The sequence below is a fragment of the Pedobacter sp. UYP24 genome, from assembly GCF_054057295.1.
Genome location: NZ_JBSRZD010000001.1, coordinates 230,687 through 288,357, shown reverse-complemented (window position 1 = coordinate 288,357; position 57,671 = coordinate 230,687). Strand labels below are relative to the sequence as shown.

Below are 57,671 nucleotides of genomic sequence, written 5' to 3'. Positions count from 1 at the left end.
TTCACACTATAAACGGGAACATCTCTTCCAGTATACTGCCTGATATCATTTGCTCTCGGGCCACTAGAATAATAACGGTTGTTTCTTACATAGGTATTGTTGATAATGGTGGTGTTATTAATGATTACTAAGTTTCTGCGTGAATAATATCTTGGAAAGCTGTTGTAGTAAATATTTCGTTGTGGCACGAAAACCCACCATAGATCAGGAATGCCTATGTTTATGTTAACATTCATGCCGGGACCCATTGGCGCCCAACCATAATATCCGCCTCCGCTTCTCCAGCTTACCCATGCCGGTCCCCATTTTGTATCAGGAATCCACACCCACTGGCTGTAACGGTTGTAAACCCAACGTCCGTAATGGAAAGGTGCCCAGCCCCAGTCGTAATCAGATACCCATGTGTTGCCATACTCTGTCATTGCCCAGCGACCATTACTGTAATAAGGTCTGAAATCGCCCTGACCTACATCAGGCCGCCATACATACCCATACTGAGAATCCTGAATCCAGGTTCCATAAGGAGACAATTCATCGTAGAAGGATTGCATGGAGACATCTTCGCCTTGTGCCATAACCTTTTGCGTGATTCCGGTTAGAAGGAGCATGAGCCCCAGCACAATAGCCGGTAATTTGATCATGTGTTTCATTTTGTGTGTGTTTTAAATTTACCTAACGATCTTTATATATCAATTTGAGTTCCAAACCAACTCAAAAGTTTAATGGCTAATAAAATATTACATTATGGTTATGAAGAATAACGTAATTATATTGGTTTAAGTCTTGTTAATACGAACATATAATCTGTTCTGCTAGTAACAATTTACAAAATACTTTTTGTAAAGACGAGTGTTAAACAAAGAAGGTTGCACGGAGATTACAATAATTTAGCACCTTTGTGGCAAACGAAAGTAAATAATGCGTTTTACAATAATTCTATCACTTAAAATAATTTATGGAAAAAGGTACACTTTTTTTGATTCCTGTCCCTCTGGCGGAAAATGCTGCAAATAAATCTTTTACAGCTTATTTGGGAGATACTATCAATTTTTTGACCACCTACATTGTGGAAAATGAGAAAACGGCCCGAAAATTTTTAAAAGAGGCAGGTATAAAAACACCACAGGCAGACCTGATCATTCATGATTATGGAAAACATAAAAGAAATGATTCCATGGTTCCTTACTTTAAAGAGCTGATGACGGGCAAGGATGTCGGGTTGATGAGTGAGGCCGGATGTCCGGGTGTTGCAGATCCAGGAGCAGAGGTGGTATCTGAAGCGCATAAGAGAGGAATAAAGGTTGTTCCATTGGTTGGGCCAAGCTCCCTACTATTGGCATTAATGGCATCAGGTTTCAATGGGCAGAGTTTTACTTTTCATGGATATTTACCTATTGATAAAGTGGAGCGCGTGAAGCGGATTAAGGAATTGGAGCAACTGGCGCAACAAAATAAACAAACGCAAATGTTTATTGAAACACCCTTTAGAAACAACCACATGTTTGAAGATATTTTAAAGAACACCGCTGCGCAAACTTTATTATGTGTAGCCAGCAATATTACCGGCGAAGATGAGTACATTAAAACAATGTCTATTGGACAATGGAGACAGGAAAGAATTGACCTGCATAAAAAACCAACTATCTTCTTATTGTATCGCAGTTAGCGGTACATCCCCTTGCTATCGATAAAGTTTAGCACAGGATCAGGCACGAAATATTGCACGTTCTTTCCCTCAGCAATAGCCTTCCTTATAAAGGTTGAAGAAATATCCATTTGAGGGGTGTCTGTAATGGTCACTGCAGGGTGGTTAAGCCACTCTGCCAAATCTACATTGGGCCTCTGATAAACAAATATCTCATAGTTGGCCAATAACACCTCGTAGTTTTTCCACTTTTTAAAAGAAGAAAGATTATCAGCCCCCATTATCAAAGCAAATTTTCTGGTGGGGTATTTTTCGTTGAGATAAGTAAGTGTATCTATTGTGTAAGAGGGTTGAGGAAGACTAAACTCAATATCGCTCACCTTAATTTGCTTTGCATTTTCAGTAGCTAGTTTGGCCATTTCTAAACGGTCGTACATATTGGCCAAACCATTTTTATTCTTTAGTGGATTATGTGGAGATACAACCAACCAGACCTCATCCAGTCCGCTAAAACCAGCCATATAATTAGCAATCACCAAATGCCCAGTGTGAATGGGATTAAACGACCCGAAAAATAACCCGGTCTTCATTGAAACTATGAGTTGCCTAAAAATTTACCGATCAGTTCTTCGGCCTCTTTACATGCTGTACTTAGGTCATTGTTTTTAAGTATGACATCAAATTTGTCGGCATATTCCAATTCCTTTTCTGCTTTTACAAAGCGTTCTTGAAGCTTTTCTGGACTATCTGTGCCACGACCGCTTAAACGTTCTTTCAAAACATCTAGTGAAGGGGGCTGCACAAAAATTGCAAGCGCATCCTGTTCGTATTTACGTTTTAGACGTAGGCCTCCTTCAACATCAATATCAAATATGACCTGTTTATCGTCATTCCAAATCCTTTCAATTTCAGATCTTAGCGTGCCATAGAAAGTGCCGTTATAAACTTCCTCAAATTCTACGAATTCCTGGCGTGCAACACGGTGAAGAAAATCTTCTTTCGTAATGAAATAATAATCTTTTTCATTTTGCTCGTCGCCCCTGGACTCACGTGTTGTTGCAGAAATGGAAAAACTTAAGTTAGGGAATTTCTTAAGCAAATGCTTTACTATAGTTGTTTTGCCTGCTCCAGAAGGTGCTGAAAATATGATGAGTTTACCTTGTTTCATTTAATTTGTTTGATTCTCAAGCAATAGCTTAAAGAACGTTTAATAGTTGTTCCTTAATTTTCTCCAGCTCTTCCTTCATGCCAACAACAAGTTGTTGTATCTGAGCATCGTTTGCTTTGGCGCCCATGGTATTAATCTCTCTGCCAATTTCCTGTGAGATGAAACCAAGTTTCTTGCCATTTGCATCTTTACTTTTGAGAGTTTCAACAAAATAATCACAATGACTCTTCAATCTTATCTTTTCTTCTGTAATATCAAGTTTGTCGATGTAGTAGATCAATTCCTGCTCCAGACGGTTCTGATCTATGTTAAGCTTCCCTACATTTTCTTCCAGAAATTGATTCAGTCTGTTTTTTATAGAGGGAATGCGAAGTGGTTCAAGTACTTCAACTTCAGAGAAAAATTGAAGAATGTTTTTTATCCTTAACTCAAGATCCTTTTTTAACACCATTCCTTCTGCAGCTCTAAACTGATTAAAATTAGCTAAAGCATTGTTAAAAGTGTTATTCAGTATTTCCCAGTCGCCCTCATTAATTTCCTCTTCTGCATAGCTGATTACTTCAGGAAAATTAAGTACAGCCTGCAACAGGTTGGTTGAGTCTGCTCCAAGACTCTGATTAATTTCTTGTAGTTGTTTGTAGTATTTACTTAACAGTTTAGCATTAATGGTGGCTCCTTTTAAATTCTCTTCGCCACGGTCAACATTAATGGCTACGCTAACTTTTCCGCGTTCAATGTCTTTACTGCAAATGTTGCGCAACAGCAATTCTTTTTCTGAAAATGCTCTAGGCATTTTTAGATTGAGCTCTAAGAACTTGCTATTTAAGGACTTGATCTCTACCGAAAATTTTGCGTTTTCGTGATCAGTTAAGGCAAGGCCATACCCTGTCATTGATTTTATCATGTGCAAAGATATAATTTATTGCGTTTTCAAAACCATTTAACTTTTTTTAACTTATTCTATTGGCAAACATTGCCTAAGTTTACCTAATTATTTATAACTGATGATAATTAATCGCCTATATTTTTTATTGAGTTTCATGGCATTTTTCAATCTGGCAACACCGCTTTTCGCTCAGCAAGAATTTCAGTTAAAGGGTGCAATACTTGAGTTGGGTACGACAAATAGAGTTGTTGCGGCTCAGGTTTATAATAAACGAACTACATTTACCTCTACTACAAATCCCTTGGGTCTTTTTGAAATCAAAGCTGCAGTTGGAGATACCCTCTTTATTTATGCAAATGAGTTTTCTGACTCCAGTATTGTTGTAACATCTTCAATGAATTTGTTGATTAAGTTAAAGCGGGGCACTATGTTGAAAGAAGTTAAAATTATTGAGCAGTCTAAAAAGCAGGAGCTTACCGATATGAAGCAGGAATACCGGAATAAGGGTTCCTTCTATTCAGGAAAACCTCCATTGCTGTCCTTTTTTTTTAAGCCCCTTACAGCGCTTTATGAGACTTTTGGCCGCACACCAAAAAATGCCAGAAGGTTCGGGAAATATTACCAAACTGAAATGCAGCAAACATTAATTGATGGTTTTTTTAACGAAACAATCATTCAGGAGAATACGGACCTGAAAGGAAGTGAGCTGGAGGATTTTATGATCAATTATCGCCCTAAATTTGAGAAGGCACAATATTGGGCGAGGTATGATGCCATTAAATACATAAAGGAATCATATAAAACTTTTAAACAAAACCCAAAGAAATAAATTAGATAGATAATGCTTCGCATGCTTTTTCGGCAGCAAGCTTTTCTGCGTTCTTCTTGTTATAGTCACGACCTACACCATAACTTTCCCCCTCTACAACTGCATTAATAGTAAATAGTTTAGTGCTTTCGCCTTCTCCATTTTGAACCATATCAAAGGAAATATCCTTACCATGATGTTGGCACCATTCAATCAACTTACTCTTAAAATTAGTTTCTGTTAATTCCAATGTATGAATATCTATATAGGGTTTTACAATTCTTTTAAGCAAGAAATCTTTTGTAAAATTATACCCTTTATCCATATATATTGCTCCTATTAATGCTTCAAACGCATCACCTAGCATAGAATGGTGCTTGGTCTGTACATTTACTGTCTTTTGATCAAAAACAATAAGCTGATCAAATCCCATTTTTCTGGCAAGTTGATTTAAGTTGGCTCGGTTAACGATTTTTGAGCGCATCTCTGTTAAAAAACCTTCCTCTTTGTACGGATAGCTTTTGAAAAGCAGCTCTGCTATTACTGATCCTAAAATTGCATCACCAAGAAATTCCAATCTTTCGTTACTACTTCGGCTACCGTTTTTTAGAATTTTTGCCACAGACCGGTGTCTGAACGCCATTTTGTATAAAACGGTATTTCCCGGCACGAAGCCTAAAATATTATTCAACTTTTTTATAAATTCTTTGTCTGACGACAAATAAAGTTTATACAGGTCAAGTATTGACATTAATTGAAATAAGGACTGTTACTCTTCGTATTTTTTAAAAATCACAGAAGCATTATGGCCACCAAAGCCAAAGGTGTTGCTTAATGCAGCACGGATAGGACGTTTTTGTGACGTATTGAATGTGAAATTTAATTTTGGATCAAAATCTGGGTCGTCAGTAAAATGGTTAATTGTAGGAGGTACAATGTCATTTTTTACTGCAAGTATAGAAGCAATTGCTTCTATGGCCCCAGCAGCTCCTAATAAATGGCCCGTCATTGATTTTGTTGAACTGATGTTTAGTTTGTAGGCATCTTCGCCAAAAAGATCAACAATCGCTCTTGTTTCAGATATATCACCCAAAGGGGTAGAAGTACCATGAACATTAATGTAATCGATGTCTGCAGTAGTCAATCCAGCATCTCTAAGTGCATTGGTCATCACCATTCTAGCACCTAAACCTTGGGGATGAGGCGCCGTTATATGATTTGCATCAGCACTCATACCACCACCAACTAGTTCTGCATAAATTTTTGCTCCACGTTTTTTTGCATGTTCCAGTTCTTCAAGAATGATAGTCCCTGCACCTTCCCCTGCAACAAAACCATCGCGGTCTTTATCAAAAGGTCTGGATGCTGTTGACGCATCGTCATTTCTTGTAGAAAGCGCATGCATGGCGTTAAAACCACCTATCCCAGCTTCGTTTATTACAGCTTCAGACCCACCACTAACAATCACATCACACATATTAAGACGAATGTAATTATAAGCATCAATCATTGCGTTGGTAGAGGAAGCACAAGCAGAAACTGTGGCGAAATTGGGCCCGCGTAAACCATATTTTATAGAAATATGGCCCGGAACAATATCAATAATCACTTTAGGAATAAAGAATGGATTAATGCGTGGCGTACCGTCACCCAGAAAAAAGTTCTTCATTTCATCCTGAAAAGTTTTAAAACCGCCAATACCGGAGCCCCATATGACACCAATTCTATTGGTGTCCAATTCTGAGAAATTGAAGTTGCCGTCTTTAACAGCTTCTTCTGTTGCTACTAAGGCATATTGAACAAATGGATCTAATTTGCGGGCTTCTTTTTTATCCAAAAAGTCTTCGGGATTGAAGTTTTTAAGCTCACATGCAAATTTAGTCTTGAACTTTGAAGTGTCAAAACCAGTAATAGGACCAGCTCCGCTCACCCCATTTAACAAACTGTCCCAAAATTTTGGGACAGTATTGCCAATAGGAGTGAGCGCACCTAATCCAGTAACTACAACTCTTTTTAATTCCATTTATGCGGATTATACGGAGACCGTATTTTTACTTAACGTTTTTTTCCAGGTAAGCAATTGCTTGACCAACTGTACCAATGGTCTCAGCCTGATCATCAGGGATTGCTACATTGAATTCTTTTTCAAACTCCATAATAAGTTCTACTGTATCTAAAGAATCCGCACCCAAGTCGTTAGTGAAAGAAGCTTCCGGTGTAACTTCGCTTTCGTCCACACCTAATTTTTCAACGATAATAGCCTTAACTCTTGAAGCAATATCAGACATAATGATTATAATTTAATGGTTAAATAATTCAGTGCAAAGAAAAATAAATTCTAACACATTTCAAATGTTTTTATTTCTCAATCAATTTTAATGTTTTTATTTCGAACAATAAAGTAAAATTAGTTTTATAATTTCGTATTCCAGTAATATATTCTGAATTGAACAAAACTTATTTAAAACTATCGTTAGATCTTGATTTTACATTAATTGCCATAACTGCATCTCTTAAAGATTATGTTCTTTGTCACAAAATCAATACCTATCTAAACTTCAATTTTCAAAAAATAGAAGACCATGAGGTATATTTTAATATTGATGAAGACCCTTTATCTTTTTCTAAATACTACTTTTTTGTTGAGCAAGGTGAGATCGAATATTATCTGATAAACAACAGAAATGCAGAAGGGTTTTTAATACCAGAAATGAATAAGGTAGATTTTTTCATGGTCATACATCAATATATAGACAAGGAAGATCTAAATTATATACTTAGCGGACTTAATAAACTAGCTGATATACAGGTTGCTGCGCAGATAGATCCAAAGCGTTTAAAGTCTTGTGAAAACTTGGTAATGTAAATTTTATATTGTTGGTGTATTAAATACACTATATTTGAAGTTAGAATATCTGACAAAATTATATTAATAAACTAATGAAACCATTTCATTCAAGAACAAAAATCGTAGCCACCTTAGGTCCTGCATCAGCCAAACCTGAAGTTTTATATAGTATGTTTAACGCCGGACTTGACGTTTGTCGTTTAAATTTCTCTCACGGATCTCAAGCAGATCACCAGGCCGTGTTAGATACCATTAGGGGATTGAATGAGAAATACGGCTACAATGTTGGTATCCTTGCGGATCTTCAAGGGCCAAAAATTCGCATAGGTATGGTTCAAGATGGCGGTATAAATTTAGTGAATGGAAGCAAAACTATCATAACGACACAAAAATGTATTGGTAACGAAGAGCGTATTTACATCACCTATGATACCTTTCCACAAGACGTAAAAGCAGGTGAAATTATCCTTTTAGATGATGGTAAGCTTCAAATGCGTGTTTTGGAGACCAATTTTAAAGACGAGGTAGTTTGTGAAGTAGTTCATGGTGGTATTCTTACTTCCAGAAAAGGGGTTAATCTTCCTAATACCAAAGTATCCATTCCTTCGTTAACACCAGAGGACAGAGAAAATCTTGATTTTGTACTTGATAATGACGTAGAGTGGATTGGACTTTCATTTGTTCGTAACGCAGAAGATATTACCGAATTAAAAGACATCATTGCTGCAAGAGGTAAGACAGCAAGAGTTATTGCAAAAATTGAAAAACCTGAAGCTATTGCAAATATTGATGCAATTATTGCTGTATCGGATGGGGTAATGGTTGCACGTGGAGATCTTGGAGTAGAAATGCCAATGGAAGAAGTTCCATTGCTTCAAAAAATGATCGTTCAAAAATGCCGTGCTGCATCTAAACCTGTTATTGTGGCTACTCAAATGTTGGAGAGCATGATTACCACACCAAGACCAACACGTGCTGAAGTAAATGACGTGGCCAACTCTGTTTTGGATGGCGCTGATGCGGTGATGTTAAGTGGTGAGACCTCCGTTGGTGAGTTTCCGCTTATCGTAATTGAAACCATGCAAAAGATCATTCAAAATATAGAACACAATAATTACCCTTTTCATCCTGAAAAATTCCTTAAGCCTAAGGCTGACACATTTTTAAGTGATGCGGTTTGTGATTCTGCTTGCTTTTTATCCAAGCAAACCAATGCTGTAGGTATTGTGTCGCTAACCGTTAGTGGTTACACTGCATTCGAGATTTCGAGCCACAGACCCAAAGCGCTTACCTATATCTTTACCAGTAATAAGAGTTTGCTAAATAGCCTAAGCCTTATTTGGGGAGTACAAGGTTTTTATTATGACAAATTTGAAAGTACTGATGAAACCATTTTGGATGTTAATAATCTTCTTAAGGAATACAAATTGGTTAAAAAGGGCGATGTAATTATCAATACGGCAGCTATACCAATGGAGCAAAAAGGTAAAACGAATATGCTTAAGGTTACGGTTATCGATTAATTTAGCTACTTTTGCAATCCTTCAAAAGGAGAGTTGTCCGAGTGGTTTAAGGAGCACGCCTGGAAAGTGTGTATACCTCAAAAGGGTATCGAGAGTTCGAATCTCTCACTCTCCGCAACTATTATAGTTAAATTGCCTTCTGCATAACGTAGGAGGCTTTTTTATGTCTTATGGTTAACAGGTGGTATATTTTAGTGGTGCAATTAGTTAGCCTTCCAGTTAAGAAGTATTTTGGCACGCTAAGAGGCTGTTATTTGTATGGATGTTACCTGGCTTCGTATATTTTATATTCGTTTAAGATACATTAATGGTTGTCTCAAGGTATTTTAGATATACCAAGGATGACGAACGGATATCCAACCGATATCTAATGGATATCCGACGTACGAACCCGTGCCGAAGCCAGGTACTACCAGGCCGAAGGCAGGCCGTCTCCGAAATAAAATCTAAGTAAGAGATTTTGAGGAAATAGATTTTAATAAAGTTTCTTCTATATTGAAGAAAGTAGCCGTTAATGGGTTTTCTTAACTCTCACTCTCTGCCAAGTAAATATATAAAATAGAAGGGCTGTCTTGAATTCCAAGACAGCCCTTCTATTTTTCCTAAACAATCGTATTAATTATTTGGAGTTCTTTTTTTCTGTGATTTCTTTACGGATCTCAGTTGCTAAGTTTTTTAAATCCTGCATACCTTTACGTACGCGGGTACCTGCAGCACCATTGCCGCCAGTGTAAAATTTTTCTGCATCTTTTTGGATTGAATCCACAAGATCTTTCACTTTTTGAAAATTGTCCATACGTTTTTTCTAAGTTATGAGTTTATATTTGATTGGTTTTGCGGAGTGAATATATTAAAAATATATTTAATACCTTTTAATTCGATAATTATTTATCTCATCATCATTTAATTAACCATTTTCGTGCCTTTTAAAGGGTCAAAGTAAACGCCGATAATATAACTATGCGAAAAATATTGTATTCAATAGTAATCCCATTCCAAAATCGACTAACTATTTCCTTTTACCTTCCAGGAATTTTATGATTTTAGATTTGTCATTAACTATTATAGAATTCAATATGTATTTAATTTGATACATTTTAATTTCTACAACGCAATTTGAAATACTTTAAATGTAGCTCTAAAATAGTACCCAGGGTTATTTAAAACCCTTTTTTTGCTGTTTATTTTTTAAGGTTTAAAATTATGGCACATTTCTTTCATTGTGTAAAAAAATGAAACACATGAAAAAAATAATTATTTTAGCAATTGGTTTATTCGCGGCAACAGCTGCAAGTGCACAAGTAAGGTTAGGTGTAAAAGCAGGATTGAATCTTCCTGATATTATTAAGGGTAACGGTAAAAATAACTTTGATACCAAAATTAACCCTGGTTTTAATGCTGGTGTAACGGTAGATATCCCATTGATTAAGGGTTTGGCTTTTACACCAGAACTTTTATACGCTACTAAAGGTTACAAAGCCACAAATGCAATTGGTAAGTTTACACAGACCACCAGTTTTATTGACATTCCACTTTTGGCAAGTATTAACCTTGGTGGAAGCGGTTTAAATTTAGTGGTTGGTCCGCAAGTTTCTTTTTTAACTAAAACCAAAAACAAGTTTGAAAATGGTTTTACAGTAGCAGAGCAGACAATCATTGAGAATGACTCAGATCGTTTCAAGAAAAGTTTACTTGGGGGCTTGATCGGTTTCCGTTATGATATTAATAGCCAGTTTGATATCCATGGGCGTTATGCATTGGATTTCCAAAAAAACAATGAAGATGGTACTTCAGAAACTCCAGAATACAGGAATCAAGTATTTTCTGTTGGTGTAGGTGTTAAATTTTAATCAGATTTAAATATAATTAAAAGGCCGCAGATCAAGCGGCCTTTTTTATGAATGAACGGATTCAAATTTAACTACTAAAACAAAATGAATAGCATAGCGACAGGCCCTTCCATAAGGCGAAGGATGATAAAAAATAGCAAGGTATAACTATTTGTATGATGGAAACATCAGTTTGATGAGCCGCCTGTAGCAACAGGCGGCTTTTCTTTGGCTTGGTTTTTAGCTAACTTTGAATATATTTTAAAACTTTTTAATGACAATTAAGCACTACCTTATCTTACCATTTTTATTTGCAACCGTTTTATGTAATGGTCAGATAAAAACCACTTCCTACATAAAGGCACTTTCAGAACCAAACCAATGGGTTGATTCTGTTTTTAAAAGACTTAGCAAAAGACAAAAAATTGCGCAATTGTTCTTTGTAAGGGCACATACAAATTTAGGTCGGGCATATGAAGATTCCGTTGGAAACGTAATTAGAAAAGAGCACTTGGGTGGGGTAGTCTTTTTTCAGGGCGGGCCAGGTAGGCAGGCTATTCTGACAAATAAATACCAAGCCATTACTAAGGTGCCCCTTTTAATATCTTCAGATGGCGAATGGGGATTAGGTATGCGCTTAGACAGTGCAGTTTCCTATCCTTATCAAATGGCATTAGGTGCGGTGCAAAATAAAGAGTTGATTTATAAGATGGGATTGGAGGTAGCTAAAGATTACCATAGGGTAGGTATTCAGCTTAATTTGGCACCTGATGTGGACATAAATAATAATGCTAAAAATCCGGTGATCAATTACCGTTCTTTTGGGGAAGATAAAAATAATGTAGCCAACAAGGCTGCTGCTTATATGAAGGGCATGCAGGATGGAGGATTATTGGTGAGTCTTAAACACTTTCCTGGCCATGGTGATACGGATGTGGATTCGCATTATGATTTACCACAGTTAAAATTTAGTAAGGCCAGATTGGACAGCCTGGAGATTTATCCTTTTCGTGAACTAATCAGGGCAGATGCCGCTGGCGTTATGATCGCGCATATGAATATTCCCGCTTTAGACAATTCTCCTAATATGCCATCTACTTTATCAAAACCTATTGTTACGGGAATATTGAAGGGTGAGCTTGGATTTAAAGGGCTGATTATTTCAGATGCGATGGGTATGAAAGGTGTGGTTAAGTATTTTAAAGATGGAGAAGCAGATGTAATGGCCGTAATTGCAGGTAATGATATCCTGGAGCTTTCTGAAAACAGTGGGAGGGCCATAAAATTGGTAGCAAAGGCAATTAGACAAAAACGGCTCACCATGGCACGTATTGATGAAAGTGTGAAGAAAATCCTAACTGCAAAATATTGGGCAGGATTAGATAAACGCGATACTATAGTAACGCAAAATGTGGTACAGGATGTGACAAGGCCAGAGAGTTTAGCTTTACTTAAGCAACTTGCTGATGCTTCTATGACTGTCTTACGGGGTAAAGAGTCTATGCAAAGGCTGGTAAAAGAAAAGAGGACAGCGATTATTAGTATTGGCACATCTGGGATCACTACTTTTCAGCGTAGCTTGGGTGCTTATTACAATAGTTCTGTTTTTTATTCACTAGATAAAAATGCGACAGCTAATGATATTGCGAAGGTATTGGCTGGTATTCCAGATTTTGAGCAAGTTATTATTGGTATACATGATACACGAACCCGGCCGGGAAACGGAATGGTACTCAGTCCTGATCTAAAAATGATGATCAGAGATATGGCTAAAAAAGAGGCTTCATTTGTTCTCTTCGCCAATCCTTATAATTTGGCTTCACTGCCTGGTTTAGAAAATAGCAAAGGACTTATCGTAGCTTATCAAAAGGAAGATTTTATGCAGCAAGCTGCGGCGTCTGTATTGAAAAATCAAATCATAGCTACTGGTAAATTACCGGTTTCTGTGAATGGTTTTTTTAAATATGGTGACGGAGAGTAAGTATTTTGTAGCTTTACTGTATGCCTCAAAAGCCCCTTAAAATCTTACAAGCATCTGCAGGATCTGGCAAAACGTTCAGTTTAACCGCTCATTACCTTATTATTCTTCTTTCTGGTGAAAATAAATACAGGGAAATTCTAGCAGTAACTTTTACAAATAAGGCTACCGAGGAAATGAAGAGTAGGATTTTGGAAGTATTGGAAGGCTTAGCAAAAGGTGATGATTCAAAAAAGATAGAGGACTATAGAGTTTTAGTATTAAAAGCCCATCCATCATTGAGCGAACGAGATTTGCAATTGAAAGCTGACCGCATCTACCGTAAAATACTGCACGATTATAGCCGTTTTTCTGTTAGTACAATTGATGGGTTTGTGCAAAAGGTAATTAGGGGCTTTGCTTTTGAGCTGGGCCTTAATGCGGACTATAGTTTAGAAATGAACTATAATAAAGTAAAAGATGATCTGGTATGTAAGCTGGATGAGGCGCTTGACCATAACAAACAGCTTTTACAATGGGTAATAGATCTGGCCATTGAAAGGATTGGTGATAACAAGAGCTGGAATTACAAAATAGAGTTATACAGCCTGATTGGAGAAATATTTACAGAGCGGTTTCAGGTATTCGAATCGGCAGTAGCGCAATTAGGTGCTGAAAATATAGACGAACTTTTCAAGAACTATACTGAGGTTACCCTGGAGGAGATAAGTAATTTCGAAAATCATATTGTTACGCTTGCAACACGCATTCATCATATATTAGCTCAATATGAGGTAAAAACAGATATGCTAAAAGGAAAATCCCGTAGCGGGTTGGCCAAGGTTATCTTAATTGCAAGAGGCGACCTTTCTAAAGCAGAAGCTTTATTTAATTACATAGACGAACCGGAGGAATGGTTTCAAAAAAACAGCTATATAGATGGAGTTTATCAGGAAATAAACCCACTACTAAAGGAAATTAAGTCCCATTACCTGGCTTACCTACCTCAATATAGCTTAGCTGTTGCTTTTAATAAAAACCTATATTACCTGAGATTGATGCAGGAGATAGCCGTACTCTTAAAGCAATATAGAAGCGAGAATGAAAACTTACTGATCAGTGATGCGCAAAAGCTCATCTCTGAAATAACCAAAGACGCAGGAGATAATCCCTCTTTTATATGGGAGAAAGTTGGTAACCGCTATAGAAACTTCTTGTTCGATGAGTTTCAGGATACATCTACCAGTCAGTGGGGAAGCTTTAAGTCCCTCTTGTCTAACGCTATAGCTACACCTACTGAAAACATGACAGATCACCTAATTGTAGGTGACACGAAGCAATCTATTTACCGTTGGCGGAATGGCGATTGGAATATTTTGCATAAGCACGCTAAGGCAGATATCGGATCGGTAAACATACTGGAAGATAGCTTATCAGAAAATTATCGCAGTGCAGAGAACATCATTACCTTTAATAACTATTTGTATCATATTATTCCGCAGACCTTACAGCAAGAGTTGAATCAGAATATTTCTGGTCGAAGTGAAAGTATTTCGGCTTGGTGGAAGGAGCAAAAGTATGAGCAGATCATCACTAATATTTACGAAGGCGCCAATCAAAACTTTGCTGGTAGTACTGCGAAAGGAGGAACAGTAAAAATTAAAAAGTTTGGCAAGGAGGATGCTCCTAATGAAGCCAGATTTACTGAAACTGTTTTTAGGGATCTTGCCTTAAATGATGTTGTAGAGGAGATTTTTTACCTGAAGGAAGTGTTGCAGTACCCACTAAAAGATATAGCCATACTTGTCAGGTCTAATAGTGAGGCATTGCTTACGGTAAAGAAGTTGATGGAGCAGGATTTGCCGGTATTGTCCGGAGATGCTTTGTTAATTGCAAATAATAAGGCGGTACAGTTGATTATCAATACGCTTCGGATGCTCATCGGGCTGGAGTCGCAAATTGCTTTATATAAGGCCAATTGCATTGCACTTTATCATGGACTACATGATGATGAGGTTGACGCCAATCTTTTTTTGGGTTTAAATACTACTCCCCTTACAGATCTTGAAAAGGCATTACCAAAATCATTGTGTGATAACTGGCAAAGTTGGATACAGTTACCTCTGCCTGAACTTATTGAAATATTAATTGATTGCTATGGCTTAAAAGATCTGGTGGATCACTTGCCTTATTTAATTGCCTTTAGGGACTTATGTGCGCATGCCAATAAGCTTGGAGAGAAGGGTATAATCGCATTTTTAACCTGGTGGGAAGAAGACGGGATGTTAAAGTCGCTCCCTTCCCCAGAGGGAGCCGATGCTATACAAGTGGTTACCATACATAAATCAAAGGGGCTGGCATTTAGGGCTGTCTTTGTTCCTTTCTGCAACTGGGAGGTAAAAGGTAAAGTAAATGCCAATTTTTGGGTCTCATCTGAAGATACAGTTTACAAGGAGTTGCGTGGCATTCCGTTACGCTATAATGAGGCGCTTGCCGATTCTTCAATCGCGAAAGCATATTATGAAGAGTTGCTTTATAACAATATGGATGCCTTAAACATGTTATATGTGGCAACTACACGTTCTAAAGATTATCTCTATCTGGCAACAATGGCTAAAAAGGAAGTGAATAAGCTATCTAACATAGGTGATGTACTAAACCATTGCTTCGAAGATAAATTTGATGGTAATGTATACGAGATAGTGGAGCATGTAAGCGCGACAAGTAAAAAGGAAAACCGGAGCTTAATCTCGCTTAACAGTTACCCAACTACTACCCGATTGGCTGAGCTTTATATTCCTTCTGAAGAAAAACATCTTAAGCATGTGCTCAACATGGAGCGATCTGGTAGGAAGGGGTCCATCTTGCATGATATCCTGGCTAATGCAAGTAATGAAAAGCAGGTGAATCTGGTAATTGACAGCCTTCTTTTAGATGGAATGATCCAGGAAGATGAGCGGGAGAATCTGCGGACATCAGTTTTGAAGGTGCTCGATCATCCAGATTTGAAAAAGATTTTTAATAATGCCAAGGAAAGTATTACCGAGCAAAGTATTATTGATGTTCATGGTAAAACGCATCGGCCAGACCGCCTCTTGATTAATGGTGATGAGATACTCATATTAGATTATAAATTCACTATTGAGGAGAGCGATAAACATATTGATCAGGTTAGGAATTATAAAAATTTGCTGCTGGCAATGGGGCACGTCCACGTAAAGACCTATCTGTTTTATGCCGTTAGTGGAAAGCTAAAGCTAGTATCATGATGAAACCATTTTTACAAGAAGTTGCAGAAGATTTGGTAGAAAGGTTTGGCGATAAGTTACAACATTGTGCCATCGTGTTTAATAATAAAAGGCCGGTTTCTTATATACAGAAGTATTTAGCTAATTGTATTAAAAAGCCTTTTTTTAGCCCCTCTTTTTACACCATCCAAGAGTTTTTTACGGAATCAGCCAACTACAAATTATCGGACTTTTATTTACAGTTCTTTACACTGCATAAGATTTATAATGATTTGCTTAAAGAAGAGCACCTGGATCCAATAAGCAGTTATAAGTTCTTTCCATTGGCGAAGATCATGCTGAGCGACTTCAATCAGATTGATATCGATCTTGTTGATGCTGGCAAATTATACCAGGATCTCGAAGATATTTCTATTATTAATCAGGATTTCGATTACCTCAGTCCGGAGCAGTATCAGTTCTTATCTCAATTCTGGACTTCTTATTCTGAAGGAAAGCATAAAAAGCAACAGGAGCTGTTTATTAAGATGTGGCGGCGAATGCCGAAGCTTTATCATAAGTTTCATGAAGTACTGAAAGAACAGCAATTCATTACCAATGGATCTGTGTATCGGCTTCTGGCAGAATCTAATGTCAATCAGCAGGAATTTATAAAAACATTTGATAAAGGGAAGATTGTTTTTGTAGGTTTTAATGCATTAAGTAATTCTGAAGCAAAAATATTTGCAAGCTTGCAGGAAGCAGGAAAGGCTTTGTTTTACTTTGATGCAGACCCATACTACCTGGAAGATCCATTGCAGGAATCTGGACTCTTTTTAAGAAAGAACATTTACCAGCTCGGTTTGGTGAATGAGTTTGCTGGCCGCCCTGGTTTTATGAAGTCTGTGGACCATCAGGTAGATGTTTTTAAAGTGCAGGGTCAATCGTCACAGGCTAAGATTCTGAATAACATATTAGAACCAGATTACCTGGAGGATAAAGAAATTGGAACAACAGTAGTTGTCCTGGCCGATGAAAGTTTACTGATTCCTACTTTACAGACCATCCCGCAGGAATACCATGGTAAAGAGGTGGCATTGAACGTTACCATGGGATTTGCATTATCTACCTCAAGCATTTTTGGGTTAACCGATCTTTGGCTAAACAGTCAGCTAGAAATATTAAAAAGCAAAAAGGTCTCTTATCAAAATGTTGAAGCATTTTTAACACACCCGCTAACTGGCCTCAGTCAACGAATGCGAGATAAGATTCAAACCGCATTGCTTGTTGAAAATCAGGTTGAAATATCACATGATAGGTTGCTTCGCCAAGGTGGGCTGTTTGAAGTTTTTTATCGTGCTGTTGATGGTCCACAACATGTAGTTTTTAGCTTGCTAAGCGTGCTGGACTTTGTGCTTAACAGGCTTTCCAACGCAAAAACATTAAAAAGAATAGATGCTGAACTGTTTGTAAAAACCATACAAGAGTTAAATAGACTACATGATACTTTTGGGAAACATGTCGATTCAGAAGATATCACTTTTGTGGTTTACCTGGTACAAAAAGCACTCAAGGCTATTGCAGTTCCACTTTCGGGCGATCCGCTGAATGGCATACAAGTGATGGGTTTGCTGGAAACCAGGAATCTAAACTTTGATAAAGTGGTGATACTTGGTTTTAATGAAGGGATCATTCCGAAATCTTCCATTGGAAATAGCTTTATACCAGATAGTATCCGGCGGGTTTACGGGTTGCCAGTTTTGGAGAATTTGGATGCGATTTCTTCCTATATGGTTTACCGGCTGATCCAGCGGGCAAAAAGTATTAATTTAGTGTACAATAGCTTGACAGATGAATCTACATCAGGTGAAGCCAGCCGGATTTTAAAGCAACTCGCCTATGAAAGCGGTTTTAACTTTAATTATCATGAGCTTAGCCTTAACGTAAAAGCTACGCCAGTTAAAGAAGTAAGGATCGAAAAGCAAAGCAACAAGTTTATTAGTGAAACTTTGCAGCTTTACCTGGACAAAAAGAAGCTATTTTCACCTTCGGCATTAACGCAATATATTTCTAATCCGATAGATTTCTTCTTTAACTACATTGCCGGAATAAAAGAACCAAAAGAAGTAAGGGCGGTAGTGGAAGCCAATGAAATTGGCTCAATACTTCATAAAGTGATGGAGTACTTTTATCAAGAGCTAAAAAGTGAAACGATAACTGAAGCGATCATTAAAGCGAGAAGGAAAAAGATTCCAGGCTTAATTGAGCAAGCATTTGCTGCAATCATGTTTAAAAATCCTCAATTCGCTGTTGAGTATAAAGGTATGCAAAAGGTTGTTTTAGCAATAGTAGATGCTTATGTGAATATCATATTAAATCAAGACGAGGTGCAAGCACCATTTAATATCATCAGTCTGGAACAGAAGGTTGAAGCTGAACTTTTCTTTCCATTGAATGGGAAAGAAGTAAGCGTAAAATTATTTGGCTATATAGATCGTGTGGATTTAAAGGATGGGATTACCAGGATCATTGATTATAAGACAGGAAGTGATAAATTGGCATTTAAAGATATTGCAGAGTTGTTTAATTCGGATGGAAAGCACATTAATAAGGCTCTGGTTCAAACTTTGATGTACACCTATGCTTACGAGCAGTTCGCTGGAAAAACCTGTGTAGAGCCTAACGTTTATATCGTGAAAACGATGAGTCAGGATGGAGTATGGTTTAAAACAGGTAAACAAAACCTTAGTGGCGATTTTCTGGAAGAGCTAAAACCACAATTTCTGCAGGAGTTGCGTAAAAAGCTTACTGAGCTTTTTGAAGCACAATACTTTAAACCCAGTATTGTGGAAGACAATTACAAATACTCTATTTATAAGACCTTATTTGGAAAATAAGTTTTAAATGGGATAGATTGATAAAATTGCATATAAAGACAATTTTATCTAAATTTGCTTCAATTAATATTTTCATATATAATGAGAGAGATTCAATTTAGAGAAGCTTTACGTGAAGCCTTAAGCGAAGAAATGCGTAAGAACGAGAACATTTTTTTGATGGGCGAAGAGGTAGCGCAATACAATGGTGCCTATAAAGTTAGCCAGGGTATGCTGGATGAGTTTGGAGATAAACGTATTATTGATACGCCTATCGCTGAGTTGGGTTTTACCGGAATCGGAATTGGAGCTGCAATGAACGGTTTGATCCCTATTATTGAGTTTATGACGTTCAATTTCTCCTTGGTTGCAATAGATCAAATTATTAACGGAGCGGCTAAAATATTATCGATGAGTGGTGGACAGTTTTCTGTTCCTATTGTATTTAGAGGTCCAACAGGTAATGCAGGCCAACTTGGCGCACAACACTCTCAGAATTTTGAGAATTGGTTTGCTAACTGTCCGGGATTAAAGGTAGTTGTTCCTTCTACTCCTTATGAAGCGAAAGGTTTATTAAAGCAATCGATAATAGATCCAGATCCAGTAATTTTTATGGAGTCTGAAGTAATGTATGGTGATAAGGGTGAAGTTCCAGAAGAGGAATATTACTTGCCAATAGGTAAAGCAAATATTGTTAAAGAAGGAAGTGATGTAACGATTGTCACTTTTGGTAAAATGTTAACGCGGGTAGTTAATCCTGCAGTTGAAGAATTAACCAAAGAAGGTATTAACGTAGAAGTAATCGACTTGCGTACAGTGCGTCCTATTGATTATGATACTATCTTAGCATCTGTTAAGAAAACGAATCGCTTGGTCATTGTGGAAGAGGCATGGCCTTTGGCTTCCATCTCATCAGAAATAGCGTTCAATGTTCAAAAGAATGGTTTTGATTACCTGGATGCACCTGTACTTAGGATAACTTGTGCAGACGTACCTTTACCATATGCGCCAACACTTATTGCAGCTAGTTTGCCAAATGCAGAGCGAGTTGTTAAAGCAGTAAAAGAAGTATTATACGTAACAAAGTAAGTATTTACTGAGTATTCGGTAACAAAAATATGATCCCGCTGGTAAAGGCCTGCGGGATTTTTTATTTACTTTTGGCGCCGTTGCGCTTTAAAATCAAATAAGAGATTAAAATGAGTAATTACTCGAGAATTATTGCTGCCGAATTGGGCATAACTGAAAAGCAAGTGGCTGCAACTGTTTTGCTATTGGACGATGGTGCTACGGTTCCGTTTATTTCACGCTACCGTAAAGAAATGACAGGTACGCTTGATGAGGTGCAGGTGGCTGCAGTTCGGGATCGTACGCAACAGCTGCGTGAACTAGATAAGCGGCGCGAAGCGATATTAAAAGCATTGTCCGCGCTTGATAAGCTGACTCCTGAATTGGAGTCGAAGATCAATGCGGCCATCAACATTGCCACAATAGAAGACATTTATCTTCCTTATAAGCCCAAAAGAAAAACTAGAGCATCCGAAGCTAGAAAGAAAGGACTGGAACCATTAGCACTGAAACTTTTAAATCAAGACAATGCTAATCCAGTCGAATTTGCTAAAGATTATATAAATGCAGAGCTGGAGGTCACCTCCGTTGAAAACGCATTGCTTGGTGCAAGAGACATTATCGCAGAGATGATTAATGAGCATGTTGATGCACGGACATCAATGAGAAAATACTTTCAGCAACAAGCCATACTTAAATCTACGCTGATTAAGGGTAAGGATGAAGCAGGAGTCAAGTATAAAGATTATTTCAATTGGGAAGAACCGTTAAAGTCAGTACCTTCTCATCGGTTGTTGGCTATTCGGAGAGCCGAGAATGAGAATGTGCTTAAGGTTGATACCATGCCTGCTGAAGAAGGAGCGATAACTTTGCTTGAAAAGCAATTCATAAAAAATAACAGTGAGAGTTCTAAACAAATAAAACTCGCCATACAGGATAGCTATAAGCGTTTGCTGGGGCCGGCAATGGAAACAGAGATCCGCGGACTTTCAAAAGAAAAGGCAGATGAAGAGGCGATTCGTGTATTTGCTGAAAATGCACGACAACTCCTCTTAGCTGCGCCAATGGGGGAGAAGAATGTGATGGGAATTGATCCTGGTTTCCGTACTGGATGCAAGGTTGTTTGTCTGGATGCTCAAGGTAAATTGCTGGAAAATACAACTGTTTATCCACATAGTGGCAATAGGGCAGCAAAAGATTCAGGAACAATTATTAATAATTTAATTGCCGAATATAAAATTGAAGCAGTCGCTATCGGTAATGGTACAGCAGGAAGAGAGACAGAAGCGTTTTTAAGAGGCCTAGCCATACCTGATGTGCTTATTGTGATGGTGAATGAAAACGGGGCATCTGTCTACTCTGCTTCAGATGTAGCACGTGAAGAATTTCCGAAGCATGACATTACCGTTCGTGGTGCTGTATCTATTGGTAGGAGATTAATGGACCCACTGGCAGAGCTGGTTAAGATTGATCCTAAATCTATTGGTGTTGGACAATACCAGCATGATGTGGATCAAGGTAAGCTGCAAGCTTCTCTTGATGATACGGTAATGAGCTGTGTAAATGCTGTAGGTGTGGAGCTTAATACGGCGTCGAAACAAATATTAGCTTATGTGTCTGGATTAGGTCCGCAGTTGGCACAGAATATTATTAATTACCGCAATGAGCATGGCGCGTTTAAAACGCGCGATAGTTTAAGAAAAGTTCCCAGGCTTGGAGATAAAGCCTTTGAACAAGCTGCAGGATTTTTAAGGATTAGAAATGCAGAGCATGCCCTGGATACTAGTGCCGTACATCCTGAAAGGTATCAATTGGTAAATAAAATGGCCAGGGATTTGAATTGCAGTGTTTCCCAGCTAATGAGGGATGCAGATTTGCGTAAACAAATCAAACTGCAACAATATGTAAATGAAGAGATAGGATTGCCAACTTTGAACGACATACTGGAGGAATTGGCGAAGCCGGGTAGAGACCCGAGGGAACAGTTTGAAGCTTTTAGTTTTACGGAAGGTGTAAATGCAATTTCAGATTTAAAAGTTGGCATGAAGCTTCCTGGAATGGTGACCAACATTACCAATTTTGGTGCTTTTGTTGATATTGGTGTTCACCAGGATGGCCTTGTTCATACCAGTCACCTGTCTAATAAATTCGTTTCCAATGCGGCTGATGTAGTTAAGGTTCATCAGAAAGTTGATGTTACCGTTGTTGAAGTAGATTTAGCACGAAAAAGGATTTCCTTATCTATGAAAACTGAAGTAGCGGCACCAAAACAAAAGCAGGAACAAAAGAAACCTAACGGAGTACCAAAAAATATAAGTAGGGAACCGCGGCCGCAGCAGCATAGGCAGGCTTCAAAGCAGCAAAATCCGAAAGCTCCTCATAAAGAAAAAAAGAATGCAGATGGAGATCTGCAATTGAAGCTGGAGGCATTAAAAAATATGTTTAAATAAAGAATGGGAGGCAATTGACTCCCATTCTTTTATAATTCAATCTGTCTCTTGATGCTTTCTTCTAAGGAGATCAGTGTTTCAGTTCTCTGTATACCTGGAACAGCCTGAATTTCTTCATTTAAAACATGCCTTAGGTGGCTGGTATCCCGACAAATAATTTTGGCAAACATACTGTAAGACCCTGTTGTATAGTGAAGTTCTACTACTTCTTTTATTTTACTCAATTGAGCAACGGCATCTTTATACTGAATCCCTTTTTCAAGGTATATACCTAAAAATGCGCAAATATCGTAACCTGCTTTTTGCGGATCAATGATGAGATGTGAACCTTTTATAATGCCCATTTCATGAAGCTTTTTCATTCTTACGTGAATTGTTCCTCCTGAAACGATTAAATCTTTAGCGATTTCTGTATAAGGTTTTGTAGCATCTAGCATCAATTGTTTCAGGATGTCGATATCCAGGTTATCAATTTCTAAATTTTGGTTTTCTTTTTTAAGCATCATTTTAATATTTGATAACTAATGCCAAATTTAATTATAAATATGATAATAATAAAATAAAATGTTTATAATATTTGCAACATAACGCGGTTGTTGTTACATTTGTATCAAGCAAGTAATAAAAAATAGTTCTTTAACACATGCTTATACTCTGTAGGGTGGTGAAATTGGCAGACGCACCTCCTTGTCTCGGTGGTGGAGAATTGGGAAACCCGTAAGGGCTAACTACTCCTTGAAGGTTCGACTCCTTCCCCTACAGCAAATGAATAGCAGGTTGCTATTTATAATTATTGTTCTTTATATAATGTTGGGTGGTGAAATTGGCAGACACGCCTCCTTGTCTCGGTGGTGGGGACCAATGGATAAACGCAGTTTATGGGTTGACCACAAATTAATTTTTGAACTGTAGCTAACTACCCCTTGAAGGTTCGACTCCTTCCCCAACAGCCAGTTTTTTTATGAATAATAAGTTAGTTAAAATCGAGTGGCCCCGGATAGGGCCACTCTTTTTTTGTGTGTCTTATTTTTTATCAGCATTATATTTATCGCTAAACTTTTTGTCCAGTTGCTTATGCAAGTTATCCAAGTTGATGTCGCGTCCCTGAATAAAAGCTTTCTCTACTTTATTAGTTTTCATATCCAATGCATCACCGGCAGAGATAAAAAATGTAGCGTCCTTTCCAATTTCTAAACTTCCTGTTGTTTTGTCTATACCCAATACTTTAGCGGTATTAAGTGTTATTGTTTGCAAGGCTTTCTCCTTATCCAAACCCCATGCTGCTACAGTTCCTGCCATAAATGGAAGGTTTCTTTGCTGCCAATAGCCATCTATACTTACAACAACTTCAATGCCTGCATTGGCTAAAATACCAGCATTTTTATAAGGCATGTTTACATCATCATCGTTGTTATTTGGCAAAGCATGTGGTTGTTTAACTACAACCGCTATTCCATTTTCTTTTAAGAAAGGAATGATTAGGTAGGCCTCATCACCCCCAACAATAACAGGAGTGATACCATATTTTTTAGCAAACTTAACTGCTGCCATCATGTCTTTTTGAGCATCTGCAGTTATAAAAAGCTTTTCTTTCCCATCAAACAGATGCCGCATAGCCGCAAGTCTAGCATTGGTAACAGCCGGCTTGTCAGTCTCCGAGTAGGCTTTTGCTTCAGCAAATAGCTGATCTAATTCGTTAATAAGGGCTTGTGTGCGCTCTTTAAGTTCATCTTGATTCGTGCCTCCTGCTCTTCCGAAACCTCTAAATACGGGAGTAACCGGCCAGCTCATGTGTTGTGCATCGTCTTTTCTAATGGCGGCATCTTCCCAATTCCAGGCATCTAGCTGCACCACAGATGAGCTTCCTGATATGGTTCCACCTTGAGGGGTAATCTGCGCCATTAAAATTCCGTTGCTTCTTAGTGTAGCTGGAACTTTTGAATCCGTATTATAAGCAACAAGTGAACGAATATGCGGATTAAAGGTGCCAATCTCCTCAAAATCAAGCGTAGCCTTTACTGCCTCAAACTCTGTTAAACCTAAATTTGTAATGGGCGCAATAAATCCAGGGTATACGTGTTTACCATTAGAGGTAATCACATTCACGCCTGTTAGGTCAAATTTTGCAACGGTGGCATCGCCAACCGCAGTTATCTTTCCTTTATCAAACATCAGGTACCCATTTTCGATTACCTGACCGTTACCCAAGTGCAGCTTTGCACCCATTATCGCTATTTTTTTGTCCTGAGCTTTGGCAGGATAGATATTTGCTTGTGCAAAGGCACCGCACCCTAAACCCACTAGTAGCAGTGTATAAATATATTTATTCATGAGCATTTTTCCTTTCTAATTCATTTAATCCTGCAGAATAATCTTCAAGTGTTTCACAGTTATATAAACGCGGCGCTTCTCCAGATGGTCGTTGTGTTTTAACACCACTTTTCTTGCTGTCTAGCATTTTCTGAATCAAGCGGCTGCGTTCCGCTTTTTGATCTTTTCTAACCTGTGCATCTCGGTCTATATCCCAATAGGCAATGCCATCAACAAATGTCTTTTCAGCCCTTGCATAAATTGATAAGGGATTGTCAGACCAAACTACGATGTCTGCATCCTTACCGGCTTTTAAACTACCTACTTTGTTGTCAATATGAAGCATTTTTGCTGGATTAAGCGTTACAAACTTAAAGGCATCCTCTTCAGGCACATCGCCATATAAAACAGCTTTCCCGGCTTCCTGATTTAATCTCCTCGCCATTTCAGCGTCATCAGAGTTAAAAGCAGTAGTAATACCTACGTTATGCATAATCTTGCCATTATAAGGGATGGCTTCTGCGACTTCAATTTTGTAAGCCCACCAATCAGAAAAAGTAGATGCCGCTATACCGTGGGCTTTCATTTTATCAGCAACCTTATAACCCTCCAAAATGTGAGTAAATGTGTTGATCTTAAAGCCAAGGCTATCTGCAACATTCATGAGCATGGCGATCTCCGATTGTACATAAGAGTGGCAGGTGATAAAGCGTTTATTGTCCAGAATTTCAACAATAGCATCCAGCTCTAAGTCCTTGCGTATAGTATTCCCTTTAACAGCCAGCGCAGCTTTGTATTCCTTTGCCCGGGTAAACTCATCTACAAAAGATTGTTCCACACCCATTCTGGTTACCGGGAAGCGCGCACCTGTTCCAAAATTACTTTGCTTAACATTTTCTCCCAATGCAAACTTGATGAAACCATCGGCTCCTGCAAATTTTAATTCCTCAGGTAGTTTACCCCAACGTAATTTGATCAGTTGCGATTGTCCGCCAACGGGGTTTGCTGATCCATGTAGAATGTGAGAAGTAGTTACCCCTCCAGCCAGTTGGCGATAGATATTCACATCCTCAGAATTGATTACATCTGCTATTCTCACCTCGGCGGAAGAAGATTGTGCACCTTCATTAATGCCGCCCGCACCTGCTATGTGTGAGTGCTCATCAATTATTCCTGGCGTAATGTGTTTGCCGGTTGCATCAATAACTTTTGCATTTCCGGCGGACAGGTTTTTACCAACTGCTTTAATCTTACCGTTTTCTATTAATACGTCTGCATTTTGTAAAATGCCGTCTTTCTCATTAGTCCATACGGTTGCATTCTTTAACAGTACAGTTTCCTGGGCTGGTAATTTAGCAGCCCCAAACACAGAAAACGGATAAATCAACTGCCCCATACCAACAGACTTCTTCGTCTCCGGCTTTTTTGCCGATAGCTTATTCAAGCTGTCTTTAACCGTGATTGGGTTATCCGTTCCATCTTTTTTAACCAACATAAAACGTTTGCCTTGTATCCAGTTTTCTTCTATAACAGTAGTCTTTTTAAATAAGCTATCAGATGTAATAATGAAGTTGGCCAGTTTACCTTTTTCGAGCGTTCCTACTTTATCTGAAATCCCGATCATTCCTGCCGGAATTTCCGTAATTGATAACAAGGCTTGTTTTTCTGTTAAACCATTTTCTATCGCTGTGCGGATGTTGGTCCAAAAATCTTTTACATTTTCTAATCCAAAGGCGGTCAAAGCAAACCTGATACCGGTTTTTTCTAAAACCGCAGGATTGGTAGGTGCAAGCTCCCAACCTTTCATTTGTGCAAGCGTAATATTCCTTACTTCAATAGAATCTTCTACATCATAAGCCTTAACAAAATTGATGGGTACAATTAGGCTGGCACCAGTAGCTTTCACGGCATCAATGCGCTGATATTCATCGCCACCAGATTTGATAATGTATTGCTTGCCAAACTCTTTTCCTATTTTATCTGCCCGAAGAACATTTTGCCATCCATCAGCTTCAAATATTTGCGGCATATTTTGCTGATTGTTAAATTCAGCCAAGGAGATGTTGTATTCTTCTTTCTGTTTACCATACCATTGTGCGTCGTAGTAAGTTTGACGTAAAAGGGCGATGGCGCCCATCAAAGAAGTAGGGTAATCATTTTGAGAGCTACCTTTGTTAAATGAATAGTTGGCAGCTGCTTTGGCATTTAGCAATGTGCCATTTTCTTTTTCGTCGCTAAGGGTAACTGCTGCGGATGTACCTCTTGCAATTCCATCTCTGTTAATTGCGTTAACACTTCCAAAACCTGCTTTACGTAGTTCCTCGGCTTTTTTGTTATCAGCTGCAAATACAGTGCTTACTTGAGTCTCTGGTCTGATGGCTTCATTCCAGCCATAAGCACCTTTCTTAGTGGAGGTAAAAATAGATTGACGGCCACCTCCAAAACCGCGACCAGCTGCGGTCGCATTTTCTGGTAGTCCGTAAGAGGTAAAGGCATCAACAAGTGAAGGGTAAACAAATTTCCCTTTAAGATCAATGACTACATATCCTTTTGGTATGGCTGTAGCGGTACCAATGGATTGAATGGTTTGGCCTTTTACTAATAAAGTGCCATTTTTAATGGTTTGATTAACGCTAACTACAATGGTTGCATTTGTAAAGGCAAATAACCCCTGTCTTATATCATAAGAACCATTAACAGGATAAGTTTGCTGAGCAAAAAGTAGTGTAGCAGAAAATACCAAAGCCAGGCCGAGTAGAATTTTCTTCATAAAATTAAGTTAAGTGTCTAAATCTATCATAAAAACATAGTACAATCACTTTTATAACAGGTATTTTACGCGGTTTAGCACAGTAAAGATGATTACTTAAGTAGGAAATTTAAGCCTTTAGCCATGTAATCTTAATTGTTAGCTTTTCAACTAATAAAATATAGGCTTGGCTTATATTTTGAGACTGAAAATTGCTATTTTAGGTGAAAAATTATTGCATGAGAAAACATATATGGTTATTGCCCTTAGCCGCACTGCTTGCATTCAGCGCTTCTGCTCAGGATAAGAAAAAAGCATTGGAAAAGACAGTCGATTCCGTTAAAAAAGTTATTGCGCCACCCGCTAAGGCAAGTATAACGGAGAAGATTAAGTCCAGCAAAAAAATTGATGGCCTTTTTACCCTTTATAAGGATACCGTTACGGGCAGTTTGCAGCTGTATGTAAAGAAAGAGCAGTTAGGTAAAGATTTCATTTACCAAAGCTTTTCCATGGGCGGACCAACTACTTTGTTCTTAAATCAGAATATGATTAGAAGTACGCTCTTATTTCATATCAGCAAAGCAGATGATAAGATCGAATTCCTTCAGGAGAATACCAATTTCTATTATGATAAAGCTAATCCGGTAAGCAAAGCGGCAAATGTTGACGTCTCTGATGCCGTATTTTATTCGGATAAATATAGTGCGAGTGATGAAGGTGGTTACCTTGTATCAGTTGACGGGCTTTTTATAAGCGACAAGTTAGATCCGGTGAAGCCGATAACACCTCCAGGAATGCCTCCCGGTGCTATGTTTAATCTTGGAAACCTGAATACTTCTAAGTCTAAGTACACAACTGTAAAATCTTTTCCTGGTAATACAGATGTGGTGGTAGATCTAGCCTATGATAATCCGATGCCCTTTAACGGAGGAGGTAAAGACATCACCGACGCCCGGTACGTAAGGGTTAAAATGCAGCATTCATTTCTTGAGGTTCCTAAAAACGACTTTCGTGCCCGCAGAGATGATCCCAGAGTAGGTTATTTTGGAGCAGAAGTAGATAATCTTACTTCACTCTCTCCAACACCATACAAAGATTTCATTAGCCGTTGGAACTTAAAGAAAAAAGACCCATCTGCTAAATTAAGTGAGCCAGTAGAGCCTATTGTTTTCTGGATTGAAAACACTACACCCTTAGAATACCGCCCAATTATTAAAGAAGCCGGAGAGAAATGGAACGAAGCATTTGAGAAAACAGGGTTTAAAAACGCTGTTGTTATGAAACAAATGCCAGATCATGTAGCCTGGGATCCTTCAGATATTGCTTACAACGTGATTCGCTGGGTTTCTTCAGCTTATCCGTCATACGGCGCAATTGGCCCAAGCTTTTATAATCCTTTAACCGGACAGATTCTTGGTGCCGATATTACTGTTGAATGGCGTTCTGGTGCTGGTGTAGCGGTAACCGACGAGCTTTATAACGGAGGCAATGCTGCCGCGATGTCCTTGCCATGGGAAAAACCAGCCGAAGCCTTAGCCGAAACTCAGCAAGGTATGCGTTACAACAAAAACCACATGGCTACCTGTGCCCTTGCTCAGGAATTGAGTATGCAATATCAAACTGGTTTATCGGCCATTGAGGTTTTGGATGCAGATATGCCAGAAGCAAAAAGAGCTGAGACCATAAAGGAAATGCACAAGGAATTTCTTTATTATCTGATTATGCACGAAATGGGCCATACCTTAGGATTAAACCACAACATGAAGGCCAGCCAAATGCTTAGTCCGGCACAAATGAACGATGTTAAACTAACCCGTAAAATAGGCTTGCAAGGATCTGTAATGGATTATCCTGCAATCAATGTGAGTTCTGATCGTAGTAAACAAGGCGATTATTATACTACAAAGGCCGGTCCCTACGATCTTTGGGCTATTGAATATGGCTATACGCCCTTTACAGCGGCTGAAGAAGAAGCCGGGTTAAATAAGATCCTGAGCAGGAGCACTGATCCCCAACTTGCCTTCGGTAATGATGCAGATGATATGCGTAGTCCGGGTGGTGGTATAGATCCAAGGGTAAACGTTAACGACCAGACCAACGATATGGTTACTTATGGTGAAGACAGGTTAAAGCTGCTCAATTCCATGATCCCGAAGTTGAAATCCAGGTTCAGTAAACCAGACCAAAGCTACCAGGAACTTCGCAGCCGTTACTTGCAACTTAACGGACAACGGTTAAGTATGGCCACCGCATTAAGCCGTTTTATTGGTGGGGTATATGTCGACAGGAGCTTTGTGGGTCAGAAAACTTCAACAGCACCTTTTACACCTGTTCCTGAAGACTACCAGAAAAAGTCGTTGGCATTATTGAGTAAATATGTTTTTGCTCCAGATGCTTTTGATGCAGATAAAGCACTATTCCCATACCTGCAAATACAAAGAAGGGGCTTTGGTTTCTCTGGAAATAATGAAGACATCAAACCTCAAAACACCTTTCTATCACTACAAATGAATACGCTTGCGCAGTTGCTACATCCATCAACTTTGAGCAGAATCAACAACAGTGGTTTGTATGGCAATACCTATTCGGTTGCCAGTGTTTTGAATGATCTTTCTGACGATATCTTTGCTGCGGATTTAAAAAGCAACGTTAACCTTTTCCGTCAAAATCTTCAAACAGAATATGTAAAAGCACTTACAGCTATCGTTGCATCGCAGGGAGGTTATGATAATGCCAGCAAGGCAGCAGCCTTGTCTACGCTAATAAAAGTTAAAGATCAATTGAGCGCAGCAGCGAGTACTGATGAGCAAACTAAAGCGCATAGAACGGCACTTAACTTTACAATTGATAAAGCGTTATCAGTAAATAGATAGTAAACCGAAATAGAAATTGGTAAATCTAATTTCAAAAAGAAAAGTCCGGTTGATCTGAATTCATTTCAGGCAACCGGACTTTTTAGTTTTAAATGGATTAACCCAGTCGGCTTTTTAAAGATTCCTTAATCCGATCAAACCATTCCGGTCTTAGTATACTCAGTATTATAGAGTCTCGTCTGTTTCCATCAGGCAGTTTTAGACTTTGCCTCAATATTCCTTCTGGTGTGCAGCCAATGCTTTTCATGGCAGCTATACTAAGCTCGTTCTTTAAATCCGCCCTAAACTCTACCCGCTCCATGTCTAGTGTTTCAAAAGCAAATTTTAACAGCAGGTATTTGCAACGTTTGTTAATGCCCGTTCCGCGACTTTTACTCGCATACCAGGTATAGCCCAGTTGTGTAGTTTGATGAAACGGCTGCATGTCATAAAATCTGGTGCAACCTATGTATTGCTGTTCCAGCTTGTCAAATACAATAAATGGATAGCTTGTTTTAGCGTTGCGCTGCTTTAAGGCCTCTTCAATATAATCCCGCATTCCTTGTTCTCCAACCAGACTTACGGCCGAGTATTTCCAGGTGTCAGGCTCAGTTGATGCATAAGATACAAGGTTTATATAATCGCTTGCTTCAAGCGGCCTGAGTAAAACACGATCATCTTCCAGGGTGTAATTTTTAGAGAAGTCCATTCCTCAATATAGCAAAATACCGGTTAAGTTTCCCACATATCCGGCCTTTGTCCTACATTTCTCCCACAGAAGCGCCACTTAGGGTGCTTTTTGTGGGAGAAGTATGGGAGAAATATAAGAGAATTGTAGAAGAAGTATACAACGAGCTTCCTGCTTTGGATTACATGAACAAATGGTCAGTAAATTTTACCCGACAATTTATACTAAGCCGAATTAAAGACTATTGGAGAAATGCCTGATGTGTATTATCTTTATCAGATTATGAAACCTAACAGAAGAAAATTTTTAGGAACTGCTGCGGCACTTGCTGCAGGTACAGTTGCCGCCAAAGCAATGCCTTTTACAAGTATGGAAAATAAATATCCCGTTGTTCACCATGTGTTCTTCTGGTTGAAGAACCCGGATTCTAAAGAAGACAAAGACAAGCTGATTGCCGGCTTACATAAATTGAAAAAGATTGAAACAGTTAAAGAGTTGCATGTAGGTATTGTAGCTTCCACTGAAAAGAGAGATGTTGTAGATGTTAGCTGGAGTGTGTCAGAACTTATGCTATTTAGTGATTTGAAAGGCCAGGAAGTTTATCAAACACATCCATTACACCTGGAGTTTATCAAGAATTGCAGTCCGCTTTGGGAAAAGGTTGTTGTTTATGATGCAATTGAAGCATAAAGAGAAACATATTCTTTAAGTTTGAAAAAAATTAAATTATGTATAACATATTAAAGAGCGCCCACTCCGGATGGCGTTACATTGTTTTAACGTTATTGATTCTAGCATTTGTACAAGCACTTGCAGGATGGATGGGTAAAAAGCCATATACCGAAACCAACAGGAAGTTTAATGTATTTACACTAATTTCAGCACATATACAGTTGTTGATTGGCCTAGTCCTTTATTTTATGAATGACTGGTACAAAGTTGATAGCAGTGTAGCGATAGGCCGTTATTGGAAAATGGAACACATTGGTATGATGGTGCTTGCTATTGTTTTAATTACCTATGGTAATGCAAGATCTAAGAAAACAGCAGATGCCGGACCAGTTAGGCACCGTAATATTGCCCTTTACTTTGGTTTAGCACTGGTTCTTATTGTGGCGGCTATCATTGCTATGGTAAAAGCAGATCCAACACGCTCATTGTTTGGTATTTCATAAAATTGACAATTTAATTTTGCTTTGTAACTTTTATTTATATTTTTGTTGAACATGATTAACATTATACATACTTGGCAATGGCGTAGTAATTCTGAAAAGAGTTTCGTCCCATCCTTGTGTACCTTATAGTTTATCAACCTAAACCGACCACATTGAAACCCGACGTAGAACATACGCCGGGTTTTATTTTTTTACAACTAATTTAAAATGAGATCCTGATACAAATTCAGGATAATGAGTATGAGTAATTATAAAATCAGTACGGCCTATAAAAAGCGACTCGCAGATACAACAACCCCTGTAAGTATTTACCTGAGGCTGAGGGATGTTTTTCCGAACACCATACTATTGGAGAGTTCAGATTACCACAGTCGCGAAAACTCAGTTAGTTATGTTTGTGCTGAGCCAGTATCTGGTATAGTGCTAGAGAAAGGCATGCTTAAAACCTATTTTCCAGATGGCAGAAAGGAAGAGAAAGATAGTTTCGTGCTAACAGAAGAGCTGGAGCGCTTTAAAAATGAATTTATACCAGATGTATTGGAAGACAAGCGCTACATATCTAGTGGCCTTTTTGGTTATTTTACCTGGAATGCAGTTCAGCATTTTGAGGATATCGTATTCACTGCCCAATCGCCTAAGCAAGATGAAATACCATTAATGCAGTATCATATTTATAGGTATATTATTGCAATTGATCATTTTAGAAACGAGATTACTATTTTTAAAAATACTTTCAACGACGATGAGACTGATGATTTAGAGAAGATTGAGTACATTATTAAAAACAAAAATTTTCCTGAATACAGTTTTAAGACTAATGGCGAGGAGACCTCTAACCTAAAGGATCAGGATTTTAAGGAGATTGTTGAAAAGATGAAAAAGCACATTTTGCGGGGTGATGTGTTTCAGATCGTTCCTTCAAGAGCATACAAGCAGGCTTTTTTGGGAGATGAATTTAATGTATACCGCTGTTTAAGATCTATTAATCCTTCTCCATATCTCTTTTACTTTGATTATGGCAACTTTAAGCTATTTGGTTCATCACCAGAAGCACAGATTACGATAAAGAACAATGTGGCAAATATCTTCCCAATAGCGGGAACATTTAAGCGGACAGGTAATGATGAAGAAGATGCTGAACAAGCCAGAAAACTGGAAAATGATCCTAAAGAAAGTGCAGAGCATGTCATGTTAGTGGATTTGGCAAGAAATGACCTGAGCAGGCACTGTACTGGAGTAGAGGTTAAGTCGTTCAAACAAGTGCAATACTACTCTCATTTGATCCACCTGGTATCAAAAGTATCTGGAAATTTGCAGGCCAATGTACCTGTTTTCAAAATAGTGGCTGATACTTATCCAGCTGGTACGCTGAGCGGGGCACCAAAATACAGGGCTATGCAGTTGATTGATGAATACGAGGGATTAGATAGGAATTTCTATGCAGGTGCCTTAGGTTATCTGGGTTTTAACGATGAGTTTAATCACTGCATTATGATCAGGACCTTTATGAGCAAAAACAATGAGTTGCATTACAGGGCAGGGGCCGGGATAGTTGCAGATTCTATTGCAGAAAATGAATTGAACGAAGTAAATAATAAAATTGCTGCATTGAGAAAAGCAGTTCAAATGGCAGCTGATATTTAATATAGAAATGATAGACAAGGAAAATAAACCTAATAAGGTTTTGGTTATAGATAATTATGATTCTTTTACCTACAATCTGGTGCATTTGGTAAATGAATTGGGTAGAGATGTTGAGGTTTGGAGGAATGATAAATTTGAGCTGGGCGATGCAGATCAATTTGATAAAATCTTGCTATCTCCCGGCCCCGGAATCCCAGTAGAAGCCGGGTTGTTGCTTGACGTGATTAGAACCTATGCGCCTACCAAAAGTATATTTGGCGTATGCCTGGGTCAGCAAGCCATTGCAGAAGCATTTGGAGGAAGCCTTTTGAACCTTGGCAGACCAATGCATGGAATTGCAACACCTATAACTGTAATTGATAGGGAAGAGTTATTGTTTAAAGACTGTCCGGATGTAATTAATGTTGGCAGGTATCATTCTTGGGTTGTTAGTAATGATGGCTTGCCAGATTGCCTTACGGTGACTGCTACAGATGATGCAAATGAGATCATGGCATTGAGACATAAGGAACTGGATGTTCGTGGTGTTCAGTTTCATCCGGAGAGTGTGCTTACGGAATATGGGAAACAGATGATGAAAAATTGGTTAGAAAGCTAATATGAATATTTTAGATCAAATTGTATTAAGGAAACGCGTTGAAGTTGCAGAAGCAAAGCAATTGGTTTCTGTTGAGCAGCTCAAACAGGAGCCTTATTTTAAAAGGGATACCTATTCTTTTAAAGACTTTCTTTTGGCGCAAGACCGTACAGGTATTATTGCAGAATTTAAACGGAGGTCTCCCAGTAAAGGGGTAATTAATGGTCTTGCTGATGTAAGCGAGGTTACCAGAGGCTATGCTGCAGCGGGAGCATCAGCACTGTCTGTATTAACTGATATTGATTTTTTTGGCGGTAAGCCGGCCGACCTGCTAGAAGCGCGGGCTGCCAACGATATTCCTATATTAAGGAAGGATTTTATGATTGATGAATATCAGTTGCTGGAGGCGAAGGCCTGGGGGGCAGACATCATTCTGTTAATAGCAGCCATATTAACACCGGCAGAAGTTAGATTCCTTTCAGGCTTTGCAAAGGACCTCGGACTTAATGTATTGCTGGAAGTTCATAACCAGGAAGAGTTGGAGCGAAGCATTTGTAATGATCTGGACGCCATTGGGGTGAACAACAGAAACCTGGCTGATTTTACGGTGAACATTCAGACTTCTTTTGATCTGGTTAAACAAATACCAGATCAGTTTATGAAGATTTCTGAAAGTGCGATTAGCAATACAGATACGATTAAGGATTTGAAAGGCGCAGGATTTAACGGATTTCTTATTGGGGAAAATTTTATGAAGACGGCTAACCCTGCATTGGCTATGCAAAGCTTTGTAACTGAATTGATCTCGGTATAACTTTTGTATCTTTGTACTTTACAATGGGAAAACAGAAAACTTACGATACAGCACTTAAACAGGAGCGCGCGGTACTTGTTGGGGTAATCAGACCTGGTGAAAAGGCTGAAGAGACTAGAGAGTATCTTGATGAGTTGGCTTTTTTGGTGGATACAGCTGGTGGTGTGGTAGACCATGAGTTTACTCAGAAGATGCTAAAGCCAGACCGTGCTACCTTTGTAGGTACAGGAAAATTAGAAGAGATACAGGCTTATGTAAAGTCTGAGGAAATAGATATGGTAGTGTTTGATGACGAGCTATCGCCATCTCAATTAAAGAATATTGAACGCGAGCTACAGGTTAAAGTACTTGATCGCAGTAACCTGATATTGGATATTTTTGCCGGACGTGCGCAAACGGCGCAGGCGAAAACTCAAGTCGAACTGGCACAGCTTCAATATCTTTTACCAAGGCTTACCAGACTTTGGACCCACTTGGAGCGACAAAAAGGGGGTATTGGTATGAGAGGTCCGGGTGAAACTCAGATTGAGAGTGACAGACGGATGATCCTGGAAAAGATATCTTTATTAAAGGGCAGGTTAAAGTTAATAGACAAGCAAAATGAAACCCAACGGAAGAATCGTGTTCAGCTAATTAGGATTGCGCTGGTTGGTTATACCAATGTTGGCAAGTCTACCATTATGAACATGCTTTCAAAATCAGATGTTTTTGCAGAGAATAAGCTGTTTGCTACATTAGATACGACTGTTAGAAAGGTAGTAATAGAAAATGTTCCTTTCCTTTTGTCTGATACAGTTGGATTTATCAGGAAATTGCCGCATCACCTTGTGGAGTGCTTTAAATCTACACTGGATGAGGTGCGAGAGGCAGATATATTGATTCATGTTGTTGACGTATCGCATACCCACTTTGAAGATCAGATCAATGTGGTAAACGAAACATTAAAAGATCTTGGTGCAAGAGATAAGCCGACCATTATGGTATTTAATAAAATTGATGCCTATATGAATCCTGAGCTACAGGATGAAGAAGGGGAAGCTGTGACATTGACACTGGAGGACTTTAAAAAGAGCTGGATGGGTACAAATAATGCTCCTGCACTTTTTATATCTGCATTACACAAAGAAAATTTAGAAGAATTTAAGCAATTATTATACGATAAAGTTTTAGCCCTTCATACAGAACGCTATCCATATGATAAGCTGCTATACTAGTTGAAAGTTGTTTTAAAATAAAGAAATTATGGAAAGTAAACGTCAACAGAAATTTGCCGGAGTGCTACAAGAAGAATTGGCCGCGATTTTTCAGCGAGAAGGAGCAGCATATTTACCAAATACGCTGGTTACCATTACAAAAGTAAGGGTATCACCAGATCTTGCCGTGGCTAAAGTTTATTTAAGCTTTCTAAATACCAATAATACTACACTTACTGTTGCAGAAGTAAATTCTCATGCGGGAGAAATCCGTTATAAGTTAGGCTCTAGAATTCGCCACCAGGCAAGGGTAGTTCCTACATTAACTTTCTTTCTTGATGATACCAATGAATACGTAGAACATATGGATAAGATCTTTGATAAGATTTCCAAAGAACGTAAAGAAGACGAGGATCAGGCAGATTAGTAGACATGAAAAGTTGTCTACTTGTTTTATTAATTTTTTTAGGGATAGACCTTTGCGCCCAACCCTCATTAAAAGGAGGATTGGATGCATTTGTTCAAAATAATAAGATTTACCCAAAGTATTCACTAGCCAATTGCATTAGCGGGACTGTTACTATTGCATTTAAGCTCGACAAAAATGGTAAAGTATATTATTCTGAGGTGAGAAATGGTATAGGTACCGATCTGGATAATGAAGCGCTGCGATTAATTAGAATGAGCAGCGGTAAGTGGATTGTTCCAGTCGATCATGATACAACAGTGGCTATTCTTGTCCCGATATCATTTAAGCTAACGGATTGTAATGGGCGCACAGCGCAGGATATTAATCTGGCCATATCGGCTTACAAAGCAAATACTGATTTGACGAATACCATCCTGAATTATTACCGGGATAAAGAGGTAGGTAAAAAGCCTGGTATAGGGGAAAGTAAAGTAGCGGAACTGAAAGCCGCTTTGGGTTATGATGATAATTATGTGTCTCAGCGTTTGCAGGATGGGAAGAAAAAATTAAAGCAGGGCGATTTGCAAGGTGCATGTGAAGAGTTTAATTTTATTAAATACATAGGCTCTGATATCTCTAAAGATCTGCTTGCTAAGTATTGCAAGTAAAGTTATACGATAACACTAATTGCATTAATGATAATAGTGGCATCCACTTTATTTACCTTGCCTATATATTCCCCATCTACCTGAAAATGTACTTTGCGTTTGGTTCTAATGTTAAGGTCTGTAATTTGGAATACCTCTATGTTTTTTGGGTTTAACTTCATGTCTGTAAACTTCAATTTTAAAATCTCCATTACAGAATATTTTTTAACAAGTACCACTTCAAATACCCGATCGTCAAGCTTTCCTTCAGGATTTATTTTTACACCTGTACCATATCTGGTTGCATTGGCAATGACCACCATTGCGGCTTCTGAGCGGATCATTTTGTTTTTAATTTTAAAGGTCACGTCCAACTTATGATGGCTCCATAATGCCTGCCATGCTGCTTTAGTGTAGCCCCACATGCCTCTGTGCTTAAGGCTGTTAAATTTCTTAACCAGGTAGGCATTAAAACCAATATCTGCGAGGTGAATACACAACTCACCATTGACTGTTATTGCATGGATTTTTTTTGGTTTTCCGTGAAGACAAAGTTCCAGCGCTGGAATAGGCTCTGTTGGAATCCCTAATTCTTTAGCCATTCCGTTTGCTGATCCGGCAGGTATAATACCGATGGGTATATTTTTACCTAAAAGACACGCTGCAACTAGTTTTACGGTTCCATCGCCGCCCACTGCAATTATCTTATCTGCAGCAACTTCTGATATTTTGTCTTTTAGCTCTTGAATGGAAAAGTTTTTTGATAGCGTATAAATTTCGAACAGATGATCTGATTTTGCGAGGTACTTTTCAATAATTTCTTTAAGATCTTTCTCACCACTACCTGACCCTGGGTTTAATATTAAGAGTAATTTTTGCTTTTCAACTGTGTTGGACATTGGGTATTATTTAATTACACAAACAAGTTTGGGGGTACACTGTTTTAATTAGTGATGAAAAAATCTATTAGTGTTAAAGTCTACCATGGATATGGCCATACGAATAATTTGGTGGTGTATGGTCATGTTTTTAGATTTAGGGCTAAAACAACCCAGAAGTTTAGCAATCGGCTTTCTGTAAATATCATCCACTTATTTAAGCTATTTATTCTAAAGCCATATCCTTTTGTTAAAGTGAGGCTACTATTTAATGGTCAGGTAGTTAGCAATACTACAGAATACGACGGTTTTTTTAAGTTTGAATGGAAAGCCAACACTGAAGTTAAGGCAGGCTGGCACAGCGTACAAGTAGAAGCAGTGGGGAACGATGGCTTAGTGCTGGCAAGTGGTGAGGGAAAGATTTTTGTGCCGCATATTACTCAATATGCTTTCATTTCTGATATAGACGATACCATTATGGTTTCGCATTCTGCAAAAATCACCAGGAGGTTGCGAGAGTTGCTCATTAAAAATCCACGGACAAGGAAGACCTTCAAGGACGCCTACAGACATTACAGTTTGCTGGCTATTGCGCATACTGATGTTGCTCAACCCAATCCTTTTTTTTATGTTTCCAGTAGTGAGTGGAATCTATACGATTATCTGGTTGAAACGTTTAGGTTTAACAAATTACCTGAAGGCGCTTTCCTGCTAAATCAGATAAAGCGTTGGAAAGACTTAATAAAAACCGGAAAAACAGGGCATGATGGAAAGCTGATCCGTGTGATGAGAATCCTGGATGCATTCCCTAATCAGAAATTTGTCTTCTTTGGGGATAATTCTCAGCGAGATCCTTTAATTTATACGGCTATAGCAGAAAAATACCCTAAAAATATTGCAGCAGTATATATTAGAAATGTGAGGAAGGGAAAAGAATTAGAAACCATTGATTTGTTAAAAAGAATCAGCAATCAGCACATCAGTACCTGCTTATTCAACACAAGTGAAGAAGCGATACAACATTCTAAAAGCATTGGGCTCATCACAGATTAGTGTTATCATTGTAAATGGTTTTTAGATTGCCCGATGAGGAGGTTGTTTTTCCAGATCCAAAACTGGCTGATCCGGATGGGTTACTTGCCGTAGGTGGCGACTTAAGTGTTGAGCGCTTACTTTTGGCTTATCAGAATGGTATATTTCCGTGGTTCAGCGAAGATGACCCCATTTGCTGGTACTCCCCGCACGAACGCTGTGTGATTTATCCGAAGGCTATTAAAGTGAGTAAAAGCATGAATAAACTGATTAAATCAGGGAAATTTAACGTGACTTACAATATAGCTTTTGAAGATGTGATTTTGAATTGCGCTGAAATTGGGAGGAAAGACCAGCCTGGAACCTGGATAACCGAAGAGATGCAAGCGGCTTATATTAGTTTATTTAAACAGGGATATGCAAGTAGTGTTGAAGTTTGGATAGGAGATGATCTTGTTGGTGGTTTATACGGTGTGATGTTAGGAAGAGTTTTTTGTGGAGAAAGCATGTTTAGTTTGGTTAGTAATGCATCTAAAGTAGCGCTCATAAATTTATGCCGTTCAGATAAATATGGTCTTATCGATTGCCAGCTTCCCAATGATCATCTGCTGAGCTTAGGTGCAGTAATGATAGAAAGATCTAAGTATATGGAATGGCTTTAAGCCTAACTTAAAATCTCTTGAATATCTTCTTTACTTAGAGACTTGATAAAGCTTTCTTCTGTTGTGATTAATGAATTTGCCAGTCTTTTTTTTCTGTTTTGTAATGACAGTATTTTTTCTTCTACCGTATCTTTAGAAATGAATTTGTAAATAAAGACTTTCTTTTCTTGCCCGATACGATGGGTTCTGTCTATTGCCTGCTGCTCTACAGCCGGATTCCACCATGGATCTAAGATGAAAACATAGTCGGCCTGGGTTAGATTCAAACCCACACCCCCTGCTTTTATAGAGATTAGAAAGACTTTTAAGTCGGTGTTTTTTTGGAAATCCGCTACAATCTCGCCCCGGTTTTTTGTTGAACCGTCAAGGTAGGAAAATGGAATTTGCTCTCTTTCAAAGTATTTTCTGAAAATGCTTAAATGCTTAACGAACTGTGAAAAAATAAGCACTTTATGACCGCCTTTTAGTACGTTATCCAATGTATGAATTACATTCTCAAACTTTCCTGAATCTGATTCATATTGATCATCAATCATTACCGGGTGGTTTGCCAGCTGGCGTAGTGCAGTTAAACCTTGAAGTAATTGAACTTGTTTTTTCTTGAAAGATACATCGTCCATGCTGCTTAGCAAATCGTTACGATAGGCAGATTTTGTTTTCTCATAACATGCCGCTTGATCTTCACTCATGTTACAGTAAAATATTTGCTCTGTTTTTGAGGGAAGCTCTGCAGCTACCTGTTCCTTGGTTCTGCGTAAGACAAATGGTTTGATGATGGCCTGGAGCTTTTTTGCCTTCTCTTCATCTTTGCGTTTTTCTATGGCCTGCACATACTCTTCATTAAAAAAGGATTGCGTGCCTAAAAGACCAGGATTTAAGAAGGAAAGTTGTGTCCACAAATCGCTTACAGAATTTTCCACTGGTGTACCACTTAGAATTAGTTTGTTTTTAGATTTAAGTGCTTTTACAGCCTTAAATGATTTAGATGATGGATTTTTTATGTTTTGACTTTCATCTAGAATGATGTAGTTGAAATAAAATTCTTTTAAAATGTCTATATCAACTCTGGTTATGCCGTAAGTAGTTATAATGATGTCATACTTTGCAAATTTACTTACCTCCTTATTCCTGGATGTACCTGTATGCGCATGGATTTTTAGCTTGGGCGTAAATTTTTTTGCCTCATTTAACCAGTTGTAAATTAGTGATGTGGGCATTACTATTAAAGAGGTGCTACATTTTAAATTTTCCTCATCCTCTTCTTTGAGTTTTTGAAGCATAGCCAATGTCTGAATCGTTTTTCCTAATCCCATATCATCTGCCAGGCAACCACCAAAATTATATTCCCTTAAAAAGCTAAACCAGTTATAACCTGCTTTTTGATAACTTCTCAGATCGCCCTTAAAATTTATTGGCATTTGTACATCAGCAATATTTTCAAAGTCGTTTAACTTTTCTAGTTTTCTGCTGAGGGTAACACTGGCTATCCCATCTTCTGCCAATTCATTAATTAAACCGATATGGTATTTTTTTAGGCGCAGGTTTTTTGAACCATCCGAGAGACTGAACAGGCTGCCATATTGGGTAAACCACTTTTCTGGAATGATAGCAATTGACCCGTCAGGTAAGGTAAACTCTCTCTTTTTATTTAAAATATGCTGTTTTAAAGAGATGAAGGGAATAGGATGGTTGCCGAAATAAACAATAGCATTGATGTCAAACCAATCGTTATCCTCCTTAACTTCAAAATCTATCTTGTTTGTTGCAAAAAGAAATCTCTTATGTCCGGTTTGCGGTTCAATTTCAAATCCCTTCTCTGTAAGTTCAATGATATGTTCGTTTACCCAATTGATAATTGCATAAGAATTTTCCTCTTCCTGATGAAGGTTCAATACTTCTAGATTGTAAAACAGGGCGCTTACTTTTTTTAAGCCCATGCTTAAAAGCAGGTCGAAGTTTAGCTTTTCAAAACCTGTGTCTCGCTTAATTCTGGTAAACGTATAGTTTTCACCCTCTTTTAATAGTCGCACAGTAACCTTTTTCTCACTGCCCATTGTAAATGCATATTCACCATATTTGAAATACAGCTGAAGTTGAGAAATGCCGTTTTCAACATAAATTACTTTGATGGTAGGTGTTGGATTAAATTTGGCAGTTTTAATTTCGAAACCTTCAGCATAGACATGATATTTTTCTATCAAAGGCCCCACAAACTTCTCAAAGTAGGTTTCTTCTGTAGCTTTTGGAATGGTGATAAAACGCTTATTTAAGAATGGCAGGAGTTTTTTTCCTTCAATATCCTGCTCAAAGAAATAGATCATGTCATTAAGCAATAACCATGCAGGCTGGTTGCTGATGATCTGAGCATCTTTAAACATAAAATCGATGCGATGGTCCTCATATTTTATAGTTGGGAAATACCTGGTTTCCTCCTCATTTCTCCTGAAATGGAAAAGAACAGTTGAGGGAGATGTTGCGATATCGATCCTTCTTTCGGCAGGCCATCCATCGCTATCTGTTAAATATAATGACGATTTGCTTTTAAGTATTTCCAGGACTTCTGATAATCTTTTTTCTATTCTTGGACGTACATTATCATAAAATTTATCATTAAAAAACTTGCTGAAAAATTCTACTGGTCTGACTGCCTTTTTATGGTATTTCTTAATGATAAAGTCCTGTTCAGTTTCATCGAGGATCTTGATTAATTTAAAATCCTGCTCAGTTAGTTGGGATGCAAATTCTTTAGCAGTATGAGAGAAGAGCCTCTGATAGGTTAAGGAAAAATCACCCTGTGGATTCAGTTGAACAATATGAGGTTCAATGAGATACCCCAAATACGTATGCTTACATAATGAATATACAATTTTGCAAGGTTTGGTACTATCTACACGTAACATTGATCAAAGATTAAAACAAAAGCATCAGATGAAATTAAAATCTTTAAACATACATCAAATTAGTACGCTTTCAAATAAACTAGGATATTATTCCTTCATTTTTATAGGTTTTGATTAAAGATCAAACTTTATACATTGTGCCAGCGGTAAAATATTCGCATATTTTAGGATGGATTTTGAAGGGATTACCTATGTTTTTCATGACCTTTAGATTACCCGTGTTTAGTTAATGTTACGTTATTTTGTAAAACATTTTCCTCCGCAATCCCGATAGTATTTATTATCAGTTAATTATAAAAATGGGTGTTTGTATGTGGAAAATTATTTGTCGAGTTATACAAATATTATTGTAAACTTATAACAGATATTCAATAGGGATTTGTTCTTAATCGTTCGATGTTATGGAAGAGGAATTTTATTTTGAGTTTAATGACGATGCCCAACGTTCTGTAGAGCGTTATGAAGAAATGATACGCAATCAGGATCAGTATTTTTTTGATGCGCAGGCTTTTGAAAATATCATAGATTATTATATTGAAAAAAACGACCCTGTAAAGGCACTTCAGGTTATTGAATATGCTGTAAACCAACACCCCTATGCTGCAGTGTTCCTGGTTAAACAGGCGCAATTGTTTTTTGCGACAGATCAGTTAGATCGGTCTTTTCTAGCTTTACAGAAAGCAGAGATGCTGGAGGCATCGGACTCTGAAATTTATTTGTTAAGAGGAAATATTTATAATAGTTTGGAGCGTTATGCTGAGGCATTGGATAATTTTCAGACTGCATTAAAATTTGCGGAAACAACCGATGAGATTTTGCTCCATATCGCATATGTTTATCAAAATATGCTGGATTATGAAAATGCGATTATTTATATTAAACAAAGTCTTGAGCTCAATATGGAGAACAAGGATAGTTTGTATGAACTTGCTTTCTGCTATGACATTTTGGATAAACAAGAGGAAAGCATACAGTTTTATGAAGAGTACATAGACAAGGATCCATACTCCTATGCGGCTTGGTATAATTTGGCAAATTCTTATCATAAACTTGACCTTTTTGAGAAAGCTATAGATGCGTATGATTACGCCATATTGATAAAGGACAATTTTGCTTCTGCATATTATAATAAGGGTAATGCATTGGTACAATTGGATCGTTATGCAGAGGCAATAGAGGTTTATAAACAGACCTTTGAATATGAAAAGCCAAATGCAGATACCTATTGTGCAATTGGTGAATGTTATGAGAAGCTGGAAAAAATGGATGAGGCGCGATCGTACTATAAGAAATCGGTAAAAATGGACCCTAAAATGGCTGATGCCTGGTTTGGTATCGGTGTTACCTTAAATTTTGAGGAACGGTTTTTTGAATCTTTGCATTTTTACAGAAAAGCAATAGGGTTGGATGATGAAAACCCAGATTTTTGGTTCGCAATGGCAGACGCCTATTATAAACTTGGTCAGATAAATGAATCTGTGGATGCTTATCATAAAGTTTTGGAGTATAATCCGCTGGATGTGGAGGCATGGCTGGATTTTTCAACTGTGTTATATGAACAAGGTAAATTGCTGGAAGCATCTGAAACAATTGCAGACGCTATCAAGAACAATCCTGACGCAGCTGAGCTTTATTATCGCATGGTGGCTTACCTGTTTGCACTTGGACAAAAGAACGACGCACTTATATATCTGGAAACAGCATTGGCTATAGATCCTGAAAAGCACTACATACTTTTCGAGTACTTGCCTCAATTACAGGAAAATGGCTCTATTTTAGAGGTAATAAGTCGGTTCATAAAATAATACCCAATTGTTTATTAAATATTACTTGTAAAAACTGTCTGATTTTTTTCACCTTTGTGGTCAATATGAATTATTCATTAAATAATATACCAGAGCGCCCTGATAAACCCCGTAATAAAGGGATCACCATGGTAATGGATAAAGGACTAAGTTTAAGACAAACTGAAGATTTTATAGATGTTGCTGGTGTTCATACAGATATTGTGAAATTAGGGTGGGCTACTTCTTTTGTAACACCAAAACTGAAAGAAAAGCTTGCAATTTACCGGTCAGCCGGACTGCCTACCTATTTTGGAGGCACACTGTTTGAAGCCTTTATTATCCGGAATCAGTTTGACGACTATTGCCGTGTGCTGGAGCAGTTTGGAATGGAATATGTAGAAGTTTCTGATGGATCGATTACTATTGAGCACGACTTAAAGTGTGAGTACATTCAAAAGCTATCCAAGCATGTTACTGTTATATCAGAGGTTGGATCAAAAGATGCAGCAAAAATATTTGCCCCTTATAAATGGATTAAATTGATGCAGGCTGAGTTGGATGCAGGTTCATGGAAAGTTATTGCTGAGGCTAGAGAGGGAGGTAATGTTGGTATATACCGTGGTTCTGGAGAGGTAAGAGAAGGATTAGTTGATGAAATATTAACTCAAATACCTGAAGAGACAATCATCTGGGAAGCCCCGCAAAAGGAGCAACAGGTTTGGTTTATTAAATTGCTTGGTACGAATGTTAACCTTGGTAATATTGCTCCTGCAGAGGTTATCCCATTGGAAACTATTAGATTAGGTTTGAGGGGAGATACTTTCGATTATTTTTTGGACCTTAACAATTTATAATTCTAATGAGAAAATTTGGACTTATAGGTTTTCCTTTATCTCATTCTTTTTCTAAAAAATTCTTTACTGCAAAGTTCGAAAATGAAGCCATAGCTGATTGCCAGTATGAATTATATCCATTAGCGAATATTGGAATGCTTGCTGGGTTGATCAATGGCGACACAGAACTAGAAGGGTTAAACGTAACAATTCCTTATAAGCTGGAAGTATTGGCAATTATAGACGAAATTGATGAAGCTGCTAGAGCAGTGGGAGCAGTTAATTGCATTAAAATAGATCGGGCAGGAGGTGTAATTTCACTTAAGGGATTTAATACAGATACCTATGGGTTCGAAGAATCTTTAAAACCACTACTGGAGCCTCAGCATAAAAAGGCGCTTATTTTAGGTGATGGGGGTGCTGCTAAAGCAGTTAAATATGTTTTAAGTAAATTGAACATACCCTTTATTTTAGTGACAAGGAGGCAATCAGACTCTTCAATACTTTACACAGATATTACTCCAGAGTTGATGGGAGAACATACCATCATTATCAATACCACGCCTCTTGGAATGTCTCCAGATGTAATATCTTGTCCTGAAATTCCATATCATGAATTGAATTCTTCTCATTTGGTTTATGACCTGGTTTACAATCCGGAAGAAACTACATTTCTGAACAAGGCAAGGATTAACGGATCGAAGGTAAAAAATGGACTAGAGATGTTATACCTTCAAGCAGAAAGATCATGGTATCTTTGGAATAAATGAAGAAACTCACAGCAGTTTTTTGTTCTTTTTTATTTGCATTGCTTTCTTGCAGTGGCGATAGTTATGCGCCAAAACCTCGTGGCTATTTTAAAATAGATTTCCCAAAGAAGTCTTATCGGAAATTTGATAGCAGTTGTGCTTATTCTTTTAACTATCCTGTATATGCGGATATGATACCTGAAACATCTGGAAAAGGGCAAGCGTGCTGGTACAATTTGGATTTCAAGCAATTTAACGGAAGGTTACATCTTACCTATTATGATGTACTTAATAAAACGGAGTACGAAGGTTTGGTGGAGGACGCCAGAACATTTGCTTTTAAACATACCGTAAAGGCTGATGCAATTGACCAAAAACTAATTAATTACCCAAACAGGAAGGTTTACGGCATATATTATGCTATAGAAGGTAATACAGCTTCATCTGTACAGTTTTTTTTAACTGATAGCATTAAGCATTATTTTAGGGGAGCGTTGTATTTTAACGAACGGCCACAATATGACTCCATTCAACCAGTGATAACGTTTATAAAAAAAGATATCGACAAAATGATTGAGACCTTTAAATGGAATAATTAGCCAGTATACGATGATTAAAATTAAGCAGTTTACATTCAACCCAGTAGGTGAAAATACCTATGTATTATACGACGAGACTAAGCAATGTGTGATCATCGATCCTGGGATGTATGATGGTGAAGAGCAAAACGAGTTGGCTAGCTTTATAAAGCTTGAGAAATTAAATCCTGTTCTTTTACTCAATACGCATTGCCACTATGATCATGTTTTCGGTAATAAATTTGTGTTTGATATTTGGGGGTTAAAACCGCAATTTCATAGAGGTGAATTGGTCGTTCTTCAGGCGATTTCAAGTTATCTGCCAGCAATGGGCTTAAAGTACGATTTGTCGCCCGAACCCGATGTTTTTCTTCCTGAAACGGGAGAGATCTCTTTTGGAGATAGTATTTTAGAGCTAATTTATGCTCCTGGACATTCTCCTGCACATTTGTGCTTTTATTCCAGGATTGATAATTTTTTAATTGGTGGAGATGTATTATTCTATAACAGTATTGGACGTACTGACCTTCCCGGTGGAAATCATGCCCAATTATTAAACAGTATAAAGAACAACTTGTTTAAACTGCCCAATGACTGTAAGGTTTACCCTGGTCATGGTTCGACAACAACTATTGGGTTTGAAAAATTAAATAATTCTTTCTTAAAATAAGACTAAGATTTTGAATACCCCATTTTATATCGCCAGAAGGTATCTCTTTGCAAAAAAGTCTACCAATGCTATTAATATTATATCAACGATATCAGTTGTTGGGGTATTTGTAGGAAGTGCTGCCTTGATCATCATTCTATCTGTATTTAATGGATTTGGTGAGGTTGTGTTGAAGATGTTTAACACCATTACACCAGAAATTGTGATATCACCAAAAGCAGGGAAGACTTTTGATCCTAATTCTGCTTATTTTACAAGTCTAAAAAAAGATCCATCTATATATTCTTATTCAGAAGTCTTATCAGAAAATGCACTGTTAAGGTATAACGATAAGCAATCTGTTGGCCTAATAAAGGGTGTAAGTGAACAATACCTAAGAAACAATAGTCTAGATAGTATTACTGTTGAGGGTAAGTTTTTATTGAACAACAGTTCTGGATCATATGCTGTTTTAGGATCTGCCCTCCAAACATATTTGATGGTTAATGTCACTGACCCTTTTAATCAACTCCAGATCTTTTCACCGAAGAAGGGTAAAGCTTTGAATTCGATTAATCCTGCAGATGATTTTACCGTATTGTCTATCCCTGTATCAGGTATATTTGAGGTACAACAAGATTTTGATAATATGGCGGTTGTTCAGCTGAAATTTGCGAGAGAACTTTTGGGTGAGCCAGTGAAAATTTCTTCTATTGAAATCAACCTTAAGCCAGGTGTCAATGCAGATGAATTTAAAGGACTTATAGAAGAAAAGATAGGTAAAAAATTTGAAGTTAAAGATAGGATTCAACAAAATAAGGTACTTTACAATATTTTGGGAACTGAGAAATGGGCTGTTTATGTAATTTTAACTTTTATCTTAATAATAGCTATATTTAACATCATTGGCTCCCTAACTATGCTTGTGATAGACAAATTAAAAGACATCGCCATACTCAGTAGTTTGGGCGCTGGAAAATCATTAATAAAAAGGATTTTTCTATTTGAGGGGATGATGATTACAATGACTGGCTGTATATTTGGACTAGTAATGGGATTTGTTTTTTGTCTTCTACAGCAAAAATATGGTATGGTAAAGATGTCTCAGGAAAACTTGATGATATCTAATTCTTATCCTGTTGCATTGAAATGGATGGATTTTTTGCTGGTGTTTCTAACAGTTAGTCTATTTTCTTTTGTGGCATCAGCTTTATCAGCTAATTTAAGCGTTAAAAAAATTGATTATTTGAATCAACAATTATAAACTATGAACTTTCTCACCAGATATATAATCCTTGCCATATCATTTATTACCATGCTTGCAGCTTGCAAAAGGAAGGCTGCAAATGAGGAGAAACATGCGCCAAAGGTTTTTAAGGGCCTATATAGCTTTGGTCCTGAAATTAAGTCTTTTACTGATTGTGAAGAAGGAAAGGAATATTGGGTTGCGGACAGTGCAAAAACGTTGGAGCTAGCTTATAGCAATTTTAACTTTGAAAAGCCTTACGAACCTGTATATATTGAAGTAGTATGTCACCTGATAAAATCTGACAGTTCAATTGTATCATCTGATTTTGATTCCACAATGGTGGTAACGAAAGTACTTAAGATTACAAAAGAAATTCCAGATGGGCCTTGTAACTAGTGTTTTAACTGGTTAAGAATAAATTATGCTGTAGGGGGTTTATTATTCCTCTTTCTGTGGCAATTTTAAAAAGAACCTCAATTGCGTTTCTTCCTTCAACTCCCAGATTCATTGAAAATTCATTTACATATAGATCTATATGTTTATACATTACTTCTTCACTCATCTCTTGCGCATGATACTTAATAAAATCGAGTCCCGATTTTGGGTTCGCAAAAGCATACGCTACAGATTTTTTTATCAATCGGTTTACCTTTTTCTGAACATCTATATCTAAAGACCTGTTTACTACAATTCCACCCAGTGGAATAGCACAGCCAGTTAAACTTTCCCAATAACTACCTAAATCAATAATTTTGTGAAGACCCTTTTCAGCATAGGTAAATCTATTTTCATGAATAATAACACCCAAATCAATGTTGTTTTTTAACAACGCAGCCTCAATCTCCGAAAAAGCCATGATATTTTTATTAGTTAGGTGTGGGTAGGCTATTCCAAGTAAAAAATTGGCTGTGGTGTATTTACCTGGTATTCCAACTCGCAATTCATTATCAAGATTAGCCGAAGCAAGTAGCTTTTTGTCTTTACATATCAGCAAAGGGCCAACACCAAATCCAAGCGCGCTACCCGCATCAAGTATTACGTATTGTTGGTTAACATACGCATAAGCATGAAAACTCAGTTTACTAATGTCTAGCTGTGCATTTAAAGCTTTTTGGTTAAGTGTCTCTACATCGTCAAATGAAACTTCAAATTCTAACCCTTCCGTATCAATCTTTTGATGTATCAAGGCATCGAAGATAAAAGTATCATTTGGGCATGGGGAAAATCCTAGACTAAGTTTCATGGTATAAATGTAAACACAATATGAAAGTTGCCGGTTAAGTATTTGTCAAAAAGTCAATAGCCCAGTCATTCAAATTTTTAATTGCTAATCCAATTTCCCAACTCTCTCTGTTTCGTCTTTCAACATAATTAGATATAGACCTAATTTGAAGACAGGGAAGTGCTACTTTTTCGCAGCAATAGAGCACTGCAGCACCTTCCATGCTTTCTGTTATGGGGCTTCTGCTCGAAATGACTTGTTCAATTGTGAGCTCATTTCCATGTACCCTGTTTACTGTAATTCCGCTGCATTTCTGTAAGTCATTTATTACTGGGAGGGTAGAATTAAAATTTGACTTATAAATACTTCTACCCAAACCAAGTTGGTCGATTGAAATAAAATCTGCACCATCTTCTGCGCCGAGTTCTGAAAAAACATCACTAACCACGTTTACAACACTACCCAAAGGTATGCTTTTATCAAAACTACCGGCTATTCCCAAGTTTAGTACAAGATCGTATTTAGAATTTAAATATCGCCCAAGGCTAAATGCAGTAGCGGTCATTCCAACACCAGTGATTAAGACATCAAATCCATCTGATTGTAGAAACGCTCCCTTAGGCAAATTGAAATGGTCTGCTAATGGTGATAATTCGGGCATTGTTGCAGCAACTAAGAGGATTTTCATTGAGGGGTTACCTTTAGGGAATGAATTTAGCAAACTTTTATCTAAGTTTGCCAATATTATAACCTGCAATGATATATATAACTAGAAAGGCATCATTTAACGCTGCACACAAATTATCAAGACCAGACTGGACGGAAGAAGAAAATACGGCGGTATATGGTAAATGTGCAAACCCCAACTGGCATGGGCACAATTATCAACTCTATGTAACGGTAAAAGGTGAAGTAAATCCTGAAACTGGCTTCCTGGTTGATTTAAAGTGGTTAAAGGACATTACCAATACTTACGTTGTAGATAAGATTGACCATAGAAATTTAAATCTTGATGTAGATTTTATGCAAGGTAAACTGGCGTCAACAGAGAACCTCGCTATCGCCATATGGGAGCAGCTTTACACCTTAATTGGCGAATCAGGTGCTCAGTTACATTGTATTAAAATATACGAGACGGAAAACAATTTTGTTGAATATTTCGGCTAATCTTTATACATATGGACCATACAGAAAATTTTGATGACGAAGAGAACGGTTACCTCAAGATAGAACGCTACAATGAGGTTAAAGTTGAAGCTGTAGCCGATCATTATAAAGATATATTAGTACAATTGGGCGAAAACCCTGAACGGGAAGGATTGCTAAAAACACCAGAACGGGTTGCAAAGGCACTCCAATACTTAACACACGGTTACGATCTCAATCCTGCTGAAATTCTCAGGAGCGCAATGTTTAAAGAGGATTACAGCCAAATGGTTGTGGTAAAGGATATTGAGGTTTTTTCTATGTGTGAGCATCACATGTTGCCTTTTTTTGGTAAAGCGCACATTGCTTATATTCCAAATGGACATATCGTAGGTTTGAGCAAGATACCACGTATTGTAGATGCTTTCTCTCGTCGTTTGCAAGTACAAGAGCGGTTAACTAATGAAATTAGAGACTGTATACAGGATACATTGCAGCCTTCAGGTGTGGCTGTTGTAATAGAATGTAAGCATTTGTGCATGGCGATGCGGGGTATACAGAAGCAAAACTCTGTAACAACAACTTCTGCTTTTACAGGAGAATTTGCTAAAGACAGAACAAGAGCAGAATTTTTAAGGTTAATCACAGCAAACCTCCATTAGTAATCAACATTTATTAATAGCGCTGTACAATACAATTATCATTTAAGTAAAATAGCGAGAAACGAATGAAAGCATATATTTTTCCCGGACAAGGGGCTCAATTTTCTGGTATGGGAAAAGACCTATACGAGAATCCGATAGCAAAAGACCTTTTTGAAATAGCGAATGAAATTATAGGCTTCCGCATAAGTGATATTATGTTTGGCGGAAGCGAAGAGGAACTTAAACAAACAAAGGTTACCCAGCCTGCTATATTTCTTCATTCTGTTATTTTAGCTAAAACGCTTGGCGATGATTTTATGCCAGATATGGTTGCTGGTCATTCTCTTGGTGAATTTTCTGCACTGGTAGCTGCCTCGGCCTTATCTTTTGAGGATGGCTTACGTCTGGTAATTACCCGGGCAAATGCAATGCAAAAGGCTTGTGAGCTTCAGCCCTCCACAATGGCAGCCATTCTTGGCCTGGCAGATGAAGTTGTTGAAGATGTTTGTAGTCAGATCGAAGATGTGGTTGTTGCAGCAAACTACAATTGCCCTGGTCAGGTCGTGATTTCTGGAAGCATCTCGGGAATAGATCTTGCATGCGAACAATTAATTGCAGCAGGGGCAAAGCGCGCACTAAAATTAAATGTTGGCGGCGCATTCCACTCGCCTCTTATGGAACCTGCCAGATTGGAGTTAAATGAAGCTATTGATAAGGTAACGGTACTGTCTCCCATTTGCCCAATATATCAAAATGTATTTCCTCAATCCAATACAGATCCTGAAAAGATTAAGGAGAACTTGATAAAGCAACTTACAGGCGCTGTACGCTGGACGCAAGATGTTGAGCAAATGATTGCTGATGGAGCTACAGAATTTGTTGAAGTAGGCCCAGGTAATGTGCTTCAAGGATTAGTTAAAAAGGTCAACAGAACACTAACAACATCTTCAGCAACAATAGCATAATGCACTAGTATCTTAAATTATTGATGTGAGTATAGGAGGTAAAATAAGATTTCTGTTGTTGATATTAGGTGCCTGCTGTATCATCACAGCTATATCTTTAAGACATTCTATAACAAAAAAGGAACTCCTTTATCACGAAGGTGCTCAACTGCAGCAAAGTTTAATTAAAAAGGAGCTGATCGTCAATGGGTTCTTATCTGATAAAAATGAATTGGCAAAAATCAAACGTTTTTATAAGGATGATGAACTCGGAAGGAGTTTCATTTCAATATATAGGGATCAAGACATAAATCTGCTTACCTATGATGGAGATGAGCTGAAATTCTGGAGCTCTATTAAAGCAATTCCATCCAATCCTGAATTAATAAGAGAAGGCTCTTCTTTTCTGCAATTTACCAACGGGTGGTATGAAGTGGTTAAGAAATCTCTCGATGAGGTAACGGTAATCTTTCTTATACAGGTAGAAAGTCAATATAGCATACAGAATAAGTATCTCGAAAACGAGATTTCAAGCAATCTTTCTGATAAGAATTCACTTGCCCGTGCCTCTTTTTCAGATTACGATGTATATCCAATCTCAAATTTTAATGGGAAACTATTATTCGAAGTAAAGCTGAAACAGGGTTACTCAAAAAGTATCTATGCAAGTATAGAAATCTGGCTTTGGACCATTGGCCTTTTTAGCTTTTGTCTTTTTTTTAATTCATTCTGTTCATGGCTAGCTAAGCGGGGAAATCTTATTTCAGGAACAATACTAATTGCACTATTCTTTTTGACTGTACGAATAACGGATCTGGAATATGGATGGTTTAACAGACAGTTTGAACTTTCAATTTTTAACCCAAGTATATATGCCGAAAGCTTCTTTTTGCCATCCCTCGGCGACTTCCTGCTCAATGTAATTGCGCTTTCATGGGTAGTTCTTTTTATTTACACATACAGCGATAAGTATAAAATACCGACCTGGCTTTCAAGAAGTAAAATAAGTGGCCTTGCGTTTCAGTTTTTTCTATTAATCTTGTTCGGTATTCTTGCATTTTTATTTAATAAGGTTTTTCTGGGTTTAATAGAAAATTCTAAAATAGATTTCGACATTACAAATATTATTAACCTTGGTTGGATCAGCTGGATCAGTATTATTATTCTTTGTCTGGTTTGGTTTAATATTTATATCATTGCAAGCGTATTTATGCAGGTAACATTGCAGTTGAATGTTACCAACAGGGAACGGTTCTTGCTTTTCTTCGCAGCTTTTTTCGCTTATTTCTTATTCAGCCTTCAGGCAGGATTAAGCTTGTTCTTTGTCCTTTATGCCCTTTTTATTTTCATTATCGGGTGGAATTTTTACGTAAGAGGGAATGGGTTTTCTGTCAGCGTATTTGCTGCACTGTTTTTTTGTTTGGCATCTATATCTTCACTTAAGTACCAGGAATTTATAGACGATAAGGAAAAGGATAACAGAATCGCTCTTGCACAAAAATTAGTTGCGCCTGATGATATTGCAGTGGTTAGCACAATTGAAAATCTGGAAAAGGGGATCTTATCTAATAACTTTGTTCTTAATTATTTTAGGCAGCCGGGATTAAATAGTATTATGGAACTAAGAAAGAATATTGCCAAGCAATATCTTGACGATTACCTTCCTCGTTTTGAATATAATTTTTTTGTTTACAATAGTTTAGACGCTACTATAGCTGTACAGGAAACACTTCCATTTAGTTATTTCAAGGGCTTAGTACAGTCAGGGTCTATAAAACTATCTGAATCCAATTTCTTTTACCGGGTAAATGACACATTTGGGTATCAAAATTATTTCGGTATTATTCCTATTTATAAAAACAATAGGTTATTAGGTACGCTGGTGATTGAACTAAAGTCGCAACCTTACAACTACTTAGGACAGCTGCCAGAAATCTTGGTAGACAAACTGATCAAGAATGATAAAGATTATAATAACTATTCTATAGCCTTTTATAAAGATGATAAACTAGAAAACCAGTCGGGTAAATTTACATATAAGGTGTCAGGAACAGAGTTTACAAAAAGACCCTTAAAAATTTATTTTTCTAATGATACCTCTAACTATTCTCATCTGGTTTACTCGCCTGTGAGGTCAAAAGTTGTGGTAATTAGCAAGGAAAGGGTAAGTAGTATTATGTTACTGGCTACACTTTCATTCTTCTTTCTGGTATTCATCATATTTTCCGCAGTGCTTTATGTGCTAATCTGGCTGTTGAAGAACATAGATGAGAGTTGGGGCGGTTGGTTTAACATTAATCGGTCGTTAATGATTAATGCAAATAAGATCTTGTATAAAACCAGGATTCAGTTTTCGATTATCTTGTCTGTTGTGGCTACTTTGTTAATCGTAGGATGGGCCACTTACTTCTACATTAGTAAGGAGTACCGGGTTCAGCAGGCTGATTTTATAAAGGATAAGGTGCGAAAAGTTCAACAATCCTACGAAAAGCAAGTTGCGGTTAATGGTATTCCAACTGTAACTGACAAGTCGATAAATGATTTTAACCAATTTGCAGACATTAATGCTGCGTATTTAAATTTATTTGATATTAGAGGGGCATTAGTTTATACCTCTATTCCGAAGATATTTGATTTAGGTATCATCAACAGGAGGATGGGGGCAGTGGCATTTATTAATTTGAGCAAGCTACAAAAATCAGACTATATCAATTCTATGGAGCGCATCGGTACTTTTACTTATTCCGCAGCATATGCACCCATACGCAATGCTCAAAATCAGACTATCGCTTATATCAGTGTACCTTACTATGCTAACGAAGCAGATTACAGAACTAAGATTGGTATTTTTATCAATACACTGATTAATATCTATGCCCTTGTATTTGTTGGCATTGGCATATTGGCTGTATTTCTTGCAAATCAAATTACCAGTCCACTTACATTCATTCAGGAGAGTATTAAGAAAACCAAGCTTGGACAGAAGAATCAGCCGATTCTCTGGGCTCGTCACGATGAGATTGGCTCATTAATACGGGAGTATAACAAAATTATAGCTGCCCTGGAAGAAAGCGCTATACGGCTGGCAAAATCTGAGCGAGAGAGCGCATGGCGTGAGATGGCTAAACAGGTGGCTCACGAAATCAAGAACCCGTTAACCCCACTTAAATTGGGGGTTCAGCTTCTTGAGAAATCCTGGAAAGAAAAAGACCCTAATTTTGAATCCAAATTTGAGAGATTTAGTAAGTCATTCATTGAACAGATAGACAGCCTTTCTACTATAGCATCAGAATTTTCTAACTTCGCCAAGATGCCAGATACCAAATTGGAAAAACTACTCATTCTTCCTATTATAAATCAGGCAAGAAATGTTTTTACAAACAGCGATTCGGTGGAGATTTATATCTTGAACCATGCTAATATAGATATTACCATATTAGGCGATAAGGATCAATTACTTAGAACATTCAATAACTTATTAAAGAATGCCATTGAAGCTTCTGCTGATAGCCAGAAATGTCTTATTAAGATAATGATCAGGAATGATGAACAGTGGGTTTATGTTGAAGTAGAAGATAATGGAAAGGGTATTGATGTTTCACTTCAGGAGAAAATATTTGTACCCAATTTCACTACTAAATCCTCTGGTACCGGACTAGGACTGGCATTTGTTAAACAAGCTGTTGAAAATGCAGGAGGTACAGTGGTATTCAAATCTGCTGCAAACGTGGGTACAACCTTTTATTTGACTTTCCCTTTATCTTAGCTCAATAGAGGCTCTTCCCATAGTATACCCATCTGCATAGAGGATTACAGCATATGTTCCCTTTACAAATTCGTTAGGATTAACCCAGTCCATTTTGTAGGAGGTATTGTCATCGTTGAAAGAAATAGATGTTGAACTTGTAAACTGCATTTCTTGTCCGTCGGCCTCAAAAATGTTATTTTCATCTGCAATCAAATTTCCAGATGGATTGAATATCCTTAGATATATTTTATGATAATCTTTAAAAGCGAGCTGATTAGGCACAATCTCAAAGGTTACGGTCAGCTTTTTAGCTGTGCTTGCCCTGCTTACTTCAATGCTTTTGCCACTGATTTTCACTTTATAAGCTGTTAAGAAGACATTGGAGGCTTTAAGTGCAGCTCCAGTCTTAACTTTTGCGCTTAATTCTTCATTTCTTCTCGCTAAGGCATCTGCTTCCTGTTTTGCGGTTAGCGCAAAAGATTCGAGGCTGTCCATTTCTGTTTTAAGATGAGAGTTTTCTTTCCTAAGGCGAAGAAGATCTTCATTATAGTGTTGTAAAAACTCTCGTAATTCTGATATCTGCTTTTGGGCATCAGATAAATCCTTTTCTGTTAATGTCCCTTTTTCAAGAGCCAACTTCAATCCGGCAATCTTTTCTCTTGCAAGTCTTTGTTCTGTAATCAGTTTATCACTTAGGGTTACATTGATGGTGTTTACTTTATCAAGCTCGGCTTCAATCTTTTCTACCTCCAGTTTTAGGCGGTCTGTCTCAATATTAACGTTTACAAAACGTTGGCTTTCATGTTTATCTTTAAAAAAAAGGTAAGCATTGGTGCCTAGTAAAGTGGCGATTACAATCACAAGAAAATAAATCTTGTTGCGGTCTCCTTTATTTACTAAATCGTTTTTTTCGGCCATTATAGAGTTTATCAGATTAGTTGGGAGGCGAACATAAATAAAAAATAGTTAAAAGGTAAAAAAAACACATTTTTTATATGAGACTTTAAAAAAAATCGTTTACTTGCTTAAGTCGACTGTAGTAATGTACAGAAGGCAACACAACTGAAACTTAATTTTCTATAACACACAACATTAAAAAATGCTTAAAAACAGCATCTGCGGGCTTTTCTTAATTCTGGTATTACCTTTAAGTCTGTTTTCGCAAAACACGTCAAAAATTGCTCCAAAAAGAGAATTTAGAGGCGTTTGGGTAGCTACGGTATCCAATATTGATTGGCCTTCAAAACCAGGCCTCAGCGTTGACGCCCAAAAACAAGAATTAATTGGTCTTTTAGAAAGGCATAAAG

At 37.7% G+C, this 57,671-nt stretch carries 51 protein-coding genes and 3 tRNA genes (2 of these 54 running past the window's edge); 37 read left to right on the top strand and 17 right to left on the bottom strand.

Going from position 1 to position 57,671, the window contains the following annotated elements:
* Positions 1 to 650, bottom strand: the 5' portion of a protein-coding gene (locus tag ACVWYN_RS01330; protein ID WP_457287014.1) for a DUF6600 domain-containing protein. It extends 643 nt beyond the left edge of the window; only the first 650 of its 1,293 coding nucleotides appear in the window; it begins with the start codon at positions 648 to 650; its stop codon lies off the left edge, out of view.
* 305 nt (positions 651 to 955) lie between these two features.
* On the opposite strand from ACVWYN_RS01330, the gene ACVWYN_RS01325 reads away from it, so the two are divergent.
* Entirely contained in the window at positions 956 to 1,666 is a 711-nt protein-coding gene (locus tag ACVWYN_RS01325) for an SAM-dependent methyltransferase (protein WP_457287013.1), read from the top strand.
* Here the strand turns inward: ACVWYN_RS01325 and nadD are convergent.
* From nadD to ACVWYN_RS01310, 3 genes are read right to left on the bottom strand one after another with little or no spacing between them, the layout of a single operon-like run.
* The gene (gene nadD / locus ACVWYN_RS01320) at positions 1,663 to 2,235 is read right to left on the bottom strand and encodes a nicotinate (nicotinamide) nucleotide adenylyltransferase (RefSeq protein ID WP_457287012.1); all 573 of its coding nucleotides are present in this window, start codon (positions 2,233 to 2,235) and stop codon (positions 1,663 to 1,665) included. The genes ACVWYN_RS01325 and nadD overlap by 4 nt on opposite strands.
* Positions 2,236 to 2,240: 5 nt before the next feature.
* Complete coding sequence (gene gmk / locus ACVWYN_RS01315; protein ID WP_457287011.1) at positions 2,241 to 2,813, bottom strand: guanylate kinase; 573 nt, start codon at positions 2,811 to 2,813, stop codon at positions 2,241 to 2,243.
* Between the two features lie 28 nt (positions 2,814 to 2,841).
* Entirely contained in the window at positions 2,842 to 3,705 is an 864-nt protein-coding gene (locus ACVWYN_RS01310; protein WP_457287650.1) for a YicC/YloC family endoribonuclease, read from the bottom strand.
* Positions 3,706 to 3,853: 148 nt separating this feature from the next.
* On the opposite strand from ACVWYN_RS01310, the gene ACVWYN_RS01305 reads away from it, so the two are divergent.
* On the top strand, positions 3,854 to 4,528 hold the full coding sequence (locus tag ACVWYN_RS01305; protein WP_457287010.1) for a hypothetical protein: 675 nt from the start codon (positions 3,854 to 3,856) through the stop codon (positions 4,526 to 4,528).
* Position 4,529: 1 nt separating this feature from the next.
* Here the strand turns inward: ACVWYN_RS01305 and rnc are convergent, their stop codons facing one another.
* From rnc to ACVWYN_RS01290, 3 genes are read right to left on the bottom strand one after another with little or no spacing between them, the layout of a single operon-like run.
* Complete coding sequence (gene rnc / locus ACVWYN_RS01300) at positions 4,530 to 5,258, bottom strand: ribonuclease III (RefSeq protein WP_457287009.1); 729 nt, start codon at positions 5,256 to 5,258, stop codon at positions 4,530 to 4,532.
* 18 nt (positions 5,259 to 5,276) lie between these two features.
* A complete protein-coding gene (fabF, locus tag ACVWYN_RS01295) occupies positions 5,277 to 6,530 on the bottom strand; it encodes a beta-ketoacyl-ACP synthase II (protein ID WP_457287008.1) in 1,254 nt (417 codons plus the stop codon).
* A 28-nt stretch (positions 6,531 to 6,558) separates the two neighbouring features.
* Positions 6,559 to 6,795: an acyl carrier protein gene (locus tag ACVWYN_RS01290; protein ID WP_008508386.1), complete on the bottom strand. Its 237-nt coding sequence runs from the start codon at positions 6,793 to 6,795 to the stop codon at positions 6,559 to 6,561.
* 158 nt (positions 6,796 to 6,953) lie between these two features.
* Here ACVWYN_RS01290 and ACVWYN_RS01285 point away from each other — a divergent pair, with 158 nt between their 5' ends.
* From ACVWYN_RS01285 to ACVWYN_RS01275, 3 genes are all read left to right on the top strand, one after another.
* Positions 6,954 to 7,373 carry an IPExxxVDY family protein gene (locus tag ACVWYN_RS01285; protein ID WP_457287007.1) on the top strand — a complete coding sequence of 140 codons (420 nt, stop codon included), beginning with the start codon at positions 6,954 to 6,956 and terminating at the stop codon, positions 7,371 to 7,373.
* Between the two features lie 74 nt (positions 7,374 to 7,447).
* Positions 7,448 to 8,878 carry a pyruvate kinase gene (pyk, locus tag ACVWYN_RS01280; RefSeq protein ID WP_457287006.1) on the top strand — a complete coding sequence of 477 codons (1,431 nt, stop codon included), beginning with the start codon at positions 7,448 to 7,450 and terminating at the stop codon, positions 8,876 to 8,878.
* 27 nt (positions 8,879 to 8,905) lie between these two features.
* A tRNA-Ser gene (locus ACVWYN_RS01275) sits at positions 8,906 to 8,993 on the top strand.
* A gap of 504 nt (positions 8,994 to 9,497) precedes the next feature.
* Here ACVWYN_RS01275 and ACVWYN_RS01270 read toward each other — a convergent pair.
* Complete coding sequence (locus ACVWYN_RS01270) at positions 9,498 to 9,674, bottom strand: histone H1 (protein ID WP_457287005.1); 177 nt, start codon at positions 9,672 to 9,674, stop codon at positions 9,498 to 9,500.
* Between the two features lie 445 nt (positions 9,675 to 10,119).
* Between ACVWYN_RS01270 and ACVWYN_RS01265 the strand changes: the two genes are divergently transcribed.
* The 6 genes from ACVWYN_RS01265 to ACVWYN_RS01240 all read left to right on the top strand — a co-directional run bounded on the left by ACVWYN_RS01265 (position 10,120) and on the right by ACVWYN_RS01240 (position 22,285).
* On the top strand, positions 10,120 to 10,728 hold the full coding sequence (locus tag ACVWYN_RS01265) for a porin family protein (protein ID WP_457287004.1): 609 nt from the start codon (positions 10,120 to 10,122) through the stop codon (positions 10,726 to 10,728).
* 253 nt (positions 10,729 to 10,981) lie between these two features.
* Entirely contained in the window at positions 10,982 to 12,688 is a 1,707-nt protein-coding gene (locus ACVWYN_RS01260; protein ID WP_457287003.1) for a glycoside hydrolase family 3 protein, read from the top strand.
* A 20-nt stretch (positions 12,689 to 12,708) separates the two neighbouring features.
* Positions 12,709 to 15,933 (top strand): UvrD-helicase domain-containing protein, encoded by a 3,225-nt coding sequence (locus tag ACVWYN_RS01255; RefSeq protein WP_457287002.1) that lies wholly within the window; start codon positions 12,709 to 12,711, stop codon positions 15,931 to 15,933.
* Positions 15,930 to 18,788 (top strand): PD-(D/E)XK nuclease family protein, encoded by a 2,859-nt coding sequence (locus tag ACVWYN_RS01250; RefSeq protein ID WP_457287001.1) that lies wholly within the window; start codon positions 15,930 to 15,932, stop codon positions 18,786 to 18,788. The genes ACVWYN_RS01255 and ACVWYN_RS01250 overlap by 4 nt, the downstream gene beginning before the upstream one ends.
* 81 nt (positions 18,789 to 18,869) lie before the next feature.
* Positions 18,870 to 19,856, top strand: a complete 987-nt coding sequence (locus ACVWYN_RS01245) for a pyruvate dehydrogenase complex E1 component subunit beta (protein WP_457287000.1) — start codon at positions 18,870 to 18,872, stop codon at positions 19,854 to 19,856.
* A gap of 110 nt (positions 19,857 to 19,966) precedes the next feature.
* Complete coding sequence (locus ACVWYN_RS01240; RefSeq protein ID WP_457286999.1) at positions 19,967 to 22,285, top strand: Tex family protein; 2,319 nt, start codon at positions 19,967 to 19,969, stop codon at positions 22,283 to 22,285.
* 29 nt (positions 22,286 to 22,314) lie between these two features.
* On the opposite strand, the gene ACVWYN_RS01235 is transcribed toward ACVWYN_RS01240, so the two are convergent.
* The gene (locus ACVWYN_RS01235) at positions 22,315 to 22,788 is read right to left on the bottom strand and encodes an Lrp/AsnC ligand binding domain-containing protein (protein WP_457287649.1); all 474 of its coding nucleotides are present in this window, start codon (positions 22,786 to 22,788) and stop codon (positions 22,315 to 22,317) included.
* A 152-nt stretch (positions 22,789 to 22,940) separates the two neighbouring features.
* On the opposite strand from ACVWYN_RS01235, the gene ACVWYN_RS01230 reads away from it, so the two are divergent.
* Together ACVWYN_RS01230 and ACVWYN_RS01225 are read left to right on the top strand one after the other, a co-directional pair.
* Positions 22,941 to 23,047, top strand: a tRNA-Asp gene (locus ACVWYN_RS01230).
* Between the two features lie 46 nt (positions 23,048 to 23,093).
* Positions 23,094 to 23,238, top strand: a tRNA-Asp gene (locus tag ACVWYN_RS01225).
* Between the two features lie 70 nt (positions 23,239 to 23,308).
* Here the strand turns inward: ACVWYN_RS01225 and ACVWYN_RS01220 are convergent.
* Both ACVWYN_RS01220 and ACVWYN_RS01215 read right to left on the bottom strand, forming a co-directional pair.
* Positions 23,309 to 24,616: an amidohydrolase family protein gene (locus ACVWYN_RS01220; RefSeq protein ID WP_457286998.1), complete on the bottom strand. Its 1,308-nt coding sequence runs from the start codon at positions 24,614 to 24,616 to the stop codon at positions 23,309 to 23,311.
* Positions 24,609 to 27,365 (bottom strand): amidohydrolase family protein, encoded by a 2,757-nt coding sequence (locus ACVWYN_RS01215; protein WP_457286997.1) that lies wholly within the window; start codon positions 27,363 to 27,365, stop codon positions 24,609 to 24,611. Before ACVWYN_RS01215 ends, ACVWYN_RS01220 begins: the two co-directional genes overlap by 8 nt.
* Positions 27,366 to 27,583: 218 nt before the next feature.
* On the opposite strand from ACVWYN_RS01215, the gene ACVWYN_RS01210 reads away from it, so the two are divergent.
* Entirely contained in the window at positions 27,584 to 30,217 is a 2,634-nt protein-coding gene (locus ACVWYN_RS01210) for a zinc-dependent metalloprotease (protein WP_457286996.1), read from the top strand.
* A gap of 97 nt (positions 30,218 to 30,314) precedes the next feature.
* On the opposite strand, the gene ACVWYN_RS01205 is transcribed toward ACVWYN_RS01210, so the two are convergent.
* Positions 30,315 to 30,905 (bottom strand): GNAT family N-acetyltransferase, encoded by a 591-nt coding sequence (locus ACVWYN_RS01205; RefSeq protein WP_457286995.1) that lies wholly within the window; start codon positions 30,903 to 30,905, stop codon positions 30,315 to 30,317.
* Positions 30,906 to 30,952: 47 nt separating this feature from the next.
* Here ACVWYN_RS01205 and ACVWYN_RS01200 point away from each other — a divergent pair, with 47 nt between their 5' ends.
* The 9 genes from ACVWYN_RS01200 to ACVWYN_RS01160 all read left to right on the top strand — a co-directional run bounded on the left by ACVWYN_RS01200 (position 30,953) and on the right by ACVWYN_RS01160 (position 37,364).
* Positions 30,953 to 31,144 (top strand): hypothetical protein, encoded by a 192-nt coding sequence (locus ACVWYN_RS01200; RefSeq protein ID WP_457286994.1) that lies wholly within the window; start codon positions 30,953 to 30,955, stop codon positions 31,142 to 31,144.
* Between the two features lie 22 nt (positions 31,145 to 31,166).
* Positions 31,167 to 31,574, top strand: coding sequence for a Dabb family protein (locus tag ACVWYN_RS01195; protein ID WP_457286993.1), 408 nt, complete (start codon positions 31,167 to 31,169; stop codon positions 31,572 to 31,574).
* Between the two features lie 38 nt (positions 31,575 to 31,612).
* Complete coding sequence (locus ACVWYN_RS01190) at positions 31,613 to 32,059, top strand: cytochrome B (RefSeq protein ID WP_457286992.1); 447 nt, start codon at positions 31,613 to 31,615, stop codon at positions 32,057 to 32,059.
* 240 nt (positions 32,060 to 32,299) lie between these two features.
* Complete coding sequence (locus tag ACVWYN_RS01185; protein WP_457286991.1) at positions 32,300 to 33,703, top strand: anthranilate synthase component I family protein; 1,404 nt, start codon at positions 32,300 to 32,302, stop codon at positions 33,701 to 33,703.
* A gap of 7 nt (positions 33,704 to 33,710) precedes the next feature.
* Positions 33,711 to 34,301, top strand: coding sequence for an anthranilate synthase component II (locus ACVWYN_RS01180; protein ID WP_457286990.1), 591 nt, complete (start codon positions 33,711 to 33,713; stop codon positions 34,299 to 34,301).
* Between the two features lies 1 nt (position 34,302).
* The gene (trpC, locus tag ACVWYN_RS01175) at positions 34,303 to 35,094 is read left to right on the top strand and encodes an indole-3-glycerol phosphate synthase TrpC (protein ID WP_457286989.1); all 792 of its coding nucleotides are present in this window, start codon (positions 34,303 to 34,305) and stop codon (positions 35,092 to 35,094) included.
* A 23-nt stretch (positions 35,095 to 35,117) separates the two neighbouring features.
* A complete protein-coding gene (gene hflX, locus ACVWYN_RS01170; RefSeq protein WP_457286988.1) occupies positions 35,118 to 36,308 on the top strand; it encodes a GTPase HflX in 1,191 nt (396 codons plus the stop codon).
* Between the two features lie 28 nt (positions 36,309 to 36,336).
* On the top strand, positions 36,337 to 36,714 hold the full coding sequence (gene rbfA, locus ACVWYN_RS01165) for a 30S ribosome-binding factor RbfA (protein ID WP_457286987.1): 378 nt from the start codon (positions 36,337 to 36,339) through the stop codon (positions 36,712 to 36,714).
* Positions 36,715 to 36,719: 5 nt separating this feature from the next.
* Positions 36,720 to 37,364 carry a TonB family protein gene (locus tag ACVWYN_RS01160; RefSeq protein WP_457286986.1) on the top strand — a complete coding sequence of 215 codons (645 nt, stop codon included), beginning with the start codon at positions 36,720 to 36,722 and terminating at the stop codon, positions 37,362 to 37,364.
* 2 nt (positions 37,365 to 37,366) lie between these two features.
* Here the strand turns inward: ACVWYN_RS01160 and ACVWYN_RS01155 are convergent, their stop codons facing one another.
* Positions 37,367 to 38,242 (bottom strand): diacylglycerol/lipid kinase family protein, encoded by an 876-nt coding sequence (locus ACVWYN_RS01155; RefSeq protein WP_457286985.1) that lies wholly within the window; start codon positions 38,240 to 38,242, stop codon positions 37,367 to 37,369.
* Between the two features lie 54 nt (positions 38,243 to 38,296).
* Here ACVWYN_RS01155 and ACVWYN_RS01150 point away from each other — a divergent pair, with 54 nt between their 5' ends.
* Both ACVWYN_RS01150 and aat read left to right on the top strand, forming a co-directional pair.
* Positions 38,297 to 39,274 carry an App1 family protein gene (locus tag ACVWYN_RS01150; protein WP_457286984.1) on the top strand — a complete coding sequence of 326 codons (978 nt, stop codon included), beginning with the start codon at positions 38,297 to 38,299 and terminating at the stop codon, positions 39,272 to 39,274.
* Between the two features lie 14 nt (positions 39,275 to 39,288).
* The gene (aat, locus tag ACVWYN_RS01145) at positions 39,289 to 39,915 is read left to right on the top strand and encodes a leucyl/phenylalanyl-tRNA--protein transferase (RefSeq protein WP_457286983.1); all 627 of its coding nucleotides are present in this window, start codon (positions 39,289 to 39,291) and stop codon (positions 39,913 to 39,915) included.
* Between the two features lie 2 nt (positions 39,916 to 39,917).
* Here aat and ACVWYN_RS01140 read toward each other — a convergent pair whose 3' ends face one another.
* Positions 39,918 to 42,815 carry an SNF2-related protein gene (locus ACVWYN_RS01140; RefSeq protein WP_457286982.1) on the bottom strand — a complete coding sequence of 966 codons (2,898 nt, stop codon included), beginning with the start codon at positions 42,813 to 42,815 and terminating at the stop codon, positions 39,918 to 39,920.
* 401 nt (positions 42,816 to 43,216) lie between these two features.
* Between ACVWYN_RS01140 and ACVWYN_RS01135 the strand changes: the two genes are divergently transcribed.
* The 7 genes from ACVWYN_RS01135 to ACVWYN_RS01105 all read left to right on the top strand — a co-directional run bounded on the left by ACVWYN_RS01135 (position 43,217) and on the right by ACVWYN_RS01105 (position 49,056).
* Positions 43,217 to 44,620 carry a tetratricopeptide repeat protein gene (locus ACVWYN_RS01135; RefSeq protein WP_457286981.1) on the top strand — a complete coding sequence of 468 codons (1,404 nt, stop codon included), beginning with the start codon at positions 43,217 to 43,219 and terminating at the stop codon, positions 44,618 to 44,620.
* A gap of 65 nt (positions 44,621 to 44,685) precedes the next feature.
* On the top strand, positions 44,686 to 45,456 hold the full coding sequence (locus ACVWYN_RS01130) for a phosphosulfolactate synthase (RefSeq protein WP_457286980.1): 771 nt from the start codon (positions 44,686 to 44,688) through the stop codon (positions 45,454 to 45,456).
* Between the two features lie 5 nt (positions 45,457 to 45,461).
* Positions 45,462 to 46,205 (top strand): shikimate dehydrogenase family protein, encoded by a 744-nt coding sequence (locus ACVWYN_RS01125; protein ID WP_457286979.1) that lies wholly within the window; start codon positions 45,462 to 45,464, stop codon positions 46,203 to 46,205.
* On the top strand, positions 46,202 to 46,783 hold the full coding sequence (gene gldD, locus ACVWYN_RS01120) for a gliding motility lipoprotein GldD (RefSeq protein ID WP_457286978.1): 582 nt from the start codon (positions 46,202 to 46,204) through the stop codon (positions 46,781 to 46,783). The genes ACVWYN_RS01125 and gldD overlap by 4 nt, the downstream gene beginning before the upstream one ends.
* A gap of 10 nt (positions 46,784 to 46,793) precedes the next feature.
* Positions 46,794 to 47,432 (top strand): MBL fold metallo-hydrolase, encoded by a 639-nt coding sequence (locus ACVWYN_RS01115; RefSeq protein ID WP_457286977.1) that lies wholly within the window; start codon positions 46,794 to 46,796, stop codon positions 47,430 to 47,432.
* 10 nt (positions 47,433 to 47,442) lie between these two features.
* Entirely contained in the window at positions 47,443 to 48,675 is a 1,233-nt protein-coding gene (locus ACVWYN_RS01110; RefSeq protein WP_457286976.1) for an FtsX-like permease family protein, read from the top strand.
* Positions 48,676 to 48,678: 3 nt separating this feature from the next.
* A complete protein-coding gene (locus tag ACVWYN_RS01105; protein ID WP_457286975.1) occupies positions 48,679 to 49,056 on the top strand; it encodes a hypothetical protein in 378 nt (125 codons plus the stop codon).
* Between the two features lie 4 nt (positions 49,057 to 49,060).
* On the opposite strand, the gene ACVWYN_RS01100 is transcribed toward ACVWYN_RS01105, so the two are convergent.
* On the bottom strand, positions 49,061 to 49,903 hold the full coding sequence (locus tag ACVWYN_RS01100; RefSeq protein ID WP_457286974.1) for a menaquinone biosynthesis family protein: 843 nt from the start codon (positions 49,901 to 49,903) through the stop codon (positions 49,061 to 49,063).
* 34 nt (positions 49,904 to 49,937) lie between these two features.
* Entirely contained in the window at positions 49,938 to 50,570 is a 633-nt protein-coding gene (gene mqnB / locus ACVWYN_RS01095) for a futalosine hydrolase (RefSeq protein WP_457286973.1), read from the bottom strand.
* Positions 50,571 to 50,638: 68 nt separating this feature from the next.
* On the opposite strand from mqnB, the gene ACVWYN_RS01090 reads away from it, so the two are divergent.
* The 4 genes from ACVWYN_RS01090 to ACVWYN_RS01075 all read left to right on the top strand — a co-directional run bounded on the left by ACVWYN_RS01090 (position 50,639) and on the right by ACVWYN_RS01075 (position 56,382).
* Complete coding sequence (locus tag ACVWYN_RS01090; RefSeq protein WP_457286972.1) at positions 50,639 to 51,049, top strand: 6-pyruvoyl trahydropterin synthase family protein; 411 nt, start codon at positions 50,639 to 50,641, stop codon at positions 51,047 to 51,049.
* Positions 51,050 to 51,060: 11 nt separating this feature from the next.
* Positions 51,061 to 51,690: a GTP cyclohydrolase I FolE gene (gene folE, locus ACVWYN_RS01085; protein ID WP_457286971.1), complete on the top strand. Its 630-nt coding sequence runs from the start codon at positions 51,061 to 51,063 to the stop codon at positions 51,688 to 51,690.
* Positions 51,691 to 51,755: 65 nt separating this feature from the next.
* On the top strand, positions 51,756 to 52,637 hold the full coding sequence (gene fabD, locus ACVWYN_RS01080; protein ID WP_457286970.1) for an ACP S-malonyltransferase: 882 nt from the start codon (positions 51,756 to 51,758) through the stop codon (positions 52,635 to 52,637).
* 25 nt (positions 52,638 to 52,662) lie between these two features.
* The gene (locus tag ACVWYN_RS01075; RefSeq protein WP_457286969.1) at positions 52,663 to 56,382 is read left to right on the top strand and encodes an ATP-binding protein; all 3,720 of its coding nucleotides are present in this window, start codon (positions 52,663 to 52,665) and stop codon (positions 56,380 to 56,382) included.
* Here ACVWYN_RS01075 and ACVWYN_RS01070 read toward each other — a convergent pair.
* Positions 56,374 to 57,282, bottom strand: a complete 909-nt coding sequence (locus ACVWYN_RS01070; protein ID WP_457286968.1) for a hypothetical protein — start codon at positions 57,280 to 57,282, stop codon at positions 56,374 to 56,376. The genes ACVWYN_RS01075 and ACVWYN_RS01070 overlap by 9 nt on opposite strands.
* A gap of 181 nt (positions 57,283 to 57,463) precedes the next feature.
* On the opposite strand from ACVWYN_RS01070, the gene ACVWYN_RS01065 reads away from it, so the two are divergent.
* Positions 57,464 to 57,671 carry the 5' portion of a glycoside hydrolase family 10 protein gene (locus tag ACVWYN_RS01065; RefSeq protein ID WP_457286967.1) on the top strand. It continues 1,322 nt past the right edge of the window, so 208 of the gene's 1,530 nt are visible here — the first part of the coding sequence; it begins with the start codon at positions 57,464 to 57,466; its stop codon lies beyond the right edge, outside the window.

Excerpts from the sequence above, each read along its gene's own strand:
- ACVWYN_RS01235 (WP_457287649.1), bottom strand. The coding sequence starts at position 22,788 with ATGCTTAAAAAAGAAAACCAAAATTTAGAAATTGATAACCTGGATATC.
- ACVWYN_RS01185 (WP_457286991.1), top strand. The coding sequence starts at position 32,300 with ATGAGTAATTATAAAATCAGTACGGCCTATAAAAAGCGACTCGCAGAT.
- ACVWYN_RS01245 (WP_457287000.1), top strand. The coding sequence starts at position 18,870 with ATGAGAGAGATTCAATTTAGAGAAGCTTTACGTGAAGCCTTAAGCGAA.
- ACVWYN_RS01070 (WP_457286968.1), bottom strand. The coding sequence starts at position 57,282 with ATGGCCGAAAAAAACGATTTAGTAAATAAAGGAGACCGCAACAAGATT.
- hflX (WP_457286988.1), top strand. The coding sequence starts at position 35,118 with ATGGGAAAACAGAAAACTTACGATACAGCACTTAAACAGGAGCGCGCG.
- trpC (WP_457286989.1), top strand. The coding sequence starts at position 34,303 with ATGAATATTTTAGATCAAATTGTATTAAGGAAACGCGTTGAAGTTGCA.
- ACVWYN_RS01150 (WP_457286984.1), top strand. The coding sequence starts at position 38,297 with ATGAAAAAATCTATTAGTGTTAAAGTCTACCATGGATATGGCCATACG.
- nadD (WP_457287012.1), bottom strand. The coding sequence starts at position 2,235 with ATGAAGACCGGGTTATTTTTCGGGTCGTTTAATCCCATTCACACTGGG.
- ACVWYN_RS01190 (WP_457286992.1), top strand. The coding sequence starts at position 31,613 with ATGTATAACATATTAAAGAGCGCCCACTCCGGATGGCGTTACATTGTT.
- rnc (WP_457287009.1), bottom strand. The coding sequence starts at position 5,258 with ATGTCAATACTTGACCTGTATAAACTTTATTTGTCGTCAGACAAAGAA.
- ACVWYN_RS01255 (WP_457287002.1), top strand. The coding sequence starts at position 12,709 with ATGCCTCAAAAGCCCCTTAAAATCTTACAAGCATCTGCAGGATCTGGC.
- ACVWYN_RS01090 (WP_457286972.1), top strand. The coding sequence starts at position 50,639 with ATGATATATATAACTAGAAAGGCATCATTTAACGCTGCACACAAATTA.
- ACVWYN_RS01290 (WP_008508386.1), bottom strand. The coding sequence starts at position 6,795 with ATGTCTGATATTGCTTCAAGAGTTAAGGCTATTATCGTTGAAAAATTA.
- ACVWYN_RS01125 (WP_457286979.1), top strand. The coding sequence starts at position 45,462 with ATGAGAAAATTTGGACTTATAGGTTTTCCTTTATCTCATTCTTTTTCT.
- ACVWYN_RS01205 (WP_457286995.1), bottom strand. The coding sequence starts at position 30,905 with ATGGACTTCTCTAAAAATTACACCCTGGAAGATGATCGTGTTTTACTC.
- ACVWYN_RS01140 (WP_457286982.1), bottom strand. The coding sequence starts at position 42,815 with ATGTTACGTGTAGATAGTACCAAACCTTGCAAAATTGTATATTCATTA.
- aat (WP_457286983.1), top strand. The coding sequence starts at position 39,289 with ATGGTTTTTAGATTGCCCGATGAGGAGGTTGTTTTTCCAGATCCAAAA.
- folE (WP_457286971.1), top strand. The coding sequence starts at position 51,061 with ATGGACCATACAGAAAATTTTGATGACGAAGAGAACGGTTACCTCAAG.
- ACVWYN_RS01130 (WP_457286980.1), top strand. The coding sequence starts at position 44,686 with ATGAATTATTCATTAAATAATATACCAGAGCGCCCTGATAAACCCCGT.
- ACVWYN_RS01180 (WP_457286990.1), top strand. The coding sequence starts at position 33,711 with ATGATAGACAAGGAAAATAAACCTAATAAGGTTTTGGTTATAGATAAT.
- rbfA (WP_457286987.1), top strand. The coding sequence starts at position 36,337 with ATGGAAAGTAAACGTCAACAGAAATTTGCCGGAGTGCTACAAGAAGAA.
- ACVWYN_RS01220 (WP_457286998.1), bottom strand. The coding sequence starts at position 24,616 with ATGAATAAATATATTTATACACTGCTACTAGTGGGTTTAGGGTGCGGT.
- mqnB (WP_457286973.1), bottom strand. The coding sequence starts at position 50,570 with ATGAAAATCCTCTTAGTTGCTGCAACAATGCCCGAATTATCACCATTA.
- ACVWYN_RS01210 (WP_457286996.1), top strand. The coding sequence starts at position 27,584 with ATGAGAAAACATATATGGTTATTGCCCTTAGCCGCACTGCTTGCATTC.
- gmk (WP_457287011.1), bottom strand. The coding sequence starts at position 2,813 with ATGAAACAAGGTAAACTCATCATATTTTCAGCACCTTCTGGAGCAGGC.
- ACVWYN_RS01155 (WP_457286985.1), bottom strand. The coding sequence starts at position 38,242 with ATGTCCAACACAGTTGAAAAGCAAAAATTACTCTTAATATTAAACCCA.
- ACVWYN_RS01100 (WP_457286974.1), bottom strand. The coding sequence starts at position 49,903 with ATGAAACTTAGTCTAGGATTTTCCCCATGCCCAAATGATACTTTTATC.
- ACVWYN_RS01250 (WP_457287001.1), top strand. The coding sequence starts at position 15,930 with ATGATGAAACCATTTTTACAAGAAGTTGCAGAAGATTTGGTAGAAAGG.
- ACVWYN_RS01195 (WP_457286993.1), top strand. The coding sequence starts at position 31,167 with ATGAAACCTAACAGAAGAAAATTTTTAGGAACTGCTGCGGCACTTGCT.
- ACVWYN_RS01215 (WP_457286997.1), bottom strand. The coding sequence starts at position 27,365 with ATGAAGAAAATTCTACTCGGCCTGGCTTTGGTATTTTCTGCTACACTA.
- ACVWYN_RS01325 (WP_457287013.1), top strand. The coding sequence starts at position 956 with ATGGAAAAAGGTACACTTTTTTTGATTCCTGTCCCTCTGGCGGAAAAT.
- ACVWYN_RS01310 (WP_457287650.1), bottom strand. The coding sequence starts at position 3,705 with ATGACAGGGTATGGCCTTGCCTTAACTGATCACGAAAACGCAAAATTT.
- ACVWYN_RS01160 (WP_457286986.1), top strand. The coding sequence starts at position 36,720 with ATGAAAAGTTGTCTACTTGTTTTATTAATTTTTTTAGGGATAGACCTT.
- ACVWYN_RS01115 (WP_457286977.1), top strand. The coding sequence starts at position 46,794 with ATGATTAAAATTAAGCAGTTTACATTCAACCCAGTAGGTGAAAATACC.
- pyk (WP_457287006.1), top strand. The coding sequence starts at position 7,448 with ATGAAACCATTTCATTCAAGAACAAAAATCGTAGCCACCTTAGGTCCT.
- fabD (WP_457286970.1), top strand. The coding sequence starts at position 51,756 with ATGAAAGCATATATTTTTCCCGGACAAGGGGCTCAATTTTCTGGTATG.
- ACVWYN_RS01105 (WP_457286975.1), top strand. The coding sequence starts at position 48,679 with ATGAACTTTCTCACCAGATATATAATCCTTGCCATATCATTTATTACC.
- ACVWYN_RS01260 (WP_457287003.1), top strand. The coding sequence starts at position 10,982 with ATGACAATTAAGCACTACCTTATCTTACCATTTTTATTTGCAACCGTT.
- ACVWYN_RS01305 (WP_457287010.1), top strand. The coding sequence starts at position 3,854 with ATGGCATTTTTCAATCTGGCAACACCGCTTTTCGCTCAGCAAGAATTT.
- ACVWYN_RS01270 (WP_457287005.1), bottom strand. The coding sequence starts at position 9,674 with ATGGACAATTTTCAAAAAGTGAAAGATCTTGTGGATTCAATCCAAAAA.
- ACVWYN_RS01265 (WP_457287004.1), top strand. The coding sequence starts at position 10,120 with ATGAAAAAAATAATTATTTTAGCAATTGGTTTATTCGCGGCAACAGCT.
- fabF (WP_457287008.1), bottom strand. The coding sequence starts at position 6,530 with ATGGAATTAAAAAGAGTTGTAGTTACTGGATTAGGTGCGCTCACTCCT.
- gldD (WP_457286978.1), top strand. The coding sequence starts at position 46,202 with ATGAAGAAACTCACAGCAGTTTTTTGTTCTTTTTTATTTGCATTGCTT.
- ACVWYN_RS01240 (WP_457286999.1), top strand. The coding sequence starts at position 19,967 with ATGAGTAATTACTCGAGAATTATTGCTGCCGAATTGGGCATAACTGAA.
- ACVWYN_RS01135 (WP_457286981.1), top strand. The coding sequence starts at position 43,217 with ATGGAAGAGGAATTTTATTTTGAGTTTAATGACGATGCCCAACGTTCT.